Annotated in this window: 44 protein-coding genes (2 of these 44 running past the window's edge); 18 read left to right on the top strand and 26 right to left on the bottom strand. The window is 37.6% G+C overall.

All coding sequences use genetic code 11. From position 1 onward, the window contains the following. Nucleotides 1-645 carry the 3' portion of a DNA replication/repair protein RecF gene (recF, locus tag BWI92_RS04485; protein WP_310588856.1) on the top strand. It extends 315 nt beyond the left edge of the window, so 645 of the gene's 960 nt are visible here — the last part of the coding sequence; its start codon lies beyond the left edge, outside the window; it ends in the stop codon at nucleotides 643-645. Nucleotides 646-743: 98 nt separating this feature from the next. Here the strand turns inward: recF and BWI92_RS04480 are convergent, their stop codons facing one another. From BWI92_RS04480 to BWI92_RS04465, 4 genes are read right to left on the bottom strand one after another with little or no spacing between them, the layout of a single operon-like run. Then, a complete protein-coding gene (locus BWI92_RS04480) occupies nucleotides 744-1202 on the bottom strand; it encodes a hypothetical protein (RefSeq protein WP_176464350.1) in 459 nt (152 codons plus the stop codon). A 32-nt stretch (nucleotides 1203-1234) separates the two neighbouring features. Next, nucleotides 1235-1975: a hypothetical protein gene (locus BWI92_RS04475; RefSeq protein ID WP_095160931.1), complete on the bottom strand. Its 741-nt coding sequence runs from the start codon at nucleotides 1973-1975 to the stop codon at nucleotides 1235-1237. Beyond that, nucleotides 1950-2549, bottom strand: a complete 600-nt coding sequence (locus BWI92_RS04470) for a hypothetical protein (RefSeq protein ID WP_095160930.1) — start codon at nucleotides 2547-2549, stop codon at nucleotides 1950-1952. Before BWI92_RS04470 ends, BWI92_RS04475 begins: the two co-directional genes overlap by 26 nt. Nucleotides 2550-2593: 44 nt before the next feature. Continuing rightward, complete coding sequence (locus BWI92_RS04465) at nucleotides 2594-3139, bottom strand: RNA polymerase sigma factor (RefSeq protein WP_095160929.1); 546 nt, start codon at nucleotides 3137-3139, stop codon at nucleotides 2594-2596. 334 nt (nucleotides 3140-3473) lie between these two features. Between BWI92_RS04465 and BWI92_RS04460 the strand changes: the two genes are divergently transcribed. Then, a complete protein-coding gene (locus BWI92_RS04460; RefSeq protein WP_095160928.1) occupies nucleotides 3474-3986 on the top strand; it encodes a cupin domain-containing protein in 513 nt (170 codons plus the stop codon). Between the two features lie 260 nt (nucleotides 3987-4246). Here the strand turns inward: BWI92_RS04460 and BWI92_RS04455 are convergent, their stop codons facing one another. Next, entirely contained in the window at nucleotides 4247-4789 is a 543-nt protein-coding gene (locus BWI92_RS04455) for a DUF4136 domain-containing protein (RefSeq protein ID WP_095160927.1), read from the bottom strand. A gap of 361 nt (nucleotides 4790-5150) precedes the next feature. On the opposite strand from BWI92_RS04455, the gene BWI92_RS04450 reads away from it, so the two are divergent. Continuing rightward, on the top strand, nucleotides 5151-6494 hold the full coding sequence (locus tag BWI92_RS04450; RefSeq protein WP_095160926.1) for a transposase: 1344 nt from the start codon (nucleotides 5151-5153) through the stop codon (nucleotides 6492-6494). A gap of 33 nt (nucleotides 6495-6527) precedes the next feature. Here the strand turns inward: BWI92_RS04450 and BWI92_RS04445 are convergent, their stop codons facing one another. From BWI92_RS04445 to BWI92_RS04375, 14 genes are all read right to left on the bottom strand, one after another. Then, complete coding sequence (locus BWI92_RS04445; RefSeq protein WP_095160925.1) at nucleotides 6528-7598, bottom strand: hypothetical protein; 1071 nt, start codon at nucleotides 7596-7598, stop codon at nucleotides 6528-6530. Continuing rightward, entirely contained in the window at nucleotides 7589-8185 is a 597-nt protein-coding gene (locus tag BWI92_RS04440; protein WP_095160924.1) for a DUF262 domain-containing protein, read from the bottom strand. The genes BWI92_RS04445 and BWI92_RS04440 overlap by 10 nt, the downstream gene beginning before the upstream one ends. Then, nucleotides 8182-9246 carry a hypothetical protein gene (locus BWI92_RS04435; protein WP_095160923.1) on the bottom strand — a complete coding sequence of 355 codons (1065 nt, stop codon included), beginning with the start codon at nucleotides 9244-9246 and terminating at the stop codon, nucleotides 8182-8184. Before BWI92_RS04435 ends, BWI92_RS04440 begins: the two co-directional genes overlap by 4 nt. A gap of 8 nt (nucleotides 9247-9254) precedes the next feature. Then, nucleotides 9255-10448 carry a DUF3696 domain-containing protein gene (locus tag BWI92_RS04430; RefSeq protein WP_095160922.1) on the bottom strand — a complete coding sequence of 398 codons (1194 nt, stop codon included), beginning with the start codon at nucleotides 10446-10448 and terminating at the stop codon, nucleotides 9255-9257. Between the two features lie 92 nt (nucleotides 10449-10540). After that, entirely contained in the window at nucleotides 10541-11098 is a 558-nt protein-coding gene (locus BWI92_RS04425; RefSeq protein ID WP_095160921.1) for a hypothetical protein, read from the bottom strand. 140 nt (nucleotides 11099-11238) lie between these two features. Further along, nucleotides 11239-13179, bottom strand: a complete 1941-nt coding sequence (gene acs, locus BWI92_RS04420) for an acetate--CoA ligase (protein ID WP_255406679.1) — start codon at nucleotides 13177-13179, stop codon at nucleotides 11239-11241. An 897-nt stretch (nucleotides 13180-14076) separates the two neighbouring features. Next, nucleotides 14077-15987: a propionyl-CoA synthetase gene (locus tag BWI92_RS04415; RefSeq protein ID WP_095160919.1), complete on the bottom strand. Its 1911-nt coding sequence runs from the start codon at nucleotides 15985-15987 to the stop codon at nucleotides 14077-14079. Nucleotides 15988-16195: 208 nt separating this feature from the next. After that, complete coding sequence (locus BWI92_RS04410; protein WP_095160918.1) at nucleotides 16196-16582, bottom strand: response regulator transcription factor; 387 nt, start codon at nucleotides 16580-16582, stop codon at nucleotides 16196-16198. Between the two features lie 165 nt (nucleotides 16583-16747). Next, nucleotides 16748-19456, bottom strand: coding sequence for a sensor histidine kinase (locus tag BWI92_RS04405; protein ID WP_095160917.1), 2709 nt, complete (start codon nucleotides 19454-19456; stop codon nucleotides 16748-16750). 901 nt (nucleotides 19457-20357) lie between these two features. Beyond that, nucleotides 20358-20585 carry a DUF6814 family protein gene (locus BWI92_RS04395; protein ID WP_095160915.1) on the bottom strand — a complete coding sequence of 76 codons (228 nt, stop codon included), beginning with the start codon at nucleotides 20583-20585 and terminating at the stop codon, nucleotides 20358-20360. 190 nt (nucleotides 20586-20775) lie between these two features. After that, complete coding sequence (locus tag BWI92_RS04390) at nucleotides 20776-22338, bottom strand: MFS transporter (protein ID WP_095160914.1); 1563 nt, start codon at nucleotides 22336-22338, stop codon at nucleotides 20776-20778. 120 nt (nucleotides 22339-22458) lie between these two features. Then, nucleotides 22459-23934 (bottom strand): hypothetical protein, encoded by a 1476-nt coding sequence (locus BWI92_RS04385; protein ID WP_095160913.1) that lies wholly within the window; start codon nucleotides 23932-23934, stop codon nucleotides 22459-22461. A gap of 295 nt (nucleotides 23935-24229) precedes the next feature. Next, nucleotides 24230-24649, bottom strand: a complete 420-nt coding sequence (locus BWI92_RS04380; protein ID WP_095160912.1) for a helix-turn-helix domain-containing protein — start codon at nucleotides 24647-24649, stop codon at nucleotides 24230-24232. 580 nt (nucleotides 24650-25229) lie between these two features. After that, the gene (locus BWI92_RS04375) at nucleotides 25230-26720 is read right to left on the bottom strand and encodes a helix-turn-helix domain-containing protein (RefSeq protein ID WP_095160911.1); all 1491 of its coding nucleotides are present in this window, start codon (nucleotides 26718-26720) and stop codon (nucleotides 25230-25232) included. 345 nt (nucleotides 26721-27065) lie between these two features. On the opposite strand from BWI92_RS04375, the gene aceB reads away from it, so the two are divergent. From aceB to fbp, 4 genes are all read left to right on the top strand, one after another. Beyond that, complete coding sequence (aceB, locus tag BWI92_RS04370) at nucleotides 27066-28691, top strand: malate synthase A (protein WP_095160910.1); 1626 nt, start codon at nucleotides 27066-27068, stop codon at nucleotides 28689-28691. 634 nt (nucleotides 28692-29325) lie between these two features. After that, nucleotides 29326-30615 (top strand): isocitrate lyase, encoded by a 1290-nt coding sequence (aceA, locus tag BWI92_RS04365; RefSeq protein WP_095160909.1) that lies wholly within the window; start codon nucleotides 29326-29328, stop codon nucleotides 30613-30615. A gap of 589 nt (nucleotides 30616-31204) precedes the next feature. Further along, entirely contained in the window at nucleotides 31205-32734 is a 1530-nt protein-coding gene (gene pckA, locus BWI92_RS04360) for a phosphoenolpyruvate carboxykinase (ATP) (RefSeq protein WP_229362727.1), read from the top strand. Nucleotides 32735-33563: 829 nt separating this feature from the next. Then, nucleotides 33564-34607, top strand: coding sequence for a class 1 fructose-bisphosphatase (gene fbp / locus BWI92_RS04355; RefSeq protein WP_095160908.1), 1044 nt, complete (start codon nucleotides 33564-33566; stop codon nucleotides 34605-34607). Nucleotides 34608-35284: 677 nt separating this feature from the next. On the opposite strand, the gene BWI92_RS04350 is transcribed toward fbp, so the two are convergent. From BWI92_RS04350 to BWI92_RS04340, 3 genes are all read right to left on the bottom strand, one after another. Continuing rightward, nucleotides 35285-36154: a carbon-nitrogen hydrolase gene (locus tag BWI92_RS04350; protein ID WP_095160907.1), complete on the bottom strand. Its 870-nt coding sequence runs from the start codon at nucleotides 36152-36154 to the stop codon at nucleotides 35285-35287. Beyond that, on the bottom strand, nucleotides 36148-37140 hold the full coding sequence (locus BWI92_RS04345) for a glycosyltransferase family 9 protein (protein WP_095160906.1): 993 nt from the start codon (nucleotides 37138-37140) through the stop codon (nucleotides 36148-36150). Before BWI92_RS04345 ends, BWI92_RS04350 begins: the two co-directional genes overlap by 7 nt. A gap of 296 nt (nucleotides 37141-37436) precedes the next feature. Further along, complete coding sequence (locus BWI92_RS04340) at nucleotides 37437-38147, bottom strand: hypothetical protein (protein WP_095160905.1); 711 nt, start codon at nucleotides 38145-38147, stop codon at nucleotides 37437-37439. A 154-nt stretch (nucleotides 38148-38301) separates the two neighbouring features. Here BWI92_RS04340 and BWI92_RS04335 point away from each other — a divergent pair, with 154 nt between their 5' ends. The 9 genes from BWI92_RS04335 to BWI92_RS04300 all read left to right on the top strand — a co-directional run bounded on the left by BWI92_RS04335 (nucleotide 38302) and on the right by BWI92_RS04300 (nucleotide 48548). After that, a complete protein-coding gene (locus tag BWI92_RS04335) occupies nucleotides 38302-39795 on the top strand; it encodes a glycine--tRNA ligase (RefSeq protein WP_095160904.1) in 1494 nt (497 codons plus the stop codon). A 195-nt stretch (nucleotides 39796-39990) separates the two neighbouring features. Beyond that, on the top strand, nucleotides 39991-40161 hold the full coding sequence (locus BWI92_RS27220) for a hypothetical protein (protein WP_166551236.1): 171 nt from the start codon (nucleotides 39991-39993) through the stop codon (nucleotides 40159-40161). A gap of 14 nt (nucleotides 40162-40175) precedes the next feature. Then, nucleotides 40176-41300 carry a P1 family peptidase gene (locus BWI92_RS04330; RefSeq protein WP_095160903.1) on the top strand — a complete coding sequence of 375 codons (1125 nt, stop codon included), beginning with the start codon at nucleotides 40176-40178 and terminating at the stop codon, nucleotides 41298-41300. A gap of 103 nt (nucleotides 41301-41403) precedes the next feature. Beyond that, nucleotides 41404-42015 (top strand): M949_RS01915 family surface polysaccharide biosynthesis protein, encoded by a 612-nt coding sequence (locus BWI92_RS04325; protein WP_095160902.1) that lies wholly within the window; start codon nucleotides 41404-41406, stop codon nucleotides 42013-42015. A gap of 412 nt (nucleotides 42016-42427) precedes the next feature. Beyond that, complete coding sequence (locus BWI92_RS04320) at nucleotides 42428-43825, top strand: glycoside hydrolase family 30 beta sandwich domain-containing protein (protein ID WP_095160901.1); 1398 nt, start codon at nucleotides 42428-42430, stop codon at nucleotides 43823-43825. 206 nt (nucleotides 43826-44031) lie between these two features. Then, a complete protein-coding gene (locus BWI92_RS04315; RefSeq protein WP_095160900.1) occupies nucleotides 44032-44577 on the top strand; it encodes a C40 family peptidase in 546 nt (181 codons plus the stop codon). A gap of 249 nt (nucleotides 44578-44826) precedes the next feature. Continuing rightward, nucleotides 44827-45273 (top strand): hypothetical protein, encoded by a 447-nt coding sequence (locus BWI92_RS04310; protein ID WP_176464349.1) that lies wholly within the window; start codon nucleotides 44827-44829, stop codon nucleotides 45271-45273. After that, nucleotides 45216-46478, top strand: a complete 1263-nt coding sequence (gene kynU, locus BWI92_RS04305; RefSeq protein ID WP_095160898.1) for a kynureninase — start codon at nucleotides 45216-45218, stop codon at nucleotides 46476-46478. Before BWI92_RS04310 ends, kynU begins: the two co-directional genes overlap by 58 nt. Nucleotides 46479-46514: 36 nt before the next feature. Continuing rightward, nucleotides 46515-48548 carry a glycosyl hydrolase family 95 catalytic domain-containing protein gene (locus BWI92_RS04300; RefSeq protein ID WP_095160897.1) on the top strand — a complete coding sequence of 678 codons (2034 nt, stop codon included), beginning with the start codon at nucleotides 46515-46517 and terminating at the stop codon, nucleotides 48546-48548. 137 nt (nucleotides 48549-48685) lie between these two features. Here the strand turns inward: BWI92_RS04300 and BWI92_RS04295 are convergent, their stop codons facing one another. From BWI92_RS04295 to BWI92_RS04280, 4 genes are all read right to left on the bottom strand, one after another. Continuing rightward, nucleotides 48686-49618, bottom strand: a complete 933-nt coding sequence (locus BWI92_RS04295; protein WP_095160896.1) for an Rpn family recombination-promoting nuclease/putative transposase — start codon at nucleotides 49616-49618, stop codon at nucleotides 48686-48688. Nucleotides 49619-49786: 168 nt separating this feature from the next. Next, complete coding sequence (locus BWI92_RS04290; RefSeq protein WP_095160895.1) at nucleotides 49787-51967, bottom strand: S9 family peptidase; 2181 nt, start codon at nucleotides 51965-51967, stop codon at nucleotides 49787-49789. A gap of 140 nt (nucleotides 51968-52107) precedes the next feature. Further along, entirely contained in the window at nucleotides 52108-53094 is a 987-nt protein-coding gene (locus tag BWI92_RS04285) for a septal ring lytic transglycosylase RlpA family protein (protein WP_095160894.1), read from the bottom strand. 585 nt (nucleotides 53095-53679) lie between these two features. Beyond that, on the bottom strand, nucleotides 53680-54951 hold the full coding sequence (locus BWI92_RS04280) for a citrate synthase (protein ID WP_095160893.1): 1272 nt from the start codon (nucleotides 54949-54951) through the stop codon (nucleotides 53680-53682). A gap of 372 nt (nucleotides 54952-55323) precedes the next feature. Between BWI92_RS04280 and pepT the strand changes: the two genes are divergently transcribed. Then, nucleotides 55324-56571 (top strand): peptidase T, encoded by a 1248-nt coding sequence (gene pepT, locus BWI92_RS04275; RefSeq protein ID WP_095160892.1) that lies wholly within the window; start codon nucleotides 55324-55326, stop codon nucleotides 56569-56571. 150 nt (nucleotides 56572-56721) lie between these two features. After that, nucleotides 56722-57671, top strand: partial view of a DNA polymerase I gene (polA, locus tag BWI92_RS04270; protein WP_095160891.1) — the beginning only. 1876 nt of this gene lie beyond the right edge of the window; the window shows 950 of its 2826 coding nt (coding positions 1-950); it begins with the start codon at nucleotides 56722-56724; the stop codon falls past the right edge of the window.

Here is a 57671-nt window from a genome sequence, read left to right as displayed (position 1 = left end):
ACGCTTATCAAATACAATAAGGTTTTATTACAAAGAAATGCTTTGCTAAAACAGTTTGCAGAAAAAAACTATTTTGATGCTGATTTATTAGATATCTACTCTGAACCAATTATCGAATGTGGAATTGAGTTACAGAAAAAAAGAGCAGTGTTTTTGTCGAAATTTACCCCAATCTTCCAAAAACATTATGCTAATCTTTCAGAAAGTAGGGAGGACGTACGACTCGTTTATGAAACCGACGTAGACGCTGACACTTTCAGAAATGATTTTACCAAAAATCGTCAACGAGATTTGGCGGCACAAAGAACAACCTTAGGGATTCATAAAGATGACTTTTCTTTCGAAATCAATGCTTTCCCACTCAAAAAATACGGTTCGCAAGGTCAACAAAAATCTTATGTAATTGCGCTTAAATTAGCCCAATTTGAGCTTTTGGCACTTGAAAAGGGATTTCAACCGATATTATTACTCGATGATATTTTTGACAAGCTTGATGACAGACGTATTCAGCAGTTGATCAATATGATGGTAGATGGAACCTTTCAGCAGGTTTTTTTGACAGATGCGCGCCCTGAAAGAACACAACAGCTATTAAGTCATTTGACAGTAGAGGTACTTTATTTTGATGTGACTCAAGGAAAATAAAAAAGCTGTATGCTTCGAGTAAGATATACCTCCGAGCTTATATCTTGTCTCATGTCGCACACAGCTTTTTTATTAGCAATATATATTTTGAGCGTTTACTATTTCTCCAAAAACTTCACACCACCATAATTTGAGTGAATGACAATTTTGGTTCCTGTACCTTTGCCGATTTTACCTTTATAATTCTTTTGAGGAATGAATCCCATTCGTTTTTGAGAATTTTCATCATCTGGATTTACCGTAAGCGTACACTTATCTGATGGGTATTTGAAATTGGCATAGTTCACCGTAACATCAAAGTCGGCATTGCAGTCTGAAGTCACAGGTAATTTTACAGTCGTATAATTACATTTCAAATCTAGGGACTTCAACGAATTTGGTAATTCACGAAGCTCTAATCCATCTGAATAGCTAATGTAAATTTTGCCATTTTCTTTAATCGTACCGATTTTTCCGTTAGAATACTGAAGATTTCCCTCAATGGTATTGACTTGATCCAACATCACAGAGCCAAACATATTAGCAAGTTTGATAATATTAGCTTTATCAATATTCAATTTAGAATAAGAAATTTTCAACTCTGCTTCGTCTAATTGCTTGATATTAGCTTTTCCATATTGAACATTGATATTTTTTCATTGCCAGAAAGTCGGTCACTTACAAAGTTTCCATAAGAAGTAACGATTGACAAAGGAGCTGAAAATTCTGGAACATTCGTATTACCATATCTATTCGACACCATCAGTGGATTATTCTTTGGCATATATACCTGATAGTTGACTTCTACGCCTTGCTTCTCATTGTCAGAGTCTTTGCTACTGCTTTTAAAAGATAACTTATCCCACCAATCTCCATTATTTTCAGAGGTTATATTGGTTCGTAAGGTAATTTTGTTTTTTACACGAACTTCTGCAATATCTACTCCATCTACGTACGCTTGTGCTTTTTCTTCAGTACTGCCGTGTCCTACGATATTGATTTCTATTTTTATTTCATTACGATTCCATAGCTCAACATTTACGTGACCGTGCTGATTATTAATTTGTAACAAATCCTTCGGTTCAACAGAATATACCTTGGTAATCAACTTCTTTTTTTCGACCAAAGCTACAGATTCTCCTTTTTCGACTGAGGCTACCTCCTGGCAGCTAACTGTTGTATTGTTATTAGAATTAACAGTTACGGTAATAGTTCTACTATTTTTATTGCTGGCATATACATTGCCATTAGCAGAGGCCGTAACTCGCATTTGCTGCGCCATACTCGGAGAGATAACCAACACCCCGTACATGGCAACAACCACCTTAAATAGTTTGCATACTTTTTCCATGGCCTTGTTTTGCTTCTTTAACTCGTTGAATGATTGATAATTGTTGATTCAAAATATCTAATTGTAATTGTAAATTTTGAATCATAGCTTTTACTAACTCTTCTTGATTGGGCGTTTGGGGCAGTTCCGCCTTCAAGCTTTGATAGTCTTTGTTGAGACGTTCGATTTCTGATGAAAATTCTTGATACAAAGCAGGTTCGTTATCGGCAATTTGTCGGATTTCATCCCTCTTTGTTTCTATTAAGCTAGCGTAATGTACCATTTGCTTTTTGTACTGATCGCCAACTTGGCTCACGATTATGTCCGAATTGCTCGAAGATTGATTGGCATACCATAATCCTAATGCTCCTATAACCACCACAATACTTGCAGCAACACGCCAATAGCGTTGGATTTTAGGGAAAAATGGAATAATAGTATTTTTCTCTACTGGTTGAGCCAAAGCGGTGTCGGTAGGTAATTTTGCTTCTAATTTTTCCCACAAATCCAACGATGGTTCAAGATTTTCAAATTCATCTCGATGGTCTCTAACAAACCTTTCTAAACGATTTGATGCTTTTTTTGACTGATTCATAAGACTATGACATATCTTTTGTTGAAAATAAACTCGACAATCAATTATGCCTTTTTAAGTATTTCTAATAAACGTTTTTTGGCTCTTATATACTGAGTTCTTGAAGTGGATTCTGCTACTTGCAAAATTTCCGCAATTTCTTCATGGTCGTATCCTTCAAAAAGATACAAGCTTAGAACCGTTCTAAAGCCATCGGGAAGTTGATGCATCGCGCGCTGCACCTTAGTTACTTCCCATTCTATTTCCTCGTCATCAAATTGCTCGTCCTCAAAATCATCAGGTACACCATCGATGTCCTGAAAGGCAACTTTACGCTGCCGGAGCTGATTGAGAGCCCGATTGATTACAATTTGTTTGAGCCAAGCGCCAAAGGTACTTGTTTGACGAAACTCATGAATTTTGATAAATGCGTCCAAAAATGCCTCTTGCAGTACATCTTCGGCCTCGCCGACATGATTCAGTATTCGGACAGCCACGTTGAACATAGACTTTGAGTAGAGACGATAAATCTCATACTGAGCCTTGCGTTCGCCCCTGCGACAAGCCTCCACCAAATGAACATTTCTGTCTATGTATAGCGTTTGTTCCAGCGTATTAAATTGTTATTCGTGAATAAACTTAGTTGGTTGGTTAATCGTCAATCTTCGATAGTCTTAGAGGCTTATTTGCGAATAACAATTAACTGAATTTCATACCAATGAAACAGATCGGTAAACTAATGTTGCATGAGAATTAAAAAAATATGATTTTTTTGCATCATAGATTCTTAACTTTCAAGCAATAATAACCTAGAAGCTAGCTATTGCATTAGTTTTTTTTGATTCTATCTAAATTTTCAACAACCAACCGTCTGATTTTTAACAGAATACAAAGAAAGAGTTTCTGATTAAACTTTGCCTTCTTTTATTCGAAATATCATTATCAATGAATCAAATTATAAAAAATGCCCAATATTGGGTCGAAAAGTTTAAGATGCTCGAACATCCAGAGGGTGGCTACTTTGCCGAAACTTATCGCTCGACCGAAAGTATTCCTCAGGAAGCTTTACCAGAAAGATTTAAAGGAAAAAGAGTTTTCTCGACAGGTATTTATTTTTTACTAGAAAATCATCATTTCTCTGCTTTCCATAGGATAGAAGCTGACGAGATGTGGCATTTTTATGCTGGCGGTGCCCTCGATGTATTTATGATTAGTCCAGATGGTCAACTCAACATTATTCATTTGGGTAATAATCCCGACGAAGGACAAGTATTTCAGGCGGTAGTTCCAGCAGGATATTGGTTTGCGTCAAAACCCCAAAAAGAATCGGCTTACTCATTAGTTGGCTGTACAGTGGCACCAGGTTTTGATTTTGAAGGATTTGAGCTAGCTGAGCGAGCTAGTTTGCAAGCGCTATTTCCTCAGCATACTTATTTAATTGAAAGTTTAACACGGTAAAAAAGTATTTTGGTTTGGCCAAACATGAGTCATTCCTAATTTAGGGATTTAGCGACTGAATGAATGAGTGATTAATTTAAAATTTATATTCCATCTGTAGAGACGCAATGATTGCGTCTTAAGCTGAGTCATATCTAGCATAGTAGCATCAAAAAAGGGGTCAAATAATATTTTTCGACCCCTTTTTTGATAAAAACTTGGAGAATAATCCCAATCCTAAAAATTCGAGATGACTCATGTTTTACTTTATAGTTAAATGACTAACGAGTAGCCGTCATTTCTTGCTTTGGCATATATCCATAAGCTACCAATTTGTATTCATCAAATATACTGCGAGTAATAGCTTTTAATTCACGCTCTTCTACCAGTTTGTTAGGCTTGATAAAACCCGAAGCCATTCCGAGCCAAACAGACTTATTCAAGTTTTCGTCAATCATTTGAATCATCAAAGTCCCACCGTTGAGTGTGATTCTACGAGTGGCATACTCAGATTTTTCTTCCTCTACTTTACGACTGTCCTTAATTTTTAGTTTAGTTTCAAAAACCGAGCATACCACTACAATATCAGGAGATTTGCTGGTACGCACAAAACCACGAGCCTCCATCTGATTTTCAACTTCATCTTGAATGGCACGTTCGGTTTCTTCTGACAGTTTTGCTTCACTTTGCCCAATAACAATCTGGTAAGTCTGATTGAGATTATTTACCATCAAATGATCATTATTAGCACGAACAGCAAATTTCTGATTGCTACACGACATCGTTATCGTTGCAAGTAGTAATAAAAAGAATAATTGTTTCATCTTGCTATTGGGTTAATGGTCCAACATTTTATTATAGTCATATACCTTAGGAGGTATTGGCGATTGTGTTTCAAACACTCTTTTGCCATCATGACTTAATGATAATATTACAAAAATTTAACAATTATTTAATATTAAATTTTGAAGAAAATTGAAATAACAGGAACCGAAGTGAAAAGTGCCGAACGTAGAATGGATTTTGAAAAACTAAGATGAGTCATTCCGAATTGTAGGATAGGAATGATTCTTCAAGTTTTCATCAAACATGAGTCATCCCGAATTTTTCGTGAAGACTTTTAAAAAAGAAACCTCCTTGTTTACTTTGTGAATTACGACAAACACAAACAAACAGGAGGTTTCTATGCATAAAGCATTTCTACAAAATAATGACATAAAATCGAGTAAGTCAAGACTCTCTCATTTACTTCTTCATAAACTTGATCTTTATCTTGCTGACGTCCAGTTATCGTTAGATTCTGTTCTGGATAAGCGTTTAGTTCGTACTTTTTACGATTTAATAGTTGCCATTTTATTGCATCGACACAACTCTATGGGCTTATTGCTTAGTGAGTTAGGTGGCTATATTTGCGGTTTTTCACATGCTCCCGCTGGGACAAAACGCATTAGTAATCTGTTACGTTCCAAAAAATGGACATCTACTATCATTGATAATTTTCTCTTTAGTCAAACTCGAAAAAGGCTAGAATCGTTAGTAAAACAGGGAAAACGTCCGCTAATGCTTTGGGATGATAGTCGGCTAGAAAAGGCTGAATCTTGGTTTTTGGAAGGGCTTTGTAGTGTAGAAAGCTCAAAGGCAAAACGACTAACACGGATAAAAAAAGGATACTATTCTCCTCCTAATAAACGTATTTGTGTTCCTGGTTATCATTGGACAAGTACGTTGCTCTCAGCTTTGGGTGAGTCTGTAAGTGTATGTCAGATGAGTTGGTGGACTACCAGAGGTAAATACAAGGAATATGGTCGAAACATTATGTTTCGGATGCTAGAAAAACTACAAGCACAAGTAGGAAAAGGCATCCTACATGTGCTTGACCGTGGTTACGCTAATGAGTGGACCATCGAGTGGTTTACGAACTTCGAACAAGATTTCCTAGTCCGATGGAAGAAGAATCATTTACTTATACACTCAACTAAAGGTAAAAAGCAAACCCATCTTCTAGCTCGCTCTTTTAAAGCTAGAAGTAAAAAGATTGTGCTCGATTCTCAGAGAAAGATTCTCAAGAGCATTTCTATTGCTTGGACTCAAGTACAACACCCTAGTTTTGAAGATATTAACTTGTCGTTAGTAATAGTGAGAGATACCAAAAACTATCAGTCACCACTCTATTTATTAACCTCATTGCCTGTAGAATCAGCTAAGGATGCTTGGGAAATATGTCATAGCTACATGCACCGATGGAATATTGAACAGGCGTTTAGATTCGCCAAAACTGAGCTAGCTATTGAATCTCCAAGGTTATGGTTTTTCGAGAATACCCTCAAATTATTAGCCATTGTCACGCTCATTTACGACTTCTTGATGAAACTCATCAGGAATTGGCCATCTATTATCAAGATAATCATCAATCAATTTGCTCATAGAACAGGAAATCGGTGCCAAAATGCTTTGACACCGATTTATCGATTGAGAACTGCCATCCAAAACATGCTATGGTGCTACTTCGCACAACAAAATTCGGGATGACTCATGTTTGATATTAAAATTCTGAATGATAATCTATGATTTAGGTTTCTCTTCATATATCAAACCCAGCTTTTCAACAAACTCTCTCTCTTTTCTATTGATTAATTCTAATCGAGCAGATAGTATTTGGTTAAAGTGTCCATTTTCAAACGAAAAACGCATATCATCTGTAATAAAATATTCCTCATATTTATTCTGATTTTTCTTTAACAGTAAGTGAGATAAGCCATTAGTTCTTTTCCCACCATCCACAAAAACATTATCGCTAACTTTGTGGAGGCATACTACCATATTCGCACTATCGCTAGTTGAGCTGTCGATATGACTTTCAGGCAATAACTTAAAGATTTTATATCCTTCGATATAATCAGCTTCAATAGGGTTGAAGTTGTTAGATGAATTTAGCAAAAATAATATATGTGCTTTTGAACGAACAGATGTTAAATTAATCTTCTCTGATAAAGTAGGTACAATAAATTTTTGATTTGGATTATCGTTATAAACAGGATGAATATTTTCATCCTTAATAAACTTTTGAAAATGTTGAAAGGCGGTTTTTCTTTTACTAGGGCTAAAAATTGAAAAGTAGTTTGAATATGTTGTAATCCAAAACCACTCTTTTAACTTTTCTATTTGATTTTTGCTTGGTTGTTGTACATGGTTAAAGAACTCTACCAAAAAGATAAATTGGATATTAGCTGGTAATAGTTTGTTGTCAACAATTAATAGCTCTTCAAATAAAAATTTAGCCACATGTTCTATACTTTTTACGGTAATTTCTATTTGACTTTGAAAGTTTTCTTTTTTAGAAAGGGAGATAATATCTGTTTTTTTATTGTCTAAATATAAATCTCCAAATGAGCTTTGAATACTCCTAAAAACTAAATCTCTTACCGCCACTTCTCTTGGTTTTTTATCAATAAAATTATATTTCTCTATTTGTTCGAGAACATCATCGATTTTATCACCCAATCTAAAGTTATCTGTATAAGTTTTAGCCGACAATATCCAGTCGGGCGTTATTGGCTTACCTTCTTTATTGAGTAAGGTAAATATGTCGATAGCTTCGTCTAAAGTCCCGCCAGCTATCTCAATTACGGGCATTTCGTACCTACTAAAAGTAGTGACAATTTTTTTAGCCTATCTGTGTAGCTTTTTGAGAGTTCAGGGGAATATTCTCGTTGTATTTTTTCTGAGTGAGTAAGAAAAGATTCGAAATCCAATAAGATATAAGCTGGAACACAATAAAGTTCAATGTTACGGTCGAATACATCAAACCGTTCAGAATCAAGATTATAGTAAATGTTGAATTTAGAATTATATAACTTCTCGTCCAACGTGAAGTTTACAATCGTTTCAGGATTAGAAAGCACACCAAACAAAGCGGACATTCTCTGATAGCCATCCAAAATATATTTTCGTTGCCTTTTTTCAAAAGTATCAAAAATAGATTCTTTAATAAAATAAGGACCAACCTGTTTGGCTATTCTAAATTCTGTTTCTGGAGTCCAAAATAAAAATGAACCGATGGGGTAATTTTTTTTAATACTATTTAACAACTTGAGTACATTGTCAAGCTCCCAAACAAAATCACGTTGAAATTCTGGAATTTGTAATAATCCCGAATTAATATCATTCAGATAAATTTCAAACTTATTATTTGATGGTTTTAAACTGATTAATGAACTCATAGTAGTTGATTGATTTTATTAAATATACGATCTAGCTCATCTGTTCCACTTCTTGCTTTAAGGGAGGCTTTGTTAACCAGTGGGGATTGTGTAAACAGTTTAGGAAAAGCGTTCTTAAATCTTTTTTCATCGTCTTCTAAAGCATTGTGATCTCTGTAGCTGATACCTGATACTAATAAGCTAAAGTTGGATGGTACTTGATTTTGATATAAATTTTTGACTTCTGGTTTCAGTTTTTCAAATGAATCTAAACCATCATATTTTAAAAAATCTTTTTGCATATTAGATAGATGACGATAGACATTTACCCACCTTACAAATTTTTTATCATCTGGATTTTTTGAATTGGACTTTTCACGTTGTATATCAAAAAGAACTTCATCTGGCATATAGTTTTCCATCGCTCTTTTTTCAAGAATATGAAACGGTATGTTGTATTTTGTAAAATACTCAATAAGCTTTTCGTAGTCTTGTTTAGTACTTTGGGTTGAAAATTCTCTATCACTATCCAAGATTACCATACCTCTATAATATTTTCGAGGTAAACTACCTTGAGAAACAGCTAAATTCTCAAAAGAATTAATTCTATGAGTCAGTAAATTCTTTACATTACCACAACCACCAGCGTTATCAAACTGTATCCATCTGTTTTTCAAACATTCTTTAAGATACTCATTATCAACTTCAAAATGAAAGATTATAGATTTGATAAACTCTTGGTCATTTTTTGAGTTTTCGAGAAGTATCCAAAACGGCTCTTTTAATAATTCAATAGCTTCTTCTAAATTATAAGATTCTTTTGAATTATTGTTTGAAACAATATAATTAATACAGGGAGAGCTTTCGTAAAAATATTCTTTTGTCGAGGCCTCTAAGAGTTCTCTATCTATTGAATCCAGCCGATTATATAGCACAGTATTGGTGCACTTATCTAAATCAATAAATACCTTAGCTTTAGTATTTATTGATTTACTTGGACGTTGAAACACTATCCGAATAAGGTGTGTTAAATTAGTAAAGTCATTGGAGTTAAATATATCGTCTTTTATTTCTATTCGCATAGATGTATCTATTTTTGAGCGTTTTTCATTGCTAACAATTCATCCATTGATTCGCTAAATACCCCTTTTGGCCAATTTCTAACATTTCCATTTCCTTCGACTACGACTTCTCTCAAAAAGCTCTCATTCAAATCTTCATCATAATCAACATAATAAATTTTAAGGTTTTCTTCCGTAAAATGTGGATACTTACTTTCAGCGATTAACCGTCTTAGCCTTAGAATAAAGTTTTCAGAATGAGTTTCAATCAAGTATCTTTTATTTATATCTGTTAAAGATTCAGCAAATCGTTCAGCTAAATCTCCATGTGCGGAAGGATGTAAGTGTAATTCTGGTTCTTCTATAATTGTAAGAGAAGGTTTTTCTTCTTCAATAAATGATTTTGTGATTAGAGGCAATGTTTGACTCATTCCTTGTCCTACATTTACTAAAGAGGTTTTGAAAAATCTTGGGGAATCCCTTTTTAGTTCAAAGTAAAATTTATTCCGCAACGTATCCCTGTCTATATTCACTTCCCAGTTTTCGAATACTTTTTTGTACCAATTGCTTACCTTGTTTAGTAGTTGACCATCTGAATAAATAACATCATTGATTAATATCTCGTAGGCGTGTTTGCCATCTATTCCAACTTTTCTAATATTCTTTTCTTTAGGCTGGTCTTCTTTAATATCTTTCGGTTCTATTCTGTATGAGCATATATAATCAAAGTCAAAGTCGAAATCTTTTAAACTTGGAATTGTCTCTTCAAAATCAACGATACTTTTCAGTAAAAAACCTTTAAACTTACAATCATATAGTCTTGGGCTATCATTGATGGAATAAAGCTTCTCTTTTATGTGATATTGAGCTTTAAATTCATTATTATAATTCCATGAACGAACAATCAAGCTATGGTTTCCAAATAAGATAACTATATGTAAAAATCTGTTATCTTTTAATTCTAACTTAAATTCAAACTCTCCTGTAGTATCCTTTTCATAGTTCAAATCAGAATAATCGTTACCTAAAATTACACCATTATTTTCCCAACTGAATGGTTCTTCAAGTATGCCATTTAGACTTACAGAAATTAGTGTAGGTAATTTTGCTAGTGCGCTTTTCCCAGAGCTATTTTTACCTATTAAAATTGTTATAGGTGCTAACTCAAGAGTTTGCTCACTATTGAATACTTTGTAGTTTTTGAATGTTATATCTTTAACCATGTCAAATCAAATTTTCATTTACAAATATACCGACTCACTTTACATTTTAGATGAAAATAATCTTACATAAAGATGGATTTGAGCTAAAAGAACTAAGGTTGTATTAATCTTTGCCAATTTGAAAGCATAAATTCATACTTTTCTACCCCTGCTGGAACTCTAGCAACAAGACTTGGTGAGACTAATGGAGTAATATTTTTTATTTTTTCAATCTCCTTTTTCCAATCTTTTATCGTTGATCCTTTTCCCCAAGTTGAATAGATAGTACAATTTGGATTTGTCCTGATCAAGTCAAGTATTATTTCAGTGTTATAAACTCTCTTTACACTTCCATTGATTATTTTACTATCACTATACCCGTGACCGATAATATTTGATATGTCTCCGTCAGGACAGGTCACTGAATGAATTAGGTCTATACAGCCAATTTTATGCGCTTTTAATTTTTCAAAAAAATCCTTACTATTGGGATTTAGACTATCATTGAAGATTTTTGACACTAGATTCCATGTTTGATTTCTTGGGCGGCCATAATAATATTTGACAGTCTCGCCACCAGAAGGGTTAAATGTTCCTAGAAATAGATGTTTGATTTCCCACTCCGGTATATAAAACGACTTTGTAGATAATTGATGAACAATAGTCTTCATTAGTTATGTTATTAAGGTAAAACGTTATATAAATATATCAGTTAACGCTGCAAGGTAAAATAATTCCAAATAAACAATAACCCCCTCATAAAGAATATCTTTATGAGGGGGTTATTGTTTATTTATTGGAAATATTCTCCCTACAACGCACCTACTTTGATTTCATCAACTACCGATGGATCAAGCAAGGTTGAAGTATCGCCTAAGTTGCCCGTATCACCTTCGGCTACTTTGCGAAGAATACGACGCATGATTTTGCCAGAACGTGTTTTTGGTAAGCCTGATACAAACTGGATTTTATCTGGTTTGGCAATTGGTCCGATAATGCGTGTTACCGTTGCCAAAATATCTTTGCGCGTCAAATCTGTATCGCCAACATGTTTTTCGCAAATAACATATGCATAGATACCTTGTCCTTTGATGTCGTGAGGATAACCCACTACTGCAGATTCAACCACACCCAAGTGCATGTTGATGGCATTTTCTACCTCAGCAGTACCAATACGGTGTCCAGATACGTTGATCACGTCATCTACACGACCTGTAATGCGATAATAACCATCTTCATCTCTCATACAACCGTCGCCTGTGAAATACAAGTTTTTGTAAGTTGAGAAATACGTTTGACGACAACGCTCATGGTCGCCATAAGTGGTACGAATGATAGATGGCCAAGGGAATTTAATACACAAATTACCCGAAACGCCATTTCCTTCAATTTCAACACCGTTTTCGTCTACCAAAATTGGCTGTACACCTGGCAATGGTAAAGTAGCGTAGGCAGGTTTTGTTTTCGTAATATTGGCTATTGGTGAAATCAAAATACCACCCGTTTCTGTTTGCCACCATGTATCCACAATTGGACAAAGACCTTTACCAATTTTTTCGTTGTACCAGTTCCAAGCTTCTTCGTTGATTGGCTCACCTACTGAACCTAATACTTTCAATGAACTTAGGTCTTTGCCTTCCACAAACTGATCTCCAAATGACATCAATGAGCGAATCGCCGTAGGAGCAGTATAAAGAATGTTTACTTTATGCTTTTCAACAATATCCCAGAAACGACCCGCATCTGGATATGTTGGAATACCTTCAAACATTAAGGTTGTAGCCCCACAAGCCAAAGGGCCATACACGATGTAAGAGTGACCTGTAATCCAACCAATGTCAGCTGTACAGAAGTGCGTTTGTCCTTCTTCATACTGAAAAACATTGGCAAAGGTATACGATGAATACACCATATAGCCTCCTACTGTGTGAACTACTCCTTTTGGCTTGCCAGTCGAACCAGAAGTATATAGGATAAACAACATATCTTCCGAGTCCATTTCTTCAGCTGGACAGTCGGCCGAAACCAATTTTACTTCGTCTTCCCACCAGCAGTCACGACCTTTGAGCATAAATACAGGTGTGCGAGTACGAGTCGAAACAATTACGCGCTCAACACTTGGGCACTGAATCAAGGCATCGTCTACGGTAGCTTTCAAAGGAATCTCTTTGTTGCCACGGAAAGCACCATCGGTTGTTACTACGATATTACATTGCGCATCGTTGATACGGTCGGCGATAGATTGGGCAGAAAAACCACCAAATACTACCGAGTGAATCGCACCAATACGAGCACAAGCTAATACAGCAATCGCCAATTCTGGAATCATTGGCATATATATACAGATACGGTCGCCTTTTTTGGCGCCATTTCTTTTCAATACATTTGCAAAGCGACAAACTTGCTCATGTAATACCTTATAAGTAATTGTTTGAGAAGGCTCATCTGGGCTATTTGATTCCCAAATAATCGCAGGCTGATCACCTCTTGTTGCCAAATGGCGGTCAAGACAGTTTTCGGTAATATTTAACTTTCCACCTTTAAACCAAGTCACCTTTGGATCGGTAAAATTCCATTCTAAGGTCTTTTTCCAAGGTTTTCTCCAATAGAAGTTCTGAGCAATTTCACCCCAAAAGCTTTCTGGGTCTTCAACACTATACTGATACTTTTCTTGATAGTCTTCGAATGATTTTATTCTTAAGTCCATTGTGTGATTATGTTTTTTGGCCTGCTCGTGTCTTCTTTGATAAATAACTTCATTACAAAGCCATTTCCTTTCATAGTCAAATCGACAGGTCAGAATAGAAGGTACGAATTGTTAAATTTTATACTGTAAAAATACAAGATGTTTTTTTCTTTATACTAACTCTTGAAAATGTTTTATGCTAATTTAATATATATTTTTTTGCTAAAATATTATATACTAGTAATATAATACAAGTTGAAAAGTAGATGTTGCATTTTTCGAAGAGTTTTTGAAGAAAATTGTATTTTTTATTGAAGTAAAAAAATAAAAAATAGTTTTGAGTTAAAGTGTGACAAGTGTTTGGTAAGAAAAATTGATATAGAAAATATTGTCGATTGTCAAGTGACTTGATTATAGTTAAAATGGTATTTCTTTGTATGTATAAAATAGATAAATCGAAGCTGTTTAAACTTTTCAAAAAACAGTTTTATTGGATAATTCTTAGCCTTACTTTTTGTCTTGAAACAAAAAGTAACCGCAGCGGCGGCCGCAAAAAATTCAAGAATTTATAAACTCGCTTCGCTCAAACAGTATAAATTCATTGCTGACGCAAGAAATATTACGAAAGTTTAAACAGCTTCATCCAATAAAACAAGATTGGCAAAGCCACAAGTGCTTTGCCAATCTTAAAATGTCAAGAAATTTGATTTGATGAAAGCGTTTTAAGAAAAGTTTTTTAGATATATCTGCTTTTTGCTACACCCTCCGAAATAAAATTTTCAAAACTCCTCACTCAAAACTCAACACTTCCTAGTGTCCTCCACCAATTTCAATTTCGCTAGTTGACATAACGTTTACCAACCAAATAGCAGCGCCAATGATTGCTGCGGCGATAATGATTCTTAAAATCCAGTTCGGTTTTTTTCAGTTTCTGTGCTCATGTTACAATGGGGTTTTAGTGTTTTAAACTTGTTTTTCTGTATATGCTAAGCCAATGTTGCGCTCTTGCAAACGTTGGGTGATTTCATCTAAAATAGCAGGATCATCGATAGTCGACGGCACATTGAAGCTTTCGCCATCGGCAATTTGACGGATAATTTTGCGGAGGATTTTTCCTGAACGAGTTTTAGGTAAACGTTTTACTAAAATGGTATTTCTATAAAAAGCTACGGCACCTATTTGCTCACGAATCAAAGCGATGCTTTGTTGCTCAAGCGTATTTTCGTCAATATCTTGTCCATCTTTCAGTACAGCAAAACCCACAGGACGCTGTCCACGTAGTTCGTCGGCGATACCCACTACGGCGCATTCGGCGACTGCTGGGTGTGAGGCAATGATTTCTTCCATAGCACCAGTCGAAAGTCGGTGACCTGCCACATTGATTACATCGTCGATACGACCCATAATGAAGACATAGCCATCTTGGTCGATAAAACCGCCATCGCCCGTGAGGTAATAGCCTTCAAAAGTAGTTAAGTAAGAGGTTCTGAAGCGATCGTCGTCATTCCAAAGTGTTGGCAAACAGCCTGGAGGCATTGGGAGTTTGATACAAACATATCCATCCTGATTAGGGCCAAGTTCTTCGCCAGCTTCGTTCAAGATTTTCAACTCAAAACCACAGACAGGCTTGGTTGCCGAACCCGCTTTTACAGGAAAAGCTTCGATACCAACCATGTTGCCTACAATTCCCCAACCCGTTTCGGTTTGCCACCAGTGGTCGAGAATTGGCAATTGTGTAATTTGTTGTAACCATTCAAGGGTAGGAGGGTCGCAGCGCTCACCCGCCAAGTAAATAGCTTTGAGTGAACTAATATCATATTTTGCCTTTAATTCGGCATGAGGGTCTTCTTTTTTGATTGCTCTAAAAGCAGTTGGCGCTGTAAAAAAGCATTTCACTTTATGCTCTTCAATAACACGCCAGAACGTTCCAGCATCAGGCGTTTTGATAGGCTTTCCTTCGAATAAAATGGTTGTACAACCATAAATCAAAGGGGCATATACGATGTATGAGTGTCCCACTACCCAACCTACATCCGAGGCTGCCCAATAGACATCGCCTGGTTGTACATCATAGATAGCACGCATCGAAAAATTCATAGCTACCGCATGACCGCCATTGTCTCGGACAATACCTTTGGGTTTGCCTGTAGTTCCTGAAGTGTAAAGGATATATAAAGGATCCGTTGCGTCTACTATTTCGCAAGGAGTTTCGTCTGACTGCTCGACTAATTGAGTATAATCCACATCGCGAATCTCAATCATGCTTGCCTGAGCCTGTGGACGCTGAAGAATTACACAGTGCGCAGGTTTGTGCTCAGAGGCTTCGATGGCTTCGTCGAGAAGAGGTTTATAGGAGATTACTTTTTCGAACTCAATGCCGCAAGATGCCGAAATCATGACCTTCGGTTTGGCATCGTCGATACGCACCGCTAGTTCATGAGGCGCAAAACCTCCAAATACCACCGAGTGTACAGCGCCTAAGCGAGCGCAAGCTAGCATAGCAATGGCTGCTTCGGGAACCATCGGCATATAAATCACGACAGTGTCTCCTTTTTGAACGCCTAAAGTTTTGAGTCCACCCGCCAATTTAGCTACCTCTTTGGTAAGTTCGCTATAGCTATACTTTTTTATACTTTTGGTAGCTGGAGAGTCGTAAATGATAGCAGTTTGGTCACCTCTGCCGTTTTCTACGTGGTAGTCAAGTGCCAAATAGGCAGTATTCATCTTGCCACCTTTAAACCAGCGATAGAAACCTTTCTCATCTACAGATAAGGTTTGCTCGGGAGCTTCAAACCACGAGATTTGCTGAGCTTGTTCGGCCCAAAAAGCCTCACGATTATCAATGCTGAATTGGTATTTTTCTGCGTAAGACATTGGTATATAAGCTTATATGTTTGTTTTGTTATGTATTTAATAGGAGCAGTCAGGTTGGTGATTTTAGTTAAAAGTACCCTAGTTATTCATCGTATTCGTTGGTTTATGAATAACTATCAGTTTGACTGATTCCATGAGAAAACATGAATATTTTCACAATACTAAATTAAGTGTTTACACCGAAAAATCGTGAAAAACTCCGCTAAACTTAGCTAGTTGCGATACCAAGGGCTAAAGCGTTTACTTTTGAGACCAAAGTACGAGTAGAAAAGGGTTTTGGCACATATAGGTCGGCTCCAATAGCATATCCCTTTTCCATATCTGATTCTTTATTTTTAGCGCTCAAAAACACAATTTTGATATGACTTAGCTTGAGGGTGCTTTTTACAAAATGGCATACTTCATAGCCATCCACATTGGGCATCATAATGTCCAATAAAATTATAGATGGAATCTCACGTTCGATGATGTCAAGTGCTTCCTCTCCATCACGAGCAATAAATACCTGATAACCCTCTTTTTTCATCAGGAATTCAAGCGACATCAAAATGCCAGGCTCGTCGTCAACTACTAATACTTTTAATTGCTGTTTCATCTTTAATGAGTTTTTTTATTAAGAGGCACAAAGGCATACAGTGGTAAAGCGGTAGAGTGATTTTTAGATTGATAAATACTTGATAAACAGATGATTATTTTTCTTGTCCTCCAATACTTTCTTCCACTTTGCCCCTTTGTGCCTGTTCCCTTTATCTCTTTTATCCTATACCACTGGAAGCATAAAGGTAAATTTAGAACCATGTCCTACTTCGCTTTCTACCCAGATTTGTCCTTGGTGTAGTTCAACGATTTTTTTGGAAATAGCCAATCCCAATCCGCTTCCTTTTGGTTTTTTGATAGTTTGATCTTCTGCTTGAAAAAATTTGTCAAAAATCAGTCGTTGAAACTCTTTGGCAATCCCTACGCCATTGTCTTGGATACTGGTATAAATCGCACCTTCGACATAATGTGTGGCTATTTGGATTTCGCCTTTATCTGCTTCGCAATACTTGATGGCATTGGATATAAGATTTACCACGACTTGTATCAACTTATCTCTATCTGCCTCAAATTTTGGCGCAAAACGATCTGGCAAGAATACCACTTTGATTCCCTTTTCTTTTGCAGGTTGATAAAGTGCATCGATACTATCTTTCACAATTTCCTGTATATCTACATTTTCTTTAATCAATTTCTGTCGACCAGATTCATATTTTTCTAAATCTAGCACCTGATTAATTAATCGACTCAAGCGGTCCGACTCTTTTACGACAGTACCTAAAAAATGTTCTCGTTCTTCTTGATCCATATCTGGATTGTCGTACACAATTTCTGATAAAGCCCTAATAGAAGTCAGCGGAGTACGTATTTCGTGTGCGACTGTCGACAAGAAGTCATCTTTGAGCTTGTCGGTACGTTTCAAAATTTCATTAGCCTCTTTGAGTTCGGAAGTCGCTTTTTCAAGCTCGATAGATTTTCTGCGAAGCTCTTTATTATTGACCATCAATTCTTGAGAGGCTCGAAGAATATTGACTACTTCATCCATCGAAATATGTTCTTCTTTCGAAATTGAAGCCACCATAATACGAGCGGAAGCTGCGCCTACGACGCCCGCCAAAAGCTTTTCGGAATAAGTAACTAACTTTGGGTCAGCCTTTTTGTTTTCTAAATTTAAACTATGTTTTTGGGCAAAAAGCCGTAATACCCTATCGGTTCGTCGTTCGCCAAAAAAGTTGAATAATAGCGTTCTGATGTCATTCAAATAGGCCGTGCCACGCCAAATGGTAGTATTATCTGTAAACTTGGAATGACTAAATATATCTACAAAAGTGACGGCCTGATTGAGTTCAATAGAGGTAGATTTGGTGATTAACGAAAACGAAACATAACTACCAATATTGAAAAACATACTCCAGAATACCCCATGCGAAATGTCGTCCATCCCTTCTAAGCCAAATAGGGCAGAAGGGCGTAGGGCTTTGATTCCCCAAAGACCTTCCTCCAAAATAGAATGAGGAAACAGCCCTGCACCAATCAGAGAAGGAAGTACGAGGGTATAAAACCAAATAAATGTTCCTGATAATAATCCAATAATCGCTCCTTTTCGATTACCTTCTTTCCAATAAATACCACCAATAATAGCTGGTGCAAATTGGGCAACGGCCGCAAAAGAAACCATGCCGATAGATACCAGCGAAAAATAGCGTGCAATGGCTTTGGCATAGATATATGCCAAAAGTAAAATGATAAAAATGCTAACTCTTCGAATATTGTTGACTAAACCACTGAGGTTGTTTTCATATTTGCCAATGACCTTGGGATAGGCCAATAAAATCGGCATGATTAAGCTATTCGAAACCATGATACTGAGGGCAATGGTTTCGACAATAACCATACTTGTAGCAGCCGAAAATCCTCCGATATAGGTCAATAACGCCAAGAATTTTGCATCGTATTTTAAAGGAATTGCTAATAAATAATTGTCGGGATTGACATCATGATTGGGAAACAGCAATTCTCCTCCAAAGGCGATCGGCAACACAAAAATATTAATAATCAACAAGTACAGTGGAAACAACCACATGGCTTTGTTGAGGTGTTTTTCGTTGACATTTTCGACTACGGCTACCTGAAACTGCCTCGGTAAAAATAAGATAGCACTCATTGATAATGCCGTATGCCAAAACCAAGAGGAATATTCTCCTTTGTTGCCATCCATCAAAAACTGAGATTTTAGCTGAGGATGTAAAGCTGCTTTATTGAAAATATCACCAAAACCATTGAAAATTCCGTAGGTTACAAAAATACCAACGACGATAAAGGCCAACGCTTTGATGATTGATTCGGCGGCAATGGCTGCCACCATTCCTTCATGGCGCTCGGTAGAGTCGATTTTTCTGGTACCAAAAATAATGGTAAATAGCCCCAACCCCATTGAGATATAGAAAGTAAGGTCATCCAAGAAAATATGACTATTAGAGGGCGAGTCAGTACGTGTTAGGATTCTAAAACTACTTGAGATAGCCTTGAGCTGAATCGCAATATAGGGTAATACTCCCACCAGAGAAACAAGTGTGACGATAATACCTAGCGTTACATTTTTGCCATATCTGGAAGAAATAAAATCTGCGATAGAAGTAATACGATATACTTTGGAGATACGAATAATTTTGCGAATCACCAACCACCAAAGAGGCATCATAAGTGTGGGGCCTATGTACACCGAAAGGTATTCGATGCCATAACCTACAGCTCGACCAACCGAGCCATAGAAAGTCCATGCGGTACAATAAATCGCCAAAGAAAGCGCATATATGTATGGGTTGGTAACAAGGCTTTTGCCTTTTCCAGAACGTTTTTCGGCCCAATATGCTACACCAAATAAGAATGCCAGATATAGCAAAGACGCCAAAACTAAGATTAAGCTATTCATCGTGATTTGAATGGTCTTGGTTTTTGTTTACCTCTCTGACATTTAAGTAGATTACAACAATCAAAATCAGCCAAAGTACAAAAACATATAGAAATAGGCTTGGAATGCCTGCTATTTGGGTATCCAGATTGAAGATTGATATAATCGGAAAATTGTATAGCAGCAAAAACAAGCAACTTATGATAAAAAGTCTTTGCTCTTTTAGTGATTCTTTCATGTTTTTAGGAATACGGTCGATTTGCTACAGCACCGCTATAAGGTTAATATTGAAAGCAAATGATGGTTGCTTTATGGTATTTTACCAATGGCGGGAAGCTTAATACTGAATTTGTCTATTTTACGTATTTGCATCATTACCAATTTACCAGAAATATACTTACTCTTGATTTTTGATGGTTCAAATTGCCCCAAATACCTGTTTCTTTGAGGAAAACTGACTCGTCAAGTCCCTCCGAGGAGGCTATATCTAGTATATATACATAATTACTGACTGTGTCAAGCAAAATAATAACAAATAAGACTTATTCAATAAAAAATAGACAATTACTTAGCTAAGTTGGTAGAGTTTTTGGAAAGAGGTATTCCCATAAACTAAGAATGTATGCCAAGAGCCAAAAATGACTTCATTGACATACATTACTCAACTCATCTATCCCTAAAAACTATTTTATGCTTTGGTTTTTGGTGTAAAGTATTCAAGTTAGTGAGCAAAATAAAATTTAAGATTGTACTTTGGGCTTTCAGGTAACGGCTTTCGGCGGTGGGCTTTGAAAAAAGCATTTTAACACTCTTTGCCTAGTACCTAAACACATAACTCAAATCTTATTCTGCACGATTACTTGGTAACTAAATAACTTTACACCATCAACAATTTTCAAAAGGTTAAAAGCCATTAGCTTAATTAAGCATTCTCTTCGTTAAATTCTCCTTGTAGAGCATATTTACCAAAAATTAGCAAACCTCCTGTAATGATTGGCGTTAAGATAAACATGATGATAATTCCAAATACTAAGTCATCTTGTTTGCCTGAAGCTAGCTTTGGAAGACCCAACACTGTGATGCCAAACCATGCCGCTGCGATACCGAGGAGGATCCAAACGATACCTAAGATTTTTTTAATTCCGTCCATTTTATATAAAAATTTAGAATGTATTCAATAGAAGTTATTTGTTAAGTATGAGTGCTGAATTGTGAGTGGTGAATTGTGATTGTAAATTTTTAATTACCAGAATTCTATATTCAAAACACACTACTCGCAATTTAGCATTAATACCAAAGAGTCATTTTGCCAAAAGCCTAGAGCTGATAGCCTACAGCCATTACTCTACTCCTCCTTTTTTCTCTTTGATATAAAGCAAGCCGATGACAAAACAGATACCTGCAATCAACATTGGATATTTCAAACCCTCTAAGTATGGCTGAGCGTTTACCACTGCCTGACCAGCTTTTTCGGCTGCATCATTCGCATCTTTTGCTTTTGACACCAAGTAAGTAGCAATTGCTGGCATCAAACCTCCGAATACACCGTTACCAATGTGGTATGGCAAAGACATAGACGTGTAGCGGATTTTTACAGGGAACATTTCTACTAAGAATGCCGCAATTGGTCCATAAGCCATTGTTACAAACAACAATTGAATAAATACCATCCAAATCATGGTCCACTTATCGCCTTCGTTCAATTTTACGGTTTTAACAACATCTGGTTTTGGCGCCTCTTTTGAAGCATCAGCCAAAACTGTTACTTTTTTCACTTCTTTATATTTTGTACCATCAGTAAACTCTTTAGTAACTGTTGTAGTAATCAAAGAATCGGCTGTACCTTCTACCAAGCCTCGTTTAACTTCTTCAGTTGTTTTAGCCGTGATTTCCTCTTTGCTCTTAATGTTTGCAGTCTGGTAGATTTTCTCATAAATAGGACGGTAGCAAAGTACACCTAATAACATACCAGTCAACATGATACCTTTACGACCAATTTTGTCTGATAACCATCCAAAGAATACGAAGAATGGAGTACCCATCATCAAGGCGATAATCAAAAGGGTGTTGGCTTGTTGGAAATCGATATTACAAATTTTCAACAAGAAGGTCTGCGCGTAGAACTGACCTGTGTACCAAATCACCCCTTGACCCATCGTAGCACCAAACAATGCAAGCAATACATATTTGAAGTTATACTTATTACCAAATGACTCTTTCAATGGATTTGCCGATGTCTTACCTTCTGCTTTAGCTTTTGCAAACAAAGGCGACTCGTGCATATTTTTACGGATTAAGACAGATACATATACCATGATGATAGATACCCAAAACGGAACTCTCCATCCCCAATCTTCAAACTTTTCTTTACCTAAAGACGATTGTGTAATCAAAATCACAGCCAATGAGATAAACAAACCTGCCGTTGCAGTAATTTGAATCCAAGAGGTCCAAAAACCTTTTTCGTTGGCAGGTGCGTGCTCTGCAACATACGTAGCAGCGCCACCGTACTCGCCGCCCAAGGCCAAGCCTTGTAACAAACGAAGTACCAATACCAATAGTGGCGCAAAGAAACCAATGGTTTCATAACCTGGCACACAACCGATGGCAAATGTAGCTCCACCCATCAATACGAGTGTTACCATGAATGTGTATTTACGACCAATCAAGTCACCAAGACGACCGAAGAAAAGTGCACCAAAAGGACGAACTACAAAGCCCGCTGCGAAGGTCGCAAGTGTTGACAAAAATGCCGCTGTAGGGTTGTCTTTTGGAAAAAACTGTGTTGAGATAATAGTGGCTAAGCTTCCGAAGATATAAAAGTCATACCATTCGATGAGGGTTCCAACCGATGAAGCTCCAATGATGGATGCTAGTCCTGCGGTAGATTTCTTTTCTGACATAGTTGCTAATGGTTAAACGGGGTTAATACTTTGATTTAGGGTAAAGTTGAGGTTCGAAGGGCTTAGTTCTACGCGCTCAGCCCCTCTGGCTTTACTTTACAATTTTTTGTAAAAGTGATCTTAGAAATTATATACTACTACTGCTTGTAAACGATGGTTTGTAGCTGTGAACGAACGAGCTAAATCACCGCTTGCAGGCTTGAATGAGATGCTACTTGGTAGGGTTCCTGCTGCGTTTGGCACTGTGCCATCTACATCTGCCCATTTCATAGCGCTGATTTCGTACTCAAGGGCAAACTTCATTTTGCCAGAATAAAAATCAACTCTTGGCGCCAATCTGAACATGCTATCAAAAGTTCTTGTAGCACTGATACCTCTGCCCAAAAATGCTAAGCTACCGCTTTGGATATCAGATTTGTTGATAGCATCTGATAAACCTAAGTTTTTCAGATAACCTACAAAAATAGCTGGTTGTACAGATTTTGATTTGGTAGAAATCAACTCACCCCAAAGGTTCCATTGATTTTGAGCCGCATATTTCCATTCGCCAGTGGTAGCGTTACGATATTCTGCCAAACCACCTAAACCTACATACTGTGTATAGCTTTGTCCATAGGTTGTATGGAACTTTGCTGTTAGCTTACTAGAGGTATATTTTGCATAAGCCAACAAGTTGAGCGTAAATAGGTTTGTCGAAATATTTTTAGAAATATTTGGAGCTCCTGTTCCTCCCCAAGCACCTGTGCTTGGGTTTTGTGTATCTGTAATTCTTGGGCGGATTGTGTTTCCTTCTAAACCGAAGCTTGCCAAAAACTTCTTGTTTTCTACACCAAGTTGCGCTGCAAATGATGGTGTAGTGGCATATTTGTAAGCGTCAACTCCTGTTCCTGAACCAAATGCACCTGCTGGACTAAATCCTTGTAAATCGTAACCAAACAATATTCCGGTAAATGATACGAGGTTCGAAAGTTTGTGTGTCAAGCGAACTTGTGGTATAAACGAGAATGGGTTGAACGGAATCCCTGTATTAAAGTTGGCTGTTCCTGGAAAGCACTTTGGTATAAAGTTTGGGTTCCAGTATTGACCTACTAGTAATTGAGTTTTTGCCCAATCCAGCGCTACATAAGCGTGGCGCAAACGAAGTAAGTTTTCTGTTCCGCCTCCCGATGTACCTGCTGTTCCGTTGGTAATACCAAAAAAGTCGGTTTCAAGTATACCACTTGCTTTGGCTCCAAAAGCACTTATCCCACCGAATTTTACTCCTAATCTTGTTACAATGGCCGAGTAACCGAGTTGTGGAATGGCGTTTGCATCGTCGCTACCGTTGGGTGTTAAGGTTGTTCCTGAACGAGTTGGGAGGTTGGTTGCATCTGATGGATATACATCTAATACCCCATCTCTCAAATCTAAATTTCTTCTTGTATTATAGTAAATATCATTTCTCACAAACCCGTACACTGTCACTTTTTGCTCGGCAGGTGCCTCTGTTTTGGCTGGCGTTGATGCCGTTGTTGAACTAGAGGTTGTACTAGTTTGAGCAACAATGCTAGACGTGCAAATAGCCGTGCCTAACACCGACAATAAAAATCTTTTCATAATCGAAGAATGGTTTTTGTGGTCTTGTTTTGTTATAAAATTGCCTAATGAGGGTATTTTTCAAAAAGAACTAATAACAGTTCTATGGTTTTGTTTTGTTGTAATATTCTGTGCTTTTTTTGCACTGGTTTATGATACAAACCTCATAAAAAAAACTATACCAGCAATAGCAGTGGTATAGTTTTGCAATTTTTGTATAGTTTTGACTACCAATTATTCTTCGAAAAATAATGAAATCGGTGGTTAGGTGGTGTTTTCGGTAATAAATCTATATTGAAAAACCCATCGTACTTGCTTAGTGCTTTAGTCTTTCCCATTTAATGAGCATGAATTTGTCCCCTAACTCGGTTACAATCATACCTGCTCCTTTAAGATTTTCCCTATTCGCATAAAATTCTGCTAATTCTTTGTGGTTCAGTATTTTATAAGTAGGATGGTATTCGTTTCCTTTAGGTACTTTTATCTGATATTTCTTAACCCAGTTCATCACAGAAACGTGTGAAACACCCAATAATCGCTCAATTTCGCGGTAAGTAACACCTTCAATATAGAGCTGAAGCGCTTTGATAACATAGTATTGAGAAATACCTTTACCAAGCTTCTCTACAGTGAAGTTATAATTACAAGTTTTACACTTGAAGCGCTGCTTATCCTTGATAACTCCGCTTTTGGTGACTAATGATGAGTCACATTTTGGGCAATTTGGGTTTTTCATAGATTTTTTTGTGATATATTACGGTTAGCAAATATATATCATTTGAGCAACAATATAAAAGTTTTTAGATACTTATTTTTTCTACTGAAATAATCCGAAATAAAGGTTTTATTCAAAATATTATTCTAAAAATGGATAATTATCGAAATATTATTTGTTTTGTCCAAAGTCGAGTATAAAACGTTGTACAAAACGAAGAATAATTAGACTTAATTTTTTTTCAGTAAAAATGAAATTTTTGTCATTTTAGGATAGGTCGAAATAATAAATTTCTCATAATTGCTCAAACCCACACGCAAAATTCTCATAGTCTGTGACTTGTTGAATCTGGATGTTGTACATGACAAAGACAAAAGTGCCTAATATTTCATGCTTTTTGACAAAATATTTTGGTTTCTGATAACTTTACATATCCGTTAATCAACTATTTCATAGTTAATTAATAATTCTCTCCAAGATGGCATTTTTACGATTTGGGCGGATTAGTGGTAGGCATTGGACAAAATGTTTCTAGCTTTTCCAAAGAAACATAGATACGCTGTTAGCATACGACTAAAAACCTAATATTGGTAAAATCAATTTATTCCAAAGAGGCAATTGCTTGCTTGAGTCGTTCGAGCGAATGTTTTTTATCAAGAACTAATGGTGGTTTCATTCGTTCGGCACAATCTACAGCGCCGCATCTTTCACAAGTTTCGTTCACTTTTCGTCTTGGTAAAGCTGGGTCGTTGAGAAACTGCGCCATACTTCTCAAATTATCGTCAATCGCAAAACCAAGTGTTACGCTGCTGTTCATCTTTTTGTTAGGAGGCGAAGGCTTTGCCAAGGACATCACAAAATAATGGTTGTTGGTGTCGATATATTCGGATACTTGCGCCTTACACAATACTTTTTCTGGGTCGTAACCTTCTTCTTTTTGGATTTTTTCTAAATCTTTCAAAATGGTCAAGGATACCCAGCGACGACAGTAGTGTTCGTTGAGTGCAGTGCCATGTGGGGTATGTAGTTTTGCCAAGTGCATTTCCTTCGTCAAATAGAACAATTCATGGTCTACCTCGTTGTTGAAACGCAAAAAGAACAGATTATTGATTTTGAAATGGCTAGTCATCAAATTCGATAGGCGATGATAGAACATTTCGGGCGTTGCATTAAACAAGCGCATAATGCTCAACATCATATCGCCGTTCCATTTAGGACTAGCAAAGAAATACGTCAAACGATCAACTAATACATTCTTATTAATCAAAATCGCGCCTGCAAAATACGATGCCTTGAAATTGTTGAGAACCTGCTCAAACGAATTCACTTCTATTACCGACGAGATATAAGGGCGATTTTTGAGTTGCAAAAATTGGTATCCTAACTCACGTCCAAAAGTAAAAGCTCTTTGTTCGGGACTTAAATCACCATTGACCAACAGTTTCGATGTTTTGGGATTGTACACCGAACGAATGGTAGTCAAATCAGGATGACTTTCACGTGTGAATTCTTCTATCTGATAGCCATAGAAATTTTGGAGAATGTCAGATAATAAGGTATCGTTGGGTGAAGTGATTTCCGAAATCTCGAAAAGCTTGCGAAACTGCTGTGCTGATTCTTCAATATCAGGAAAATAATTGTCATACATTTCCTGATAGGAGCGCAATACCGAAAAGTAAAACTGCTCCACGCGCATATCGTAGTTACGACTAATTTCGATAATCGTACTAATAAAGGCTGAAATTTTGGCTGGCGCTTCCGACATTAGCTCAATGAAGTCGGCTGGTTCAACCCCAAAAATCTCTAAAGGCAGCTCTGTAAGGATATTCGAATTGAGTAATTCGGCGATAGGTTCGAGCTGTTTACTCAATTTTAGCGATACCAAAGAGTCATAATCTATATTTAAAGCATCGGATAGCGCCATGATTTTTTCGGTTTTGGGATATTTTTTCCCTTTTTCTATCTCATTCAAATAGGAGATAGATAAGCCCGATTTTTCGGCAACTTCGCTCAGTGAGAGCTTTTTGTCTAATCGTAACTGTCTGATTTTCAGTCCGAAGATTATTTTTACTTTATCGCTGTTTGCACTCATGTCGTTTATTGTTTTTCCAAAATTACGTATAAATTTTTAAAGAAAATAACGAAATATTATAGATTAGCGAAATTTCGCTTGTTTTTTAATTTTCGCATTTTTAACTTTGTTTCGAAGTTCAGCGATAAGTTATTTCTTTTTCATCAGATATAAAGAAAAGATTTAGCGAAATTTCACAAAAATAAAAAGCCATTTCCTCTATCAATGTAGCGCCCAAGTGCCAAAACCAATGCAGAAGACAGAGAGGAAAACCTAAAAATGGCGTTTGATGTAAATAGTGTTTCTCAGATACTTTTGCTCAAAGCCATAGCTCTGAAAATAACAAAACAAAACCACCAGTAAGACATGAATCAGCATTCAATTCAAGGAGTGGAGATATTGGGAGAAGTATCACCGCAGTTTGAGACTATTCTGACCAAAGAGGCATTGACCTTTGTGCGCGATTTGCAAAGAATGTTCAATCGTCAGCGCTTGGCTTTGCTCAATAATCGTGTTCTGCGTCAAGAACAAATCAATCAAGGTATTTTGCCAGATTTTTTGCTAGAAACTGCTGAGATTCGTCAGGCTGACTGGAGTGTTGCCCCAATTCCGCAAGACTTACAAGACCGTCGTGTCGAAATCACAGGACCTGTTGATCGTCGTATGGTAATCAATGCGCTCAACTCTGGGGCGAAAGTCTTTATGGCTGATTTTGAAGATGCCAACACGCCTTCTTGGAGCAATGTCATCGAAGGGCAAATTAATTTGCGTGATGCTATTCGTAAACAAATAGACTTTACGGCCGACAATGGTAAATTTTATGCGCTAAATCCTGAAGTGGCGGTTTTGAAAGTGCGTCCTCGTGGCTGGCACATGGAAGAAAAACACGTGCTAATCGACGGAGAGCCAGCTTCGGCTTCGATTTTTGACTTTGGTTTGTATTTCTTTCATAATGCTTGGGAATTAATCAAGCGTGGAAGTGGACCATATTTCTATTTACCAAAAATGGAAAGTCACCTAGAGGCTCGTCTTTGGAATGACCTATTTGTAGCGGCACAAGATACTTTAGAGGTTCCGCAAGGTACGACCAAAGTGACGGTTTTGATTGAAACCATCATGGCAGCCTTTGAGATGGATGAAATCCTGTACGAACTTCGCAACCATATTGCGGCACTCAATGCAGGTCGTTGGGATTATATCTTTAGTTGTATCAAGAAATTTCATCAATATGCCGACTGCCTTCTTCCAGATCGCGTTCAGGTAACGATGGCCGTGCCGTTTATGCGAGCTTATGCAAAATTATTAGTGCAAACTTGTCATAAACGCAAAGCTCATGCTATCGGAGGAATGTCTGCGTTTATACCTAACCGTAAGGATGAAGCTGTGAATAAAATGGCTTTTGAGCGAGTGAACGCCGATAAAGAACTAGAAGCAAGTACTGGCTTTGATGGCACATGGGTAGCTCATCCCGATTTGGTGGCAGTAGCACTAGTACCATTTAATAAAGCTTTGGGCGAAAATCCTAACCAAAAACAGGTAATACTTGAAAATGAAGTCATTACAGGTGCCGAGCTAATCAACTTTACGATTCCGAATACCGCCATTACTGAAGCTGGTATCAGAATGAATATCCAAGTAGGTATTTTGTACATAGAGTCATGGTTGAGAGGAGTAGGAGCAGCAGCGATCCATAACCTTATGGAAGATGCCGCTACAGCCGAAATCTCCAGAGCCCAAGTATGGCAATGGCTTCATCATGGCGCCAAAACCGACCAAGGACAATTAATTGATACAGACTATTACAAGTATTTGCTCAGTGATGAAGTCCAGAGAATCAAGCATTTAGTAGGAATTGAAAAATATGATGCTGGCAAATTTATAGAGGCTATTCAACTGTTTGACAAGCTCGTAACACAAGAAGGATTCGATTATTTCCTAACAACCGATGCCTATGAAGTACTTCTCAGTCAAGAGGAAGCGCTACAGAGTTAGGAGTTTTGAATGATGAATTGTGAGTTGTGAATCAGTACTTTACGAAGGATTAAGTTTTGTTTTTAAAGTAAAATTGCAGTAGCGGCAACCCTTGCAGTTGCCACATTCAGAATGGCAACCGCAAGGGTTGCCACTACATCAAAAAACACTAATGATAAGAACGCTTTTGGACAAAAGAATATCTTTCTTACAATCCTAATTGTTGGTGTAAGTTTCTAATTATTAGGAATTTATCTGATGGATTGTTTTTGTTTTCTCTAGTTCAAGACTTAGTCTTGGACTCAATTTTCAACAGTTTAAAACTGTTTACTATGTATTTAAAGATATTTCTCATAAAATAATCGAAGCTTTTCTGCCTAAGGCTTACAGCCTAAAGCATATTAATAACCAATTTTAGTTCGGCGGGGTGTTAGCCTTGAGACACCCCAATGAGCTTATTTGCTACTATTTTTAGAACGATAGTACTTTGATGAATGCTGAGTTATGAGTTTTGAAGTCAAGTATCTGTTATTCAGTTGTATATAAATTGAATTTCACTTTAATGATTCACAATTCGCCACTCACAACTCATCAATAGTCAGGTTCTACTATGTGTATGCTTTTCTTATAACAAAACAAAAAACTAATTAAAACCATGAAAATTTCACAAGAAGAAAGAATCCAACAGTTGGTAACTGACTGGACTACAAACCCTCGTTGGGAAGGAATCGAAAGACCTTATAGTGCTGAAGAAGTAGCTCGTTTGGCGGGTTCTTACAAACTTGATTACAGTATTGCACGTATGGGTGCAGAGCGTCTTTGGAACTTGTTGAAAAATGATCATTGGGTAGCTGGACTGGGCGCTTTGACGGGCAACCAAGCTGTACAGGAAGTCCAAGCAGGTATGAAAGCTATCTATTTGTCTGGCTGGCAAGTAGCAGCCGATGCTAACTTGTCAGGTAATATGTATCCTGACCAAAGTTTGTATCCAGCTGATAGCGTTCCTGCGGTGGTGAGAAGAATTAATAACGCTTTGTTACGTGCCGATCAAATTCAAAATGTCAATGGTGATGGCGACGTGCACTGGATGGTACCTATCGTAGCCGATGCAGAGGCTGGTTTTGGAGGTAATTTGAACGCCTTTGAGTTGATGAAATGGATGATTGAAGCAGGAGCATCAGGCGTACACTTTGAAGACCAGTTATCTTCTGCTAAAAAGTGCGGTCACTTAGGAGGAAAAGTATTAGTGCCTACACAAGAGGCTATCAATAAATTAGTTGCTGCTCGTTTGGCAGCCGATGTAATGGGCGTTCCGACTTTGGTAATTGCTCGTACCGATGCAGAGGCAGCCAATTTGATTACGGCGGATGTAGATGAAAGAGATTTGAAATTTATTCAAGCCGATAAAGGAAGAACTTCAGAAGGGTTCTTTTATGTGAAAAATGGGCTTGAACAAGGTATCGACCGTGGTTTGAGCTATGCGCCATATTCAGACTTAATTTGGATGGAAACAGGAAATCCAGATTTGGGAATGGCTCGTGAGTTTGCTCAAGGTATCCATGCCAAATATCCTGGCAAAAAGTTGGCTTACAACTGTTCGCCATCGTTTAACTGGGCGAAGTTTATGGACGAGAAAAAAATGGAAACATTCCGTGAGGAGTTGGCAGATATGGGCTACAAATTCCAGTTTATTACTTTGGCAGGTTTCCATGCCTTGAATACCGCTATGTTCGAATTATCAAGTGCGTATGTACAACGTGGAATGGCTGGTTTCTCAGAATTACAACAACGTGAATTTGCACTACAATCAAAAGGCTTCAAGGCCGTAAAACACCAAGCATTTGTAGGAACAGGTTATTTTGACGCAATTCAAAATACCGTTACAGGAGGCTTGGCATCTACTGGCGCCTTGAAAGGCTCAACCGAAGAAGAGCAGTTTCATTAGAATAATTATGAGTTGTGAATGTTGAATTGTGAATTGTGGAATAGAAAGCATCATTAGTTATTACATTCACTAATTCACAATTCACTAACTCACAATTCAAATTAGGTGAATAGTTTGGTTTGGATAAAGTCTGTCTCGTATGTCAGGCAGGCTTTTCTTCCAAAAATCAGTTTTTTGACCAAGATTCATCAGTGCAAAAGATAGAGAATCATGATAGTTTCAGGTAAATAAAAGGAAAAGTAAAATGACTGCTTTTCCCCATTGGCTGTTTATAATTTTTAGCCTTATTACAGCCTATTTAGTAATCGTGCAAAATAAAATTCAATTGGTGGGCTATTAGCTTTCAGCTATGGGCATTCAGCAAAAAACATTCCTGTAGTTGTGAAATAACATTTTTATCACTATTTGCCTAATGCCTATACCCTGACGACCTAAATTTAGTTTTGCCCACATACCTATTCTTGCTAAAGTGACATAAACGTATTCACCAAATAAAACGGCTGTCTAAAAACAGCTATTCATTCAACTCAATACAATCGTTATGAAACATGATATGCTAGCAGTGGATCTCAGTAAAACTGCCAAACCAATGGTTAATCATCCAGTATTCAAATTGCATGGTGATATTCACCTTAATTTGCGTGTATCGACTTTGATTCAAGAAGCATTAAAGAATCAGGAAGGCGTATTGACTGATACAGGCGCATTTATGTGCGATACTGGCAAATTTACAGGTCGCTCGCCTAAAGATAAGTTTTGTGTGTTTGATGATAAAACTGCTAATACAGTTTGGTGGGGCGAAATCAATCAGGCGTTTGATGCCGATAAGTTTGAGGCTTTATATCAAAAAATGACTGCGTTTGTGGCAAACAAAAAGTTATATGCCCGTTATGCATATGCTTGTGCATCGCCCACACATAGATTGAACATTTTGGTGATTAATACTTTGGCATGGCACAATTTGTTTTGTAACCATCTTTTTCTTCGCCCAGAAGAAGAAGAACTTAATACATTCGAACCAGAATGGGTAATCTTGAATGTGCCCGAATTTGAAGCTGACCCTGCTGTAGATGGTACGCGTCAAGGTAATTTTACGATTATTGATTTTACCCGTAAGATTATTTTGATTGGAGGTACTGGTTATGCAGGTGAAATGAAAAAAGGTATTTTCACCGTTCTGAACTATATTTTACCACAAGAAAAACAAGTTTTATCGATGCACTGCTCAGCCAATATTGGCGCTGAGGGGGATACTGCATTATTTTTCGGCTTATCAGGCACTGGCAAAACAACGCTATCTGCCGACCCTGATCGTAAGTTAATTGGTGATGACGAACATGGCTGGTCAGATGAGGAGGTATTCAATTTCGAGGGAGGTTGCTATGCGAAGGTGATTAACTTGAGTGCTGAGCAAGAGCCTGAAATCTTTGGCGCCATTCGTTATGGGGCAATTCTAGAAAATACTCGATTTGTTGAAGGAACCACCACAGTAGATTACACCAACCAAAGTGTAACCGAAAATACTCGTACGGCATATCCCATCAACTATATTCCAAATGTTGCGGAGCCTTCGATAGGTAGTGCACCTAAAAATATATTTTTCCTTACAGCTGATGCTTTTGGGGTATTGCCTCCGATTGCCAAGTTAAATAAGGAGCAAGCAATGTTTTATTTCGTCTCAGGATATACCTCAAAATTAGCAGGTACCGAAATGGGCGTTAAAGAGCCACAAGCTACGTTTTCAGCTTGTTTTGGAGCGGCATTTTTACCTTTACATCCTTTAAAATATGCCGATTTGTTAGGGAAAAAAATCAATAATGGAGAAGTAAATGTATGGTTGATTAACACTGGCTGGACTGGAGGACCTTATGGCATTGGCTCACGTATGAAGTTGAAATATACGCGTGCGATGATTCATGCGGCATTGGAGGGGAAATTTGCTGAAACAGTTTTTGAAAAGCATCCAATTTTTGGCATCGAAATCCCAACAGAATGCCCGAATGTACCAACAGAAATTTTGAACCCAATCAATACTTGGGAAAGCCCAGAGGCCTACACCGAAAAGGCTAAATATTTGGAAGGTTTGTTTGAAGAAAACTATAAAAAATATGTTGGCTAGTCACAGCTTAATAAATTAGGATTTTTTTAATATATCAGAAAGCTAGATTTTCTTCAAAAAGTCCAATGCAATTCAATGAGATTTAGTATTATATTACCTATTCATTGCAATATTTTAGGATAATGCCTACCCACGAGATTAGATTTGTTTAATGCTTTACTTTTAAAATGAGTAAGCCTAATGGACAATCCTAATCTCGTGTTGATTTTTAAGAGATTTTGATTTTAATTTTTAAAAAAAATCAAAAAAAAATCACTCAAGCAGGACGGAATAGGAAAGTTATATGATTTCTGTTCAATAGGTTTGCATAAATTAACTTGTTCGGTTATTGGTTGTTGGCGTAAAAAGTTCATGATTTGGAGTTTCGATGAGCTGGTAAATCATTTTCAAATCATGACTTCAATGCCAAAACCTTTAGTTGAATAGCTACCAAAACAATCTAATAAATCTTATGGGTATTTGGTGGGCTTCGTCTAGCGTAAAACTGTTTGCTCGATGGAATCATAAATAAGTATGGTGCTTTAATAAATTAAATCAGGGTAAGTAGAACTGGTAAATATACTTGCTAACGGTTTAGTTTTAGAAAAGTGTAATTTCTTATATGACACTCAAAGAGTAACATGAAGCTAGAAGGTCAATTATTGGATATATTCAAGAAAGGGATTAGGTTCTTATGCTTGAAATATTTCTGTTGGTTGACATATAAGTTCATGTTTCTTGGCTCACATACCTTATGATTGATTCTGTTGGCGCGGTGAAAAGTTTGAAAAAGCGACCATAACCACTGTACTTAAAAATCACGAGTTACTCTTAAAACCAAGTGAAGAATATGACAGCAGAATCAACCCTTGCACTACCCGTTGGTACAACCCTCGACCGCTTTATTATGCGTCAACAAGAAGCTTTTGCTTTTGCTAAAGGAGAGCTTTCACAGTTATTGCGTGATATTGCCCTTGCCTCCAAAATTATCGGCCGTGAAATCAACCGTGCTGGTTTGACTGATATTATGGGAGCATTGGGTCGAGAAAATGTACAAGGTGAGAGCCAACAAAAACTAGACGTAATTGCCAACATTCGTTTCAAAAGAGCATTAGTGAATGGTGGTGAAGTTTGTGGTATTCTTTCAGAAGAGGAGGATGATATCATCCAAACAGGTAACAAAAATGCAAAGTATGTAGTAGCAATGGATCCTCTCGATGGTTCGTCAAACATTGACGTAAATGTTTCGATTGGGACAATTTTTTCCATTTATCGCCGTGTAAGTCCGATTGGTACACCAGCTACCCTCGAAGACTTTATGCAAGGTGGTCGTAAACAAGTGGCAGCGGGCTATATTCTGTATGGTTCGTCGACCGTGATGGTTTACACTACTGGTAAAGGAGTAAATTGCTTTACGTATGAAAATGCACTTGGTGAGTATTTCTTTTCTCATGCAGATATGGAAATGCCTACCACGGGTAAAATCTATTCAATTAATGATGCTTACTATGATGAGTTTGCAGAGCCAATCAAATCGTTTATTGGGGATATGCGCAAAACTTCTGGTTCAATGGCTCGTTATATTGGTTCATTAGTAGGTGATTTTCATCGTAATTTACTCAAAGGAGGAATCTATTTGTATCCGCCTACGCTAAAGGCGAAGGATGGTAAACTACGTTTGTTGTATGAATGCTATCCACTTGCGATGATTACCGAACAAGCAGGAGGGAAGGCTACCAATGGTGTTTGTCCGATTTTGGATGTTGAACCTACGCAGATACACCAGCGTTCTGCGATTTATGTGGGCTCGTCCGAATTGGTTGATGATCTTGGTGCACGTTTGGCAAATTACCAAGAATCCATGAGCAGCCAGCTCAGCGAGACGATTGTATAAAATCTATGATAATTTCCTGAAAAATATGATACAAAAAAGACCGTTCTACACCCGAACGGTCTTTTTTTGTAAGTTAGTGGGCAAAATAGAATTTGATTTTTGTGCCCAAGGCATTCAGGTACCAGCTTTCGGCGGTGGGCTTTGTAAAAAAGCATGGTGGTTAATAAAAACATTTTAACACTCTTTGCCTTGTGCCTGTTGCCTTGTCCCTAAACACATAACTTAAATCTTATTCTGCTCGATTACTTAAGTTAGTAAGCAAAATAAAGTTTAAGATTGTGCTTTGAGCTTTCAGGTATCGGCTTTCGGCGGCGGGCTTTGTAAAAAAGCATGGTGGTTAATAAAAACATTTTAACACTCTTTGCCTTGTGCCTGTTGCCTTATCCCTAAAACACATAACTTAAATCTTATTCTGCACGATTACTTAAGTACTAAGGCAAAATTAAAATAATTTCACTGCTTTAAGCTCTAGGCTTTATGCAGTAGGCTAAAAGTTAAAAAATACTTCTTATGAAATAATACGAGCTTTTGCCTAATGCCTACGGCTTACAGCTTAATAATGCAATTTAATTTTACCCGCTTTAAGCTCTAAGCAATAGACTAAAAATTTGAATATGCTTTTTATGAAACCATAGAAGTATTCTACCGAGTGCCCATAGCTGACAGCTGAAAGCTTTCTAATCAATATATCTCTTCAAAATCGGGTCATAGCTATCAATACGACGGTCGCGCAAATACGGCCATGTGCTTCTATAGTACTCTGTTTTAGCTAAATCTATTTCTTGAACATGCACTTCTTCGTTTTCGTGTGAGCCAAGATAAAGCAATGAACCAAACGGATTTGCCACAAAACTTCCACCCCAAAACTGTTGGTCAGCTTCACGACCCACACGGTTTACAGATACCACGTGTACACCATTTGCGATTGCGTGTGAACGCTGAATCGTTTGCCAAGCATTGTATTGCTCACGGTTGGTGTTCGGATCTGTTTCGTTAGTATCCCAACCAATAGCAGTTGGGTAGAACAATACTTCAGCTCCCATCAAAGCTGTAATGCGAGATGCTTCTGGGTACCACTGATCCCAGCAGATTAGGATACCAATTTTAGCAAATTTGGTTTCAAATACCTTGTAGCCTAAATCACCTGGCGTAAAATAGAATTTCTCATAATACCCTGGGTCGTCTGGAATGTGCATTTTACGATATTTTCCTAAATACGTTCCGTCAGCATCCAAAACAGCTGTAGTATTGTGATACAATCCAGCGGCTCTTTTTTCAAATAATGAAGCGATGATTACTACGCCCAATTCTTTGGCAACAGCAGATAGAGTATCTGTCGATGGCCCAGGAATTGCTTCTGCTAACTTGAAGTTTTCATGGTCTTCAACATCGCAGAAATATAATGAAGTAAATAATTCTTGAAGACAAACGATTTGGGCTCCTTTAGCTGCTGCTTCACGAATACCCGAAATGGCTTTTTGCATATTGTCAGCCACGTTATCAGAGCATGACATCTGCACCAAACCAATATTTACCTTTTTCATGATGTATAATTTGTTTTAAATATTTTTTTCTCTAAATCACTAAACTCTAACTCGTTTGCACACTTAAAATGACCCAAGGGACATTTTTCAAATCCAATTTTGGAACATGGTCTGCATCCGATTTCTTTATTTTCGATAGCTACAAATGGCGTTTGATATGGATACATCCCAAATTCAGGAACGGTATTTCCCCAAATCGACACAACTTTTTTTTTCAAGGCCGCCGCTACGTGCATCATGCCTGTATCGTGGCTAATTACCCAAAGTGATTGCTGAATCAAAGAGGCTGATTGGTTCAGATTACAATTGCCACAAGTATTCAAAATGGCTTTTTCTTTGAGTGCTTCAACGATTTGTGTTGCTTCAGATTTATCTTCTGGTCCTCCAATCAATATCAAAGGAAGAGATACCTGTTTACACAACTCGATCATTTTGGCAACGGGCAATTTTTTCGTCGCATGTTGTCCGCCAATGGCATAAACCACAAATCCCTTACGATATTCCTCTGGAAGCCAGCTAGTTGGTAGTTGGTCTTTTTCAGGAATAAAATAATCCAAACCTTTGTTGTCATTCTTAATTCCCAGCGTTGAGGTAGTGGCCAAATAGCGGTCTACGATGTGAACATTGGGCATTAAATTCTTTTTAAACTTGACTAAAATCCATTTTCTGAAATTGAGTTTGTCAAAACTAAAGGCTTTAACGCCCAACCTAAACTTAATAATTCGTGTTCGCAAATTATTATGGAGGTCGATGACATAATCAAATTGCTCTGCTTTTAGTTCATCTACAAAAGTCGACAAAGAGCCTTCCAATACGTGAGTTTTATCCACATAAGGGTTGTTATTTAGTAAAGACTGGTAGCTTTTTTTGGTCGCAAAATGTACTTGAGCATTGGGATACTGTTGTTTGATACAGCGAATCACAGGAGTGGTCAGCACAATATCGCCGATGGATGAAAAGCGGAGAATAAGGAATTTTGTCTGAGGCATGGTGGCCAGTGTTAATTTTTCGCAAAGATACACAAAATACTTTTTCGAATCACTTTGCGTCTTTTCATTCCTGACCTAATCACTAAAAACAATAATAGGCATCCCGACAGGGGAAGCCTATTAATAAGATTACCTAACCACTAATTGTTATTTGATGAGAATCTCAGTGAATATCTTTTGATACAAGGAGATTACACACACATACAAATATCAGTAATTAAGTTGCATGTCTCCAATCAACGGTTTGTGATTGGTAGGTTTGGTTTTATATATGGGCGAATTGAACTAACAACTGGTTAGTTAGCAATCTTTTTTAAGATATATTTTTCTTTTCCTTTGCGCCCTTTCATACAATCTTTGGTATCGGGGTCTTGCTGTTGGCAGTCGATATTATAGATAATCAAAGAGTTGTCTTTAAACTCATAAATGTAAGATTGACCAGTCATAGCGTCTTTGACTTTGTTGAGAACAATGAGGTCAAATGGGAGAATTTTTTCAATAAAATCACATTTAGGAAAAAAATATTTAACACCAGAAAGCCCTGTGACAGTCCCATTAGCATTAAATTTTACAGGTTTTCCATTCCATTCATAATTACCTTCAAAAAGCATTTCTTCCAAACACATCGTAGGGTCGGTCGATTTGATTTTAACAAAGGTTTCTTTTCCTACTTTAATTTTCTTATCAGCTTCCACAATACTTATCGCACCGATTTTTTCTTTTGGTTCAGTACGCCAAAGTTCATAGCCATTGCCTACCTGTTTTAAGATGGTTTCTTCCCCTTCATGAAAATTCCAACCCAAAAAGTGCCCACCTTTGAGTTGTTTGGTAAAAACAATGTTACTCTGAAAGTAACTAGAAAAAGCTTTCATCGGCGACTTGGTTTTCATGACGGTATTATAATACTTTTCATTAATCCACTGGCCAGCGAAAGGATTGGTTTGAGCAAAAAGATTTGGCGTTAATCCGAATAGGAAAACGAAGATTTTGAAATAACGAGAGGTCATTTTGAGAAAAAATTTAGGGTTCAGCGGTAGCAAGTTAGTGAAATATTACAAAAGTCAGCAAGAAAAGGGATAACTTTACAGACTGAACGTAAACCTCTCAATTTACAAGGTTGAGGTTGGACGTAGATGATTGATTTTTGAAACCGAAAAAACAATGGCTGAACAGAAACAAGATACGGCATCTGCATTAAAAGACATTATTTCACATGCCAAAGAATATGGCTTTGTGTTTCCTTCTTCTGAGATTTATGACGGTCTACAAGCCGTATACGACTACGGTCAAAATGGTGTTGAGTTAAAAAACAACCTTAAAACTTTGTGGTGGAAAGCGATGACTATGTTGAACGACAACGTAGTAGGTATTGATGCTTCCATCTTTATGCACCCTCTCACTTGGAAAGCTTCTGGGCACGTTGACTCTTTCAACGACCCAATGATTGATAACAAAGATTCGAAAAAACGCTACCGTGCCGACCAGTTGTTGGAAGGTCGCGCTGAAGAATACGAAAAGGCAGGTACTCCAGAAAAAGGTAAAGCTTTATTGGAAGCTATGGCAAAAGCCATGACCGACGACGATATGTCTGGCTTACGTCAATTGATTTTGGATGAAGAAATTAAATGTCCAATTTCAGGTACTGGCAACTGGACTGAAGTTCGTCAGTTCAACTTGATGTTCTCGACACAAGTAGGTGCTGTTTCAGAAGATGCTTCATTGATTTACCTTCGTCCAGAAACGGCACAGGGTATCTTTGTAAACTTCTTGAACGTACAAAAATCAGGTCGTATGAAAGTGCCATTTGGTATTGCCCAAATTGGTAAAGCTTTCCGTAACGAGATTGTAGCTCGTAACTTCATTTTCCGTATGCGTGAATTTGAACAAATGGAAATGCAATTTTTCTGTCGCCCTGGTACCGAAATGCAATGGTACAATGCTTGGAAAGAAACGCGTTTAAAATTCCACAAAGCTATTGGTTTGCCAGCAGAAAAGTTACGTTATCATGACCACGAAAAATTAGCTCACTATGCTAATGCCGCTGTGGATATTGAGTATGAATTCCCATTCGGTTTCAAAGAAATGGAAGGTATTCACTCTCGTACAGATTTTGACTTAAAATCTCACCAAGGACTTTCGAAGAAAAAACAACAATACTTCGATGCAGACTTGGACGAAAATGGTAAACCTTACGGAAACTATATTCCTTACGTGGTAGAAACGTCGGTAGGAGCAGACCGTTTGTTCTTAGCAGTACTTTGTAATGCTTACACCAACGAAGTAGTTGGCGAAGGCGAAGCAGCTAAAGAAAGAACGTATTTGAAATTCCACCCATCGGTTGCGCCAATCAAGGCAGCTGTATTGCCATTGGTGAAAAAAGACGGTTTAGCAGAAAAAGCACAAGATATCTATCATTCATTGAAGCGTTCGTTTAACGTAACGTATGACGACGGTGGTGCGATTGGGAAGCGATATACTCGCCAAGACTTGGCAGGAACACCTTTCTGTATTGCTGTGGATTATCAAACAATGGAAGATAATACCGTTACGATTCGTCACCGTGATAGCATGGAGCAGGAGCGTGTAGCGATAGCTGATCTTCGTGAGAAAATCGGTTTTGCCGTTTCGATGGAGAGAGTTTTTGAACAATTGTAAAAGATTCTTTTTCAAAATATCAAAACGCCTAGTAAGTTCGCTTACTAGGCGTTTTTGTTGAAATATCTTGGAAAACAATACCCGTTTAGGTTTTTGAAAATGAAACTCCTTTTTTCTAGAGTTTTTCAAGGTAAAATATAACTCCCCAAAAAATCTCAGTAACTTTATTTTATCAAACAATAAAACATTTGTAACATGATTACTATCAACAACGAAGGCGAATACGAAAAAGCTTCAGACCGCGCAGACGAAATTTTTGGTGCAAAACCTGGCACACCCGAGCACAAAGAATTACAAGAGCTATTGAAAGCATTGAAAAAATATGAAGATGATTTTGTGAAAATGTTGAAAGGTTATAATTCCTAAATCAATTTTCACTCATGAAACAAACTTACCTCTTCTTGATTTTTGTGTCGATGTCCTTGAACATATCGGCGCAAAAAAGACTTCGTGATTATGGCGTCAAAATTGGTGTTATGAAAACTGGAGCACTCAATGCCATCACCGATGTCAAGGGCGTGAAAGTGGGACATACGACTATTCAGCAAGGAGATAGCATTAATACAGGTGTAACGGCCATTATTCCTGCCGAAGGGAATCTTTTTCAAAGTAAAGTCCCAGCAGCGATTTATATTGGAAATGGCTTTGGCAAACTCATGGGAATATCTCAGGTAAAGGAATTGGGCAATCTCGAAACACCTATCGTATTGACCAATACCTTGTCTATTGCCACGGCAGCCGACGCTATTATTGATTATTCTGTATCTCAAAAAGAAAATCAAAATCTACGTTCTGTCAATGCCATTGTTGGTGAAACTAATGATAGCTATCTCAACGACATAGTGGGTCGTCATGTCAAAAAGCAGCATATCCTTACTGCAATTGAGAATGCTAAAAATGGCGTCGTAGCAGAGGGCAATGTAGGCGCTGGAACCGGAACGGTTTGTTTTGGTTTTAAGGGTGGTATCGGCACAGCCTCAAGAGTATTGCCCAAAGCGTCGGGAGGATATACCGTTGGCGTATTGGTACAAACCAATTTTGGAGGTGTATTACAAATCGATGGAGTGCCCGTAGGTGTGGCGTTGAATCAATATTTTCTCAATAGCCAGCTTAATGACCCTGCCGATGGTTCTTGTATGATTGTGGTGATTACTGATGCGCCTGTTACCGCTAGGAATTTAGAACGTATTGCCAAACGAGCCATGATGGGCTTGGCCAAAACGGGTGGTATTGCCTCCAATGGCAGTGGAGATTATGTGATAGCTATATCCAATGCCGAGGGGCTCCGAGTACCACACGAGTCTAAAGAAAAATTGCAAACCGTGCAAGAGCTACGAAATGACGAGGTTTCGCCTTTGTTTTTGGCTACCATTGAAGCTACAGAGGAGGCTATTCTTAATTCGCTTTTTGCAGCCAAAACCCTCAAAGGTAAAAATGGCACTATCCAATCCTTGCCCATTGATCAAACTATTAAGTTGTTGAAAGAGTATAAGAAAATCAATTGAGGGAACAGTTGTAAAGGCACAAAGTAATCCAGTGTTTAAAATTAAAGTAAACACTTTGACCCTATGTGCCTCTGTCCCTGTTCCCTTCATTTAATAATTCCTCATGAAAAAAACAATCCTTCTTCTCTGCTTAGCTGTTGGAGCTAAAGCGCAAGTCAAAACACATCCTTTTGATAAAAAAGTACCTGTGGGTGTATCTGTAAAAGGTAAAGTATCAGATGCCATCAAGTGGCAAGATCAGACGGGTGAAAATATTGTTTTTTTGAGTGTTGAAAGAAAACAAGTCACTGGAGTAGATACACCTTCTGGAGATGCCCAAACTGCTAAAGTGCATGCATATCAGTATAACAAACAAGGGGATAAATACCAACTTGTTTGGGAATTGAAAGATGGCATAGACGAATGCCCTTTGGATGTTGCGGCTACTTTTATTCCTAAATCTTTACAAGTCAGTGATGTAGATGCAAATCAAAAAGGAGAGGTGTCTTTTTTGTATAAAACAGCCTGCCGTGGCGATGTGAGTCCTGCTTCATTGAAATTATTGATTTATGAACAAAAAAATAAGTACATCCTTCGTGGTGATACCTATGTCAAAATGATTAAAGAAGGCGGTAAATTTACGGTAGATAAGAGTTTTACCACAGCACCAAAAGGCTTTTTAGATTTTGCTAAAAAACAATGGAATAAGTTCAAAGTGGAAGAAAGCTTTGAATAAAAATAGAGAGCAACAATTTCGGATGTCGGATATTGGATTGCAGATTTGCTGGGATTTTCTCTACCACCTTTGTTGGAGTTTTCTCTCCAACAAACTTGCGTAAGCGACAAAGGTACTAACCTTGTTATTTAACTGTGGTTAGTTACTGACGCTCCTCTCGTTGGAGAAAACTTCAACGAGGGCGAAAAAGGCACTATCCCTGTTATTTAACTGTGCCTAGTTGCTGAAGCTTATCTTGAAAATTTCCTGCCTTTGTTGGAGTTTTTTCTCCAACAAACTTGCGTAAGCAACAAAGGCTCTATCCCTGTTATTTAACTGTGCCTAGTTGCTGACGCTTATCTTGAAAATTCATATTCACAATTCAAAACTCATCATTTACAATTAATACTCCCCTTCGTTTAAAACTATTTTTATGAAAAAAACAATCTCAAAAATCTTACTGGCCACGCTTGTGAGCTGGCAAGTAACTCATGCTCAAGGACCACGAACTGCCGAGGTATGGCTGACTCATGCAGACCAATCAAAACTATTTGAGAAGCAAGCAGAAACCTTTACTTTCAGCCCTCAATCGAGTACACTTCCTACGATTTTTGTGGATGAAAAACAGAAATTTCAATCAATGGATGGTTTTGGCTTCACCTTAACGGGTGGAAGTGCAACCTTGTTATGGCAAATGGATGCCGACAAGCGTAAGGCACTTTTAAAAGAACTGTTTGCTTTTGATGGCAAAAACATCGGTATCAGCTATCTACGGGTTAGTATCGGAGCTTCGGATTTGAGTGATCATGTATTTACTTACAATGATTTAACTGGAGGTCAAACAGACGAGAAAATTCAAAAGTTTGATTTATCGGAAGAAAAAAAAGCCTTGATTCCTGTTTTGAAAGAAATTTTGGCAATTAATCCAGCCATTAAGATTTTAGGGTCACCTTGGACACCACCCGTATGGATGAAAACCAATAGTAACTCGAAAGGAGGAAGTCTTTTACCCAAATATTATGATGCTTACGCTTTATACTTTGTTAAATATATCCAGAGTATGAAAAAGGAAGGTATCAATATTGATGCTGTCACGATTCAAAATGAGCCATTGCATCCAGGCAATAATCCAAGTTTGCTGATGCAACCTGAAGAACAAGGAGCCTTCATCAAACAAAGTTTAGGGAAGGCGTTTAAATTGGCAAAAATTACTACCAAAATCTGGTTGTATGACCATAATGCTGACCGTCCAGATTATCCAATCGCCATCTTAAATGATCCAGAAGTACGTCAGTATGTAGACGGCTCGGCTTTTCACCTATACGGGGGAAGCGTAGAAAATATTCGTCAGGTACACGAAGCACATCCTGATAAGAACCTTTATTTTACCGAACAGTGGATAGGAGCGCCAGGGAATTTTGCAGGAGATTTAGCATGGCATACTAAAACGTTGATTATTGGAGCACCACGTAACTGGTGTAAAACGGTTTTGGAATGGAATCTAGCGGCTGATCCTCAGCAAAATCCACATACCGACGGCGGTTGTACCGAATGCTTAGGTGCATTGACGATTGATAAAAATGAAATTAAGCGCAATCCAGCCTATTATATTGTAGCGCATGCTTCTAAATTTGTACGTCCTAATGCCCAGAGAATTGTCTCAAATACGACGGTAGGGTTACAAAATATTGCTTTTAAAACAGCTGAAGGGCGTATTGTACTGATAGTTTTGAATGAAAGCAATAAACCTTCCACCTTTATGATTAGTCATCAAAATAAGAAAATTCAACAGACTTTATCCGCTGGCGCTGTGGCGACTTATGTTTGGTAAAGTATTAGGTTTATCATGGAAAAAGGCAATAAATTACTACATAAAATGAATCATGTTCTTTGGTGATAAACGACTAAAAATTATTTTTTCTGAAAAAAAGTATAATTAAAGGACGAAAAAATCCGTTGCAATTAGTACAGAATCTTTTAATTATGAAGATTTTGTACTAATTTGCAAATAGTTACCTTTTTAGAAGCCTTAATATTATGCTAAAAAAAATATTTCTAACCTGCATTCTCATTACTTCTGGTGTAGCCTCCAAAGCACAACAAATTCGGAAAGATACTGCCGAAACAAGGTCTAGTTATCATCCGTTGTCGATTGTCAACAATCTTCTCGATTTTGCACATGATCACTTGCATTTTAGGTATCGTTCGGGAGGAAGCTCAACCAGTGGATTTGACTGTTCGGGCTTTGTACGCTACTGTTTTCGCAACTTTGGTATGATGCTCCCTCACGGTAGTGCAGCACAATCTTTAATTGGAGATGAAATAGCAAAAGCAGAAGCTCTTCCAGGCGATTTAATCTTTTTTAAAGGACATAATTCAGGGAGTAGTCGCATTGGACACGTTGGTATTATTACAGAAGTTGGTGATACCTACATCAAGTTTATACACTCAGCTTGGAATGGTGGCGTACGTTATGACTATCTAGAGTCTGATTATTATCGTAGACGATTTATTAGTATCAAGCGTGTAGTAGGATTGCTCGATATGGTTCCACAGCGAAAAGCCCGCTCTTCTAAGAAGTAAGATACGTTTGTATAACATACCACACTATTATTATAAAATTGATTTTCGTTCTTTCGTTTGTTTGTAGGGGAGAGCCCTAGTACTTGTCTACCAACGCTTTGATTAAACTGTATCGTTTAGACACCAGAAATCTATACCACAATGAATATTGTCATTCATTTACTCATCATCCTTCTTAATATTTATACAATTGTTTTTTTGTTTTTATTAGTACAAAGGATATTTCCTACCAAGAAAACAACCCTACACTTGTTATTTACCTTAATGCTTGTTTTTATATGTTTTACCATTTCTACGATTAATAATCCAACACTCCATAACTCGACCTTTTCGGCACATTCTGTAAATCGTACTTATACTATTGATCCACTTTGTCAAGTGGAGTTCTCTTTCTTTCCTAGTCCTCAAGCTCAAGACTCTAGTGTTTATGTTGTATCAAAGCTAAAAGGGCTTGTTGCAGGATTGCAGTGGCAACAAGATTCGCTTATAAAACAAACAAGTTTTTCAGATATTCATTTTCAGGTTAGGGGTAAAATAAAGTATTTGATTTTGGGATTCCCAGTATATAGCAACAACCAAATTTTCTCAGGAATGATTAAATTTGATGAACTAAAACATTACGAGGAATCATCAACAAAATGGAATACTTCAACCAACAGCAATTTGCAGAACAACTTGATACAGAAGATGTACTAAAAGATTTTCGTTCTCAATTTCATATTCCTATCCATAAAGGTCAGGAACAAATCTACTTTTGTGGTAATTCATTGGGGCTTCAACCCAAAAATACCTCCCTTTATTTAGATCAAGAACTCGAAAAATGGCGTAATCTTGCCGTAGAAGGCTGGTTTACAGGTGATGATAATTGGATTGATTATTTACAGCACCTTAAAACACCTTTGTCTAAAATCGTAGGAGCTAAGCCTTCGGAGGTTACAGTGATGAATAACCTGACGGTAAATCTACACTTGATGCTAACGACTTTTTACCAGCCAACTTCTACTCGCTTCAAAATCTTGACCGAGGCAGGAGCTTTCCCTTCAGATCAGTATGCTTTAGAAACACATCTCAAAACAAGAGATATCAATCCTGAAACAGCAATTCTTGAAGTTTTTCCAAGAGAAAATGAGCATATTTTTTACACAGAAGATATACTTCAGTTGATTCATGAAAATAAAGATAGCTTGGCTATGGTGATGCTAGGCGGAATCAATTACTATAATGGGCAGGTGTTAGATATGCCTCTGATTACTCAAACTGCGCAAGCTTATGGAATCGTCGTAGGTTTTGATTTGGCGCATTGTGTGGGCAATATCCCGCTTCAACTACATGAATGGGGCATTGATTTTGCGGTTTGGTGTTCCTACAAATACCTCAATTCTGGTATGGGAGGGGTCTCTGGTGTATTTGTTCATGAAAAACATCATGCCTCTAATTTACCAAGATTGGCGGGTTGGTGGGGATATGACCAAGCTACACGCTTTAAAATGGAAAAAGGCTTTGTCCCAATGCAAGGCGCAGACGGTTGGCAGCTGAGCACTCCAACAATTCTGGCTATGGCTTGTCATCGTGCCGCCTTAGAAATAACAGATTCTGCTAGCCTACCAGCCTTACGAGCTAAAAGTATTAAGCTTTCCGGCTTTTTAAGGTTTATTTTGGAAAAATTTAATGAGCAAAATAATCATATTCTGAAAATCATTACCCCTGCAGATACTCAACAAAATGGTTGTCAGATTTCTATTTTAGCAGAAAAAAATGGAAAAGAGCTCTTTAATCGATTAGTAGACCACCAAATTATCGGTGATTGGCGTGAGCCTAATGTCATTAGACTATCGCCTGTACCTTTGTACAATACTTTTACTGAAGTCTATAAAGTAGGAGTGGCATTAGGCGTGTCATAGTGCTTTGTCCATTTTTATAAACAATCCATTAAAATTATGAAAAAACTTACTCTTGTTTTGAGTCTTTGCATTGCGAGTGTAAAGCTGATGGCGCAAGATCCTTGGATAGTAAAAGCTGATAATATTGACGCAAAGGGATATTATGGCGTTACGGTTGCTAATGGAATGATTGGTATAGTTTCGTCGCCTGAGCCTCTTCATGTGAAGGATGTCGTTCTCAATGGAGCATTTGACACTTATGGTCGCGGACGTGTGTCTAATATTCTCAAAACGTTTGATTTTGCGAATATGGATTTAGAGGTTGATGGAAAAAAGGTTAGTAAAAATGATATCTCTTCCTATCAACAATCCCTTGATATGAGAAATGCTATCTTCTCCACCAGTTTTGATTATCAGGGAAAAGTAAGTGTAAAGTCATCCATGATGGCCTTGCGGCACTTGCCTCATTCCATGATGATTGACATTGAGATTACGGCTCAAAAAGCGTGTGAAATAACGCCTTATAGCTTGATGTCAGCACCAGATATTTTACGAGATGTCAAAAATACTTTTCATTTGATAGACCGTCCTCATGCTCAAATTCCATTGTTAACTTCCGTCGCTAAATCTCCAACGGGAAAACATACTTTAGCCGCTTCTAATTCTTTCATTTTTGAAGAGCCAAGAGGTGCTGAACCAAAGGTTATTCATGAGGAATGGGATTATGGGTTGCACCGATTGAAGTTCACTAAAAAACTTGAAGCAGGTCAAACTTATCGTTTTAGCGTTGTTGGTTCTACTATTTCGACTGAACAAAATGTAGATCCACTAAACGAGGCAGAACGGTTGACGATTTATGCAGCACTTGAAAAGCATGATCGTTTATTGGCTCGTCACAAAGCTGCTTGGGATGAACTTTGGCAATCAGATATTCAGATAGAAGGTGATGATGAAGTTCAACGAGCTGCACATTTTGCTTTATATCATTTGTATTCGTTTTGTCGTGAAGGACAAGCTTATAGTTTGTCTCCTATGGGTTTGTCAGGCTTAGGGTATAATGGTCATGTATTTTGGGACACAGAAGTATGGATGTTTCCTCCCATCTTGTTATTACATCCAGAAATGGCTAAATCATTGCTAGAATATCGTTTTCAACGAATGGAGGCCGCTCGTAACAATGCCAAAGTGCATGGCTATAAAGGAGTTATGTTTCCATGGGAGTCGGATGACAAGGGGCAAGAGTCAACTCCCGTATGGGCATTGACAGGTCCTTTTCAGCATCATATCACAGCAGACGTTGGCTGGGCATTTTGGAAATATTACCAAGTAACCAAAGATAAAGAATGGCTTAAAACTCGTGGTTATCCCATGTTAAAAGAAGTAGCTGATTTTTGGATAAGTCGTGCAGAGAAAGGTTCTGACGGAAAATACCATATTATCAACGTAGTTTGTGCAGATGAATGGGCTGAAAATGTGGACGACAATGCCTACACTAATGGAATGACGAAAGAAGTTCTTGAATTTGCGATAGATGCCGCTGACGAGCTACATCTAGAGGCAAATCCTTTGTGGGAGGAGGTTATGAAAAATCTTGTAATTCTAAAAGATACCAACGGTGTGACAATGGAGCACGCTACTTACAAGGGCGAAATTATCAAACAGGCAGATGTAAACTTGTTATCGTATCCCATGCATCAAGTAAGCAATCCTGAGGATATTAAACGAGACTTACACTATTATGAAGCAAAAATGTCTCCTGACGGACCAGCTATGTCTTGGGCTATTTTATCGATTTTATATGCACGTTTGGGAGAATCCGAGAAGGCTCTTGATTTAATGGTAAAAAGCTACCAGCCTAATGAGGTACCACCATTTAAGGTCTTGGCAGAAACTGCCGGAGGTGATAACCCTTATTTTGCCACGGGTGCAGGAGGTTTTTTACAAACTCTTATGAATGGCTTTGGTGGGCTAGAAATTGAAGAAAATGGAGTCGAACAAATAAAGTCTATCAAACTTCCTAAACATTGGAAATCATTAAGCATAAAGGGTGTAGGGGTTCATAAAAAAACATATACAATAAATAACAAGTAAGTGTAAAAAATATCAAACAGAGATACAATTCTTTGCGTGGCGTCTAAAATCAATAACGGTCGAAAATTACTATTTCGACCGTTTTTGATGAAAAATTAGAGACTAGCACGAATCTTAAAATATGTGATTGCTCAGATTTAAAGGTTTTCAATTTCCTCCAAAGAAAGCCCTGTTAATTGTTGAATGCTAGAAGTGTCAAGTCCCATCATCTTAGCTTGTCGAGCAATATTTCGTTGCTCTTCTTGTTTACCTTCTTGTTTACCTTCTTGTCTACCTTCTTTTCTACCTTCCTGTCTACCTTCTTGTTTTCCTACCATCATACCCTCTAGGAGTCCTTCCTCACGTGCTGTTTCGACAGCATAATCGTAGGTGGCTTTATTGTCTCTAAATACTTTAAGACTGTATTCGTATCGTTCCCAATCTTCCCTATCCATTTTGGCTAGTTCAGCTACTTGAAAAGCTTGGGTAAATACTTCATCTTTAAACAGCTCTGGAATACTCTGGAAGTCTTCGAGGTTTTTGATAAAATACAACCATTTATCTAATCTGGTAGCCAACTGATGTTCCTCTTTTTTGAAATTGGGCATTTCCAGATAGATATAGGTCAATTTATCATAAAAGACCTTTCCATGCTGATTTTTGAGATTGATGGTATGAACGACTTCTGATTTTTCAGGTTCAGATTCGTAATCATCAAAGGTGAAATCTAGCACGCCGATGCAGTACACCGCTTTTAGATTGTAGTTCCAAATACCTTTTTCAGCTTGTTCCCGAATCGGGAAAGTGGAATAGTAAATGGTTCTTTCTCTGAAATAATTCTGTTTGGCTTTTTGCAACTCAACGATAAACTTTTCACCATTTTGATTTTCACAATAGATATCATAAATGGCTTTTCGGTCGTAGGGCGTAAAGCCTAATTGCTCATTGTTTTTGAAGGTGAGTTCTACGATTTGGTCTCTTTCGGGCAAAAGGGAATTTAGGAAGTCAATAAGTTGTGGCTTACTGGCTTCTTCACCAAAGATTTTTTTGAACCCGAAGTCCGTAAAAGGATTAAGATATTTTGCTTTCATTTTTGTAAAGGAGTAGTTCTAAAATTCAAAGTTAGATAATTTTTATGACTTAGTTTTATTTAATGTAAATGTTTGATTTATAGTTTCTTGTACGAAGAGAAAGTTGATGGTGCCTTTTCGCTATTGAATATTAAAAGGTAAGTTAAAACAAAAGCCAGCCTGAAAATGTCAAGCTGGCTTTCGTTTTAGCATCATTATAGGGTTATTTTTCCCTACATATCTCTCAAAAAACTCATAGATACGCAACATGCGGTCGATTCGTTGGCGAATATTTCCACTTCTCGATAACTCGTGTGTTCCTCCAGGCATTCGCACATATTCTACTTCTTTACCCATGATTTTCATGGATTTGTACATCATTTCACTTTGAATTACCCCTGTTCTTAAATCATTTTCACCATGTTTGATCAACAAAGGCGTTTTGATTTTATCGATATAGGTGTATGGAGATTCTCTTTCCAAAATTGGTTTGATCTTCTCCTCCCAAGGATACCCACCGAAATAGTTTGGCACCAATCTCCACGCATTCCCTTCACCCATAAAGGTTGTGAGGTCATATACGCCACGTTGTGCAAAGGCAGCTTTAAAACGATGATCATGTCCTACAATCCAAGCGGTAAGATAACCTGCATAAGAACCTCCTGTCAGTACTTGCTTAGAGGTATCTACCCATGATTCTTTAGCGGCATCTGATGCAGCAGCCAAAACATCTTCAGCAGGACCTGTTCCCCAATCTTGATAGTTCGCAAATTGAAAATCTTTTCCATAACCACCCGAACCTCTAGGGTTGGCATATACAACGCCATAACCTTGCGAACAAAAATATTGGAACTCATGCCACATTGAACTCTCACCTGGACCCCACATTGCGGTTGGTCCTCCATGCATATTGAGTAGGAGAGGATATTTTTTGCCGCTCTCCATGTTTGCAGGCTTCATGATCCAATATTCCACGGTTAAGCCTTTTGAGTTTTTGTAAGTCCGTTTTTCTGGAAAACTAATCGCTTTGGTCTTAAGCCACTCGTCGTTTAAAGCGGTGAGCTTTACGGGAGCTTTCACTAACAAATCTGAGATATAAAGTTCTGACGGATTTTTAACTTCAGTTTTAGCAAACGCAATTTTATCTTTAGCAATATCAAATGCCGTAATTCCCGAATTAAAGTCAGTAAGCTTTTCTACTTTTTTAGTGGTAATATCTAACTTATATATGGGTGTTCCTCCATTTGAGGGAGCTGTCAGATACAAAGCTTTTGAGTCATCAGTCCATTCCAAATTTCCAGACGCTCTATCAAACACGATAGGCGTAATATTACTTCCATCTGCATTGGCAATTAATAGCTGATTGAAGCCTAACCAACTCACTTCTGATTGAGTAAAGGCAATCAATTTTCCGTCTGGCGATGGGGTAGGATTGGAATAACTTACTCCTTTTTTTGATATGATATATTTTAAATCACTACCATCGGCATTCATACTTACAATAGCTGAATTTTGCTCTCTATCTGGGTGCAAAGTTGTATCTCTACCACATGAGGCAAAGATTTTTTTACCATCAGCCGACCACGTTGCACCATTATATGACCAAAAGCCATGCGTAAGTTGTTTGGCTTTAGCTCCTTCTTTTACCTCTATGACAAAAAGTAGATTGAAACGTATTTCTGGATCCGTATTGGCTTCTCCTTGAAAATTCAAACGGCTAAAGACTTTAGCTTTTTTATCTTCAACATCTTTGTCTAAATAAGCTCTAATTTCTGCTAATGAACCATCTGGATTTGGTTTTACTTTTTTGTCAGCTTTAAGAAAGGTATTATCCTTAAAACCAGCTTTTTCAAATGACCAAGAAGGTAACGCTTTTGAAGGATTCAGTAAGGTGTCTTTCAACATTTCGTTGACTGTTGTACCTACTGAAAAAAGAATTTTGGTTCCATCTGGAGACCATGATGGATTGGAAGCACCTTGTTTGAGATCAGTCAACTGAAAAGCTTCACCACCATCCAAAGGCATAATAAATATTTGTGATTTACCTTTTACGCCACGAGCAAAAGCAATCTGTTTCCCATCTGGTGACCAAGCAGCGCTACCTACACTTTCTAAACCACGTGTAAGCTGTTTATTAGTTTGAAAATCCGAGACCCAAATGTGAGATCGATAATCAAACTCTAGTTTGTTTTCTTCGCTCGGTTCGTCGGTACGAACTGAATAGATAACTTTCTTGCCATCAGGAGATAAATTGACAGAACCAATTGTTTTGATTTTGTTCATATCGGTAACCAATACTTTGTCTGTGCCATTTTGGGCAAACAAACCATTCGTTACCATTAGCAGGATAATCGATATGCGTTTGATCATGTTAATGAAGTAAGATTAGAAAAATGTTAAGGGATTTGGAAGGCAAGCTTCAGAACAAATCTAACAAAAAAGCTAGTTTCTTGGAAGAAACTAGCTTTTTTATCGCTCTAATGCATATACTTAACTCTCAACAACGTATCCTAGTTATTAGAGTTTTTGGTTTCTACTCTGATGCGACCATCCGCATCTTTGATTACTTGTAGATAGGAGTGTTTAGATGTATTTTCTTTGGTAGGCTCTTTAGGTTTTTCAGATACCTGACTAGTTGGTGTTACATCTGTTTTGTTAGTGGAGGCTGATTTTACTACCTCTTTGGCATTGGCACTCACTTTCCCAATAGATTCGTTTTTGCTATTTCTGACACGAATACGACCTTCCTCATCTGTGTACACATTGAGATAATCATGTCCAGTAGTATTTGATGCATTGGATGATGCATTACCAACAGCTGTACTTACTTCTAATGATTGCTGTTGAGGAGGGGTGATTAGAGCCTTTTCGGCAGTGCCAGAAGAATCAAGCTTGTAGTTACCGTCTACATCTTTCACAACTCTAATGTATTTGTGAATAGCATTGGCCGACTGATTACTTGCGATGACATTAGGAGCAGCCACTGTGCTAACAGGAGCTTTGTATGCCGTATCTAATACCATTCTACCATCTTTCATTTCAAACTTGATGGGTAGATGTTGACGGAATTCTTTGTTAAACTCACCTTTATCTCCGGGCTCAAAACTTGGTAAAATATAAGCAGGGTTATCCATAGAAAGGATTTTCATTTGGATTTCGGCTTCACCATTTGCCAGAAGTTCTAGTTCTTTGGCAGCAGCAAAAGAAAGATCTAGCACACGACTGTAAGCAAAAGGACCTCGGTCGTTTACTTTTACGATCACCTTTTTGTTGTTGCTTGTATTAGTTACTTCAAGAATAGTGTTAAATGGAAGATTGCGATGGGCGCAAGTGTATTCGTCTCGGCTGTAGTACTCTCCACTGGAAGTCATTCGTCCGTGGAACTTGTCGGCATAATAGGACGCTCGTCCGTAATATTTTTCGCCAACTTGTGCTTTTGTTAAAAACTGTTGCCAGAAGAAAACACAAAAAAGTACTATATGCTTGATAATCCTCATAGAATTAGGTTTTAAATTTATTTGGTAAAAGAGGCTGAAAAATGGTTTTTTGAAGACCAAAAACCCTTAAACCAAAGATAAATGAAGTACCACTTTGGGTAGGAAATCTGTACATGAATAGTATGCTCTATGTCTGGAGAACATCGTACAAAGGTAATGAAAAAAAATATATATCTGACTATCAAAAAATTAGCTTTTGGATTTTTTTTTATTTCAGAAGATAGTTTCGAGAAATAACGCAAAAAGCAAATTTTTATTGGAAGGCCTTTCAATGTTTATATCCTTTGTTGTGGAAAAGTGAGAGGAGTTTTTCTAAGAAAATAACGTATAGTCACTTTCTTAGAAAAGTGAAAAATGGTTTAAAGCGCTTGAGATTCTAGGTAGTAGGTATCAAGTAAAAATGTGCTTTTTATATCGCTGGGAATATGCATTTTGTGCTTGCTTATTACATAAAGTCAAATACCTATTGCAAGTAAAATGAGTTGTATTTTGCCCATTTTGAAGCTTGAAATTGTAAGGTTTATGGGCAAAAAAAGAGACTCCTCTTTCGAGGAATCTCTACATGTTAAATAGTCTGGTAAGAAATTATCTTTGGTCCATTGATACGTACTCACGTGGAGTAGCACCAACATATACCTGACGTGGGCGACCGATAGGTTCTTTATTTGCTTTCATTTCTTTCCATTGAGCGATCCAACCTGGAAGACGACCAATGGCGAACATTACCGTAAACATATCAGTAGGAATACCCAATGCACGGTAAATAATTCCTGAATAGAAGTCAACGTTTGGATATAATTTGCGAGCTACAAAGTATTCATCGCTCAATGCTGCTGCTTCTAATTCAGAAGCAATTTTCAACACTGGGTCATTAATACCTAAAGCGGCTAATACATCGTCTGCTGCTTTTTTGATGATTCTTGCACGTGGGTCAAAGTTTTTGTAAACACGGTGTCCAAAGCCCATTAAGCGGAAACCAGAGTTTTTATCTTTTGCCATTGCAATATACTTAGCTGTATCTCCACCATCAGCTTTAATTGCTTCCAACATTTCAATTACTTCTTGGTTGGCTCCACCGTGTAATGGACCAGAAAGGGCATTGATACCTGCTGAGATTGAAGCGTATAAACTTGCATGAGAAGAACCAACCAAACGAACTGTTGAAGTAGAACAGTTTTGTTCGTGGTCTGCATGAAGAATCAATAATTTGTTCAAAGCTGCCGAAACTACTGGATCAACTTGGTAAGGAGCTACTGGCAAAGCAAACATCATATTCAAGAAGTTTGAGCAGTAATCCAAAGAGTTGTTTGGATAGTTAACAGGGTGACCTTGAGATTTTTTGTATGACCAAGTTGCCATTGATGGCATTTTAGCCATTAAACGGATAATGTTTAACTCGTCAGAACCAGATTTATCGCCTGTGTAGAAAGCCGACATAGCACAAACCATCGCTGATAAAACGCCCATTGGGTGAGCATTTACCGGGAAGCCTTCAAAAATCTTACGCATATCTTCATTAACGATAGTATGCATTTTGATCGAATTTTCGAATGTTGCGTATTGTTCTGCAGTAGGCAACTCACCGTAGATCAACAAGTAAGCTACTTCTAAGAAAGAAGCTTTCTCAGCTAATTCTTCGATTGAATATCCTCTGTAACGGAGAATTCCTAATTCACCATCGAGGAATGTAATCGCACTTTTCGTAGCACCTGTGTTTTTGTAACCCGAGTCAATTGTAATATAACCTGTCTCATCACGGAGCTTGGCAATATCAATTGCTTTTTCATCTTCAGTTCCAGTAATAACAGGTAACTGAATACGTTTGTCACCTAATGATAGTTCTGCAAAATCTGACATAACCTATATATTATTTGGCTTAACCTTTTGAAATTTTGTTTTTATTTTGACGAAGCGAATTTACTGAAAATTGCCTTTTACATGGCAATCATTATCGGATTCTTTGGTAAATTTAGATACATATAGAAATTGTACAATTCTATGGCTGTTCATAATATTTCCCGCAAGAATGTTTCTGCAAGATAATCACGAAATTTGAAACCTTCATTACCTTTGTTGAAACTTGTTTAATAAATAATTTTAACCATAAAAATTCTTCAAATAATTAAATAAATCAATCTGATACAATAAATATATTAGAATTTTATTAGACCATTTTGATTGGTTTTATTATAGTTTTTGTTCAAAATACCATACTCATTACTCAAAATTATGCTTAAATCATATAAAAATACCGTAACCGAGCGATTTTTACGTTATGTTAAAATTGATACTCAATCAGACCCAGATTCATCTGCACAACCTTCGACCGAAAAACAAAAGGATTTGAGTCGAGTATTGGTCGACGAACTTCACGCCATGGGTATCAGCGATGCTGAACTGGATGAGTTTGGTTATGTATATGCCACAATACCAGCTACTTCCGATAAATCGGTGCCTGTAATATGCTTCTGTTCGCACGTAGATACCTCCCCAGATTGTTCAGGAAAGGATGTAAAACCTATTATTCATTATAACTACCAAGGGCAGGATTTGGTTTTGCCAGATGATCATTCTCAGATAATTCGTTGTGCCGAACATCCTGATTTACCTACCCAAATCGGTAACGATATCATTACCGCAAGTGGTAAAACTTTATTGGGAGCTGACAACAAAGCTGGTGTTGCCGAAATTATGGATGCTGCTTATTATCTCACAACTCATCCAGAAATTAAACATGGTAAAATTAGAATTTTGTTTACCCCTGATGAGGAAATTGGTCGTGGAACTGCCAAAGTCGACCTTGAAAAACTAGGCGCTGATTTTGGATATACCATCGATGGCGAAACATTAGGTTCGCTGGAAGATGAAACATTTTCGGCGGATGGCGTGGTAATTAAAATCACAGGGGTGAGTCAACACCCGGGTTTTGCTAAAGGTAAAATGGAAAGCGCTTTAAAAATCGCTGCAGAAATTGTGGCAAGTTTACCCAAAGATACCCTCTCTCCAGAGACTACCGAAGGAAAAGAAGGTTTTATTCATCCCGTGGGTATTTCTGGTGCCGTTGAAGAGGCTTCGGTTAGTTTTATCATTCGTGATTTTACAGAGGAAAAACTTCATGAACACGAAGCTTTCTTGAAAAACATCATGGAGAAAGTGTTGGAAGGGTATCCTAATTCAAAAGCTGTATTCGAAATTCATGAACAATATCGCAACATGAAGGTAATACTAGATCAATATCCTCATGTGACGGCGTATGCCTTGGAAGCTATCGAGCGTGCAGGTATTCCTGCCAAGCAAATGAGTATCCGTGGTGGGACAGATGGTTCTAGACTTTCATTTATGGGCTTGCCTTGCCCAAATATCTTTGCAGGCGAACATGCTTTTCATGGGAAGCACGAATGGGTGTCAGTGCAAGATATGGAAAAGGCTGTCGAAACGATTGTGAATTTATGTTGTATTTGGGAGGAAAAGGCATAGATGATAGGAGAATGGGTGTTACTTTATCTTAAAATGATAAAAGTAGGATTTACCTTCCTAAATTTGTATTAACTTCTCACAACGAATTTGAGCTATTTCATTTTATGCACTTGAGATTCTGTAATTTTATGTGCATAAAATCCCAACCTTATGAAAAAATTATTCCTACTCGACGCAATGGCATTGATTTATCGTGCTCACTTTGCGTTTCAAAAAACGCCTCGTATTAGTTCAAAAGGACTTAATACTAGTGCTGTTTTTGGTTTTGCTAATACCTTACTTGAAATTTTAGCCAAAGAAAAACCTACACACTTAGGTGTTGCCTTTGATACGCCAACGCCTACGTTTCGCCATGTGCAGTTTGAGGCATATAAGGCGCAACGTCAAGAGCAACCTGAAGATATTACTGTTGCGATTCCGTATGTAAAACGCTTATTGGAAGCCATGAACATTCCTATTTTATTGATGGAAGGCTACGAGGCTGATGATGTCATTGGTACATTGGTCAAAAAAGCGGTTCGTGAGCATGAGGATATGGAAATATATATGATGACTCCCGACAAAGACTACGGTCAGTTGGTAGAGGAACGTATCAAAATGTACAAGCCTGCTTTTATGGGCAAGGGCGTTGAGATTCTTGGACCACAAGAGGTTTGTGACAAATGGGGTATCGAAAGTGTATCTCAGGTGATCGATATCTTAGGTTTGATGGGCGATGCTGTCGATAACATTCCTGGCATTCCTGGGATTGGTGAAAAAACAGCACAAAAGCTTATTGCTGAGTTTGGAAGCGTAGAAAACTTGATTGCTAATGCAGATAAGTTGAAAGGTAAGCAGAAAGAAAATGTAGTCAACTTTGCTCAACAGGGCTTACTGTCAAAAGAGTTGGCAACTATTTTGTGTGAAGTACCGATTGAGTTTCACGAAGAATCTTTACGTATTTCGGAGGTAAATAAAGAAGTTCTTTCTCCACTTTTGGACGAGCTTGAATTTAGAACTTTACGCAAACGTCTGTTGGGCGAAGAGTCAGAACCTGTAGCGAAAGAGGAAACTGTTTCAGCAAAAGCTTCCAAAGCTGCTGCCGCTGGTCAGATGGATTT

The organism is Flectobacillus sp. BAB-3569 (assembly GCF_002270355.1).
In the GTDB taxonomy this organism is placed as follows: Bacteria; Bacteroidota; Bacteroidia; order Cytophagales; family Spirosomataceae; genus Flectobacillus; species Flectobacillus roseus.
The sequence above is the reverse complement of the archived record's forward strand: the minus strand, read 5'-3'. Positions and strand labels throughout refer to the sequence as shown.

Coding starts and splice junctions, on each gene's coding strand:
- BWI92_RS04475 (WP_095160931.1), bottom strand. CDS start 1,975: ATGGAAAAAGTATGCAAACTATTTAAGGTGGTTGTTGCCATGTACGGG.
- BWI92_RS04470 (WP_095160930.1), bottom strand. CDS start 2,549: ATGAATCAGTCAAAAAAAGCATCAAATCGTTTAGAAAGGTTTGTTAGA.
- BWI92_RS04460 (WP_095160928.1), top strand. CDS start 3,474: ATGAATCAAATTATAAAAAATGCCCAATATTGGGTCGAAAAGTTTAAG.
- BWI92_RS04455 (WP_095160927.1), bottom strand. CDS start 4,789: ATGAAACAATTATTCTTTTTATTACTACTTGCAACGATAACGATGTCG.
- BWI92_RS04450 (WP_095160926.1), top strand. CDS start 5,151: ATGCATAAAGCATTTCTACAAAATAATGACATAAAATCGAGTAAGTCA.
- BWI92_RS04445 (WP_095160925.1), bottom strand. CDS start 7,598: ATGCCCGTAATTGAGATAGCTGGCGGGACTTTAGACGAAGCTATCGAC.
- BWI92_RS04440 (WP_095160924.1), bottom strand. CDS start 8,185: ATGAGTTCATTAATCAGTTTAAAACCATCAAATAATAAGTTTGAAATT.
- BWI92_RS04435 (WP_095160923.1), bottom strand. CDS start 9,246: ATGCGAATAGAAATAAAAGACGATATATTTAACTCCAATGACTTTACT.
- BWI92_RS04430 (WP_095160922.1), bottom strand. CDS start 10,448: ATGGTTAAAGATATAACATTCAAAAACTACAAAGTATTCAATAGTGAG.
- BWI92_RS04425 (WP_095160921.1), bottom strand. CDS start 11,098: ATGAAGACTATTGTTCATCAATTATCTACAAAGTCGTTTTATATACCG.
- BWI92_RS04415 (WP_095160919.1), bottom strand. CDS start 15,987: ATGTCTTACGCAGAAAAATACCAATTCAGCATTGATAATCGTGAGGCT.
- BWI92_RS04410 (WP_095160918.1), bottom strand. CDS start 16,582: ATGAAACAGCAATTAAAAGTATTAGTAGTTGACGACGAGCCTGGCATT.
- BWI92_RS04405 (WP_095160917.1), bottom strand. CDS start 19,456: ATGAATAGCTTAATCTTAGTTTTGGCGTCTTTGCTATATCTGGCATTC.
- BWI92_RS04395 (WP_095160915.1), bottom strand. CDS start 20,585: ATGGACGGAATTAAAAAAATCTTAGGTATCGTTTGGATCCTCCTCGGT.
- BWI92_RS04390 (WP_095160914.1), bottom strand. CDS start 22,338: ATGTCAGAAAAGAAATCTACCGCAGGACTAGCATCCATCATTGGAGCT.
- BWI92_RS04385 (WP_095160913.1), bottom strand. CDS start 23,934: ATGAAAAGATTTTTATTGTCGGTGTTAGGCACGGCTATTTGCACGTCT.
- BWI92_RS04380 (WP_095160912.1), bottom strand. CDS start 24,649: ATGAAAAACCCAAATTGCCCAAAATGTGACTCATCATTAGTCACCAAA.
- BWI92_RS04375 (WP_095160911.1), bottom strand. CDS start 26,720: ATGAGTGCAAACAGCGATAAAGTAAAAATAATCTTCGGACTGAAAATC.
- aceB (WP_095160910.1), top strand. CDS start 27,066: ATGAATCAGCATTCAATTCAAGGAGTGGAGATATTGGGAGAAGTATCA.
- aceA (WP_095160909.1), top strand. CDS start 29,326: ATGAAAATTTCACAAGAAGAAAGAATCCAACAGTTGGTAACTGACTGG.
- pckA (WP_229362727.1), top strand. CDS start 31,205: ATGGTTAATCATCCAGTATTCAAATTGCATGGTGATATTCACCTTAAT.
- fbp (WP_095160908.1), top strand. CDS start 33,564: ATGACAGCAGAATCAACCCTTGCACTACCCGTTGGTACAACCCTCGAC.
- BWI92_RS04345 (WP_095160906.1), bottom strand. CDS start 37,140: ATGCCTCAGACAAAATTCCTTATTCTCCGCTTTTCATCCATCGGCGAT.
- BWI92_RS04340 (WP_095160905.1), bottom strand. CDS start 38,147: ATGACCTCTCGTTATTTCAAAATCTTCGTTTTCCTATTCGGATTAACG.
- BWI92_RS04335 (WP_095160904.1), top strand. CDS start 38,302: ATGGCTGAACAGAAACAAGATACGGCATCTGCATTAAAAGACATTATT.
- BWI92_RS27220 (WP_166551236.1), top strand. CDS start 39,991: ATGATTACTATCAACAACGAAGGCGAATACGAAAAAGCTTCAGACCGC.
- BWI92_RS04330 (WP_095160903.1), top strand. CDS start 40,176: ATGAAACAAACTTACCTCTTCTTGATTTTTGTGTCGATGTCCTTGAAC.
- BWI92_RS04325 (WP_095160902.1), top strand. CDS start 41,404: ATGAAAAAAACAATCCTTCTTCTCTGCTTAGCTGTTGGAGCTAAAGCG.
- BWI92_RS04320 (WP_095160901.1), top strand. CDS start 42,428: ATGAAAAAAACAATCTCAAAAATCTTACTGGCCACGCTTGTGAGCTGG.
- BWI92_RS04315 (WP_095160900.1), top strand. CDS start 44,032: ATGCTAAAAAAAATATTTCTAACCTGCATTCTCATTACTTCTGGTGTA.
- kynU (WP_095160898.1), top strand. CDS start 45,216: ATGGAATACTTCAACCAACAGCAATTTGCAGAACAACTTGATACAGAA.
- BWI92_RS04300 (WP_095160897.1), top strand. CDS start 46,515: ATGAAAAAACTTACTCTTGTTTTGAGTCTTTGCATTGCGAGTGTAAAG.
- BWI92_RS04295 (WP_095160896.1), bottom strand. CDS start 49,618: ATGAAAGCAAAATATCTTAATCCTTTTACGGACTTCGGGTTCAAAAAA.
- BWI92_RS04290 (WP_095160895.1), bottom strand. CDS start 51,967: ATGATCAAACGCATATCGATTATCCTGCTAATGGTAACGAATGGTTTG.
- BWI92_RS04285 (WP_095160894.1), bottom strand. CDS start 53,094: ATGAGGATTATCAAGCATATAGTACTTTTTTGTGTTTTCTTCTGGCAA.
- BWI92_RS04280 (WP_095160893.1), bottom strand. CDS start 54,951: ATGTCAGATTTTGCAGAACTATCATTAGGTGACAAACGTATTCAGTTA.
- pepT (WP_095160892.1), top strand. CDS start 55,324: ATGCTTAAATCATATAAAAATACCGTAACCGAGCGATTTTTACGTTAT.